Raw genomic sequence first — 57,671 nt, 5'->3', positions numbered from 1 at the left:
CATCCCGACATCCCCATGATCGTCAACCACGCTGGCCTGCCGACCGACCGCGACGCCATCGGTATTGAGCGGTGGCGCACGGGCCTGCGCCTGCTGGCCGCCCAGCCCCAGGTCTCGATCAAGATCTCCGGCCTTGGCATCACCGACCGCGCCTGGACGCCCGACAGCATCCGGCCTGTCGTGCTGGACTGCATCGACGCCTTCGGGACCCAGCGCGCCATGTTCGCCTCCGACTTCCCCGTCGAGAGCGTTCACGGGACCTTTGACGCCTTCTATTCCGCCTTCGACGCGATCACGGCCGACTTTTCGGCCGACGAACGCGACCGCCTGTTCGCCGCCAACGCCGAGGCGATCTACCGCATCTGACACCCATTCCGCCGAAGCCGCATCAAGACGGCTAGGCCCCGAGGAAATCCAGGAGAGTATCCCATGGTCATCGAGACCGACGCCGCCCACACCCCCGGAGGGCTCGCCAAACCCGCCGGTTCGCTGAAGGGCCCGCTGGCCTTCGCCATCGCCTGCTTTCTGATCTGGGGCCTGGCCTACGGTCTGCTGGACGTGCTGAACAAGCATTTCCAGGAAACGCTGAGCATCAGCCAGGCCGACAGCGCCTGGCTGCAGATCGCCTATTTCGGGGCCTATCTGCTGCTGTCGATCCCGGCGGGAATGCTGCTGCACGCGCGGGGCTACAAGTTCGGCATCGTGTCGGGCCTGGCGGTCACCGCCATCGGCGCCCTGTTGTTCATCCCGGCGGCGGGCGCGGACGCCTTCCTGCCCTTCGTCGGCTCGATGTTCGTGCTCGCCGCGGGCCTGTGCATTCTGGAGACCAGCGCTGACACCTACGTCAACGTGCTGGGCGATCCGGCCAAGGCCTCGCAGCGGCTGAACCTGGCCCAGTCGTTCAATGCCCTGGGCGTCTTCTTCGGCCCGCTGATCGGCGGCGCCGTCTTCTTCAGCCCCACCACGACCGAAGCCCTGGGCGGCGCGACCCGCTCGATCCAGATCGTCTATGGCCTGATCGCCGTCGGCGTCGTCCTGTTCGCCCTCGCCGTCTGGCGCGCCCGCCTGCCGGAAACCGGCCTGTCGGACCACGGTAACGCAGTGGAGGGCGACGCCCCCGCCCTGCCCCTGTCGAAGCAGCCGCACTTCATCGCCGGCGTGATCACCCAGGCCCTCTATATCGGCGCCCAGGTTGGCATCGGCGCCTATTTCATCAATCTGGTGACCCACAACTGGCAGGGTCTGACGTCTCAGCAAGGCGCCTTCATGCTGTCGCTGGCGGCCATCGGCTATCTGGTCGGCCGCTTCTTCGCCACCGCGCTGCTGCTGAAGATCAGGCCGCGCGTCCTGCTGACCACCTATGGCGTGATCAATGTGGTCCTGACCCTGATCGTGGCGGCGGGCATCGACAAGGTTTCGCCCATCGCCCTGCTGGCCGTCTTCTTCTTCATGTCCACCATGTTCGCCACCATCTTCGCCTTGGGCACCACCGGCCTGGGCGCCGGCACCAAGAAGGCCTCGTCCCTGATGGTCATGGCCATCGGCGGCGGCGTGCTGCTGCCCTGGCCCATGGGCAAGATCGCGGACCTCTACGGCGCCAATGTCGCCTTCCTGCTGCCCGCCGTCTGCTTCGCCGTCGTCGCCTGGTACGGCTGGAAGGGCGCCGGCCTTGGCCTGAAGAAGGATGCCGCCTGATGCGTCTTCGCACCGCCCTCCTCGCCTTCACCCTGCTGGCCGGCCCCACAGCCGCCTGCGCCCAGACGGTGACGCCTACCGCCGCCGTCGCGCCCGCCGCGCCGATAGACCGTCACGCCCTGGTCACGCGTCACAACGTCAGCCTGACCGCGATCGACCGCCATGCCCCGATCATGCTGGGCAACGGCGACCTGGGCTTCACCGCCGACATCACGGGGCTTCAGACCTTCCCCGAGCAGTATTCGGAACTGGCCCCCCTGCTGACCATGGCCCAGTGGGCCTGGCACAGCTTCCCGAATCCGAACGGCTATACCGAACAGGACGGCCTGATCGACGTGCCCGTGCCGGGTCGGGGCGAACAGCCCTATGCCTGGATGAAGTCCTGGGCGGTGGCCGAGACCCAGCCCGCCTACACCTGGCTGCGGGCCAATCCGCATCGGTTCTCGCTCAGCCGCATCGGCCTGACCTTCGCCGACGGCAAGCCGCTGGACTTCGCCAAGGTCGCCGACACGCGCCAGACGCTGGACCTGTGGTCCGGCGCCCTGACCAGCCGCTTCACCTATGACGGCCAGCCGGTCGAGGTCGTGACCCGCGTCCACCCGACGCTGGACATGGTCATGGTCGAGATCGCCTCGCCTCTCGTTGCAGCCAATGGTCTGGGCGTCCAGGTCCGCTATCCCGGCGTGAACCCCGCCATCAATCCCGACCCGACGACGTTCGAGGCCTCTGACGCGCAAAGCCTGAGCATCGTCGCCTCCGACACGGGCGACGTCCACATTCGCCGCACTCTGGACGACACCACCTATTATTCCAGCATCACCGCCTCGGGTAAGATCGAACAGAGCGGCGCCGACACCTTCCGCGTCGTCTCCTCCGGTCGCGACCGGCTGACCGTCATGGTCCGTTTCGACCAACAGGCCCAGGCGCCCGCGACCCCCGCCTATAGCGCCGGTGTTCAGGCGACGACCGCCCACTGGAACGGCTTCTGGACCCAAGGCGGCGCCGTCGATTTCACGGGCTCTACCGACCCGCGCGCGGCCGAGCTGGAACGTCGCGTGGTCCTGTCCCAATACCTGTCGGCCGTGAACGGCGCCGGCGAACTGCCGCCCCAGGAAGAGGGCCTGTTCTCCAACAGCTGGTACGGCAAGTTCCACCTTGAAATGCACCCTTGGCACGCCGGCTGGCAGGCCATGTGGGGCCATCCCGACATGCTGGAGCGCAGCCTGCCCTGGTATGTCGGCAATCTGGACAACGCCCGCGCCGAGGCCGCCCGTCACCACGTCAAGGGCGCGTGGTGGCCCAAGATGGTCGGACCCGAGGGCCGCAACAGCCCCAGCCTGGTCTCGCCCTTCATCATGTGGCAGCAGCCGCACCCGATCCTCCTGGCCGAACTGGTCTGGCGCGCCGAGAAGGACCCGGCCGTGCTGGATCGGTATGGCGAGCTGGTCGAGGCGACCGCCGACCTGTTGGCCTCCTGGCCCATCGAACACGAAGGCCGGCTGAACCTGGGCACGCCGATGATCCCGGCGCAGGAGAACTACGATCCCCTGACCACCGTGAACCCGACCTTCGAGGTCGAGTATTTCCGCTGGGCGCTGGAAACCGCGCAAGCCTGGCGTGAACGCAAGGGACAGGCCCGCCGCGCCGACTGGGATCAGGCCCTGGCCAGGATCGCACCGCCGCCGATGAAGGACGGCCTGTATCTGCCGATCGAGAACCTGCCGGACTTCTGGGAAACAGCCATGTCCGACGCCTGTCGCAAGCACGCGGCGGCGGCCCAGTGCAAGAACCGCGACCATCCCTCCTTCCTGATGGCCTATGGCTTCATACCCGGCGCGCGGATCGACCCGGCAGCCATGCGCCGCACATTCGAGGCGGTCGAGCAGACCTGGGACGTGCGTCAGACCTGGGGCTGGGACTTCCCGATGATGGCCATGACGGCGGCCCGCATCGGCGAACCGGAAAAGGCCGTGAACTGGCTGTTCGCCGACCTGAAGAACAATCAGTGGGGCGTCACCGGCATGACCCCGCGCGTTCACCTAGACGAGCACGCCGACGAGCTGGTCCCTGTTTCGGCCGGCGCCGGCGGGGTCGAGATGGCGGTCAATCCCGACGGTCCCGGCTATCGCCGCGCCGCCGAGACCTATTTCCCGTCCAATGGCTCGCTGCTGATGGCCGTCGGCCTGATGGCGGCAGGCTGGGACGGATCGAGCGGCCACGCCCCAGGCTTTCCCAAGAACGGCTGGACCGTTCGGGTCGAAGGCCTGACCCCCGCGCCGTAATCCACAAGAACCGAGAGGAACGCCCCCAATGACGACCTCCAGACGCACCGCCCTGAAGGCCCTGTTCGCGGCCCCCGCCGTCGGCGCCTTCGCCACGACGACCGTTCAGGCGCAGCAGACCGCGCCCGCCGCCCCACCTGCGCCGGGCCAGACCCCCGTCTGGCCCGCGCCCAACACCGCCCCGCCGTCCACCCAAGAGACGCCGGTCGAGCGGCCGCGCTGGGACGGCCCGGTCCCGACCGAGTGGGTAGATCCCAAGACCGGCCACCGCATACGCCGCGTCTCGCCCGATGGCGGCGGCGGAAAGCCCTATTTCTACAAGAACATGTTCCTGCCGCCCAAGGCCGGCGCGCCCGACCTGATGGTCATTTCCACGCCCCAAGGCATCTCGACCGTTGATCTGGCGACCTGGGCCGTCAGCGTCCTGGTCCCCGATCACGACGCCGACCTGATGTTCACCGGCCGCAAGGGCCGCAACGTCTATTATTCCGTCACCGCGCCTGGCGAAGGCCAGTTGATGGACCGCGCCAAGACCCTGTTCGTCATCGACGCCGACACCAAACAACGTCGCGAAATCGGCCGGATACCGAACGGCCAGATCAACTCGGTCAACGCCGACGAGACCCTGCTGCTGGGCTTCGTCGCCTATGACAGCCAGCCGCTTCAGCCCACTGTGCCCGACCCCCGCAACCGTCGCTTCGACCAGGCCGAGTACGAAGCCAACGGCCCCGACGGGAAGCCGCTGAACTTCGCCCGCGCCAAGGGCGTGCGGATGCTCCAGCGCTGGGCCGCCCGCTATCCGATGGAGATTTTCGTCATCGACCTGGCGACGGGCGAACGGCGCGTGATCCACAAGACCAACGAATGGATCGGCCACACCCAGTTCTCGCCCACCGATCCGCAGCAGATCATCTTCTGCCACGAAGGGCCCTGGCACCGGGTGGACCGGATGTGGGCCATCCGCGCCGACGGCACGGGCCTGAGGAAAACCCACCAGCGGACGATGAACTTCGAGATTTTCGGCCACGAATGGTTCAGCCCGGACGGAAAGCAGGTCCTCTATGACCTGCAGACCCCACGCGGCCAGGTCTTCTGGGTCGCCTCGGTCGATCTGGAGACGGGCCGTCGCGTCTATCGCCGGGTCGAGCAGAACGACTGGTCCGTCCACTACAACGTCTCGCCGGACGGAACCCTGTTCGCCGGCGACGGCGGCGACGGCGACATGGTCGCCCATGCGCCCGACGGCAAATGGCTCGTCCTGCTGCGCCCCGAACCGATCGTCGACGCCGATCCGTCCAGCGACAAGGATGACCAGATCTTCGTCGAATATCTGCGCTCGGAACGGCTGGTGGACCTGTCGAACCACGACTACCGGCTGGAGCCGAATCTGACCTTCACGCCGGACGCCAAATGGATCGTCTTCGTGTCGAACATGCACGGCGCCAACCACGTCTATGCCGTCGAAGTCGAGCGCCGCGCCTAGAAACATCGACAATTTGTCGAGACCCGACGCCTGAATTGTCGAGGTTTTGTCGAGAATTTTCGACGGATTGTCTCTGTTCGAACATGACCTTGTTGCAAAATGCGGGAAGCTGTTGCAATAAACGGCACGTCGCCAATCCGACTATGCGCGACAGCATACCAAAAAATGACACCGGTGCCAGATGGCCACCGGGATGGGGAGAGAACGAATGCGACGGACCAACACCCGGACTCTGTGCGCCGTTGGCGTATCCCTGGCGGCCCTGATGGGCGCTTCGTCGGCGCTGGCCCAGACCGCCCCGGCCGCACCCGTGGCGGAAGAAGCCGCCCAGGACGCGACCGTCGTCGATGAAATCGTCGTCACCGGCTTCCGCTCCAGCTTGCAACAGGCGCTGAACATCAAGCGCCAAGAAGCTGGCGCCGTGGACGCGATCTTCGCCGAAGACATGGCAGACTTCCCTGATCAGAACCTTGCCGAGGCCATTCAACGCCTGCCCGGCGTGACCATCGAACGCGTCAACGGCCAGGGCACGACCATTTCGGTTCGCGGGCTGAACTCCGACTTTACCCGCACGCGCATCAACGGCCTGGAAGCCCAGGCCGCATCCGGCGGCAACCGCAGCCGCAGCTTCGACTTCTCGATGTTCGCGTCCGAGCTGTTCAACAGCATCAAGGTCCGCAAGACGCAGTCGGCCGAGATCGAGGAAGGCTCGCTGGGCGCGACCGTGGATTTGCAGACCGGCCGCCCGCTGGACTTCAGCGGCAGCGGCTTCAACTCCGCCCTGTCGGTGCAGGGCTCGTACAACGACCTGTCGGAGAAGACGATCCCGCGTCTGGCGGGCCTGCTTAGTTGGTCGAACGAAGACCGCACCTTCGGCGCCCTGCTGTCGGTCGCCTACTCCGAACGTTCTCCGATCCTGGGCAGCTTCAACACCACACGCTGGCAGAAGGGCAATCCGCTGGACGTCAATCCAGTGACCGGCTCGCCTTATGGACGTGGTCAGAACTTCGGCAACTGCATTCCCTGCACGACGACGGCACAGCGTGATGCGGTCCTGAACGCCTTCTATCCGCGCATTCCGCGTTACACCCTCGGCAATACTCAGGAAGATCGCCTGGGCATGACCGGCTCGCTGCAATGGCGGCCCAGCGATCGCACCGAGGCGGTGCTTGACGTGCTGTGGTCGCGGGCCAACTCAGAATTGGAAAGTCCCAACATCGAGGCCTGGTCGTTCAGCCGCGCCGCTGTGAACAGCGTCGTCGTGCGCGACTACGAGATCGACGCCGACAAGAACATCCTGTCGTACGGCGTCTTCGACAATATGCTGGTGCGAGCCGAGAACGGCTTCACGCGCAACGAAAGCAACTTCTACCAGGCGTCGCTGAACGTGCGCCACGACTTCACGGACCGCCTGCGCGGCAATCTGAAGATCGGGGCCAACCGTTCGGAAGCGCGAACGCCGATGAACGTCGCCTATGCCTTCGAGGCCGCTGGCGTGAACGGCTACAGCTTCGACTTCCGAGAGGATGATCGCAAGCCGACGATCAACTACGGCTTCGACGTCACTTCAGGCCAGCGTTTCACCCTGGTCAACGCCACGCGCAGCACCTCCGGCGGCAACTTCGACAATCAGGTCGGCGCCGGTTCGCTGGCCTACGACTGGTCCGACTCGCTGACCTTCAAGGTAGGCGGCGAATACCGAACCTATGGGTTCGAGACCTTCGGCCTGACGCGCACAAAGACCAACCCGACCGGCGCGGACCGGCTGACGGGCGTGGACAGCATCGGCCGCGTCGTCGACATCTCGGGCGGCGTGGACGCGGGCGCGGGCTCCGACCTGTCGTTCATCGTTCCCGACATCTCGAAGATCGCCGACTTCCTCAGCTTCTACGACGACCCCTTGGTCGCCAACCGCAGCGAGCGGGAAGTGGACGAGACGGACAAGGGCATCTTCCTGCAGGCGGACTTCAACACGACCGTCGCCGGCATGGTCCTGCGCGGCAACGCCGGCATCCGCTACGCCCAGACCGAGGTCACGGCCAAGGGTTGGCAAACGATCGCCACGGGCACGCCTCCGGTCACCACCTACGACTACGTCACGACCGAGAACGACTACGAAGACGTGCTTCCGTCCTTCAACCTGGCGCTGGAACCGCGTGAGGACCTGGTCATCCGCCTGGGCGCCGCCAAGGTGATGTCGCGTCCGACATTGGGCGACCTGACGCCCGGGGGCAGCGTGTCTCCGACGACGCGAACCGTCTCCTACGGCAACCCCCTGCTCGACCCGTTCCGCGCCACAAACTACGACTTCTCCGTCGAGTGGTATTTCCAGAACGAAGGCCTGCTGGCCGGCGCTCTTTTCTACAAGGACATCGACAGCTTCATCACGTCCGAGACGGTGGGCATTCCCTACAACCAGTTGGGCCTGCCGAACGAACTGCTGCAAGGCGCGGCCTCCCCGACCGACATCTTCCAGGTCACACGTCGCCTGAACGGCGCAGGCGGGGCGCTGAAGGGGATCGAGATCCAGTACCAGCAGCCCTTCACCTTCCTGCCCGGCCTGTGGTCCAACTTCGGCTTCACCGGCAACGTCACCTGGGTCGATTCCGAGGTCAGCTACGGCACGGCCGGCAAGAACCGTCTGACGGGCCAGTCGAAGAACACCGCCAACGCGACCCTGTATTACGAGGACGGCCCCTTCCAGGCCCGCGTCTCAGTCGCGCACCGCAGCCAGTATCTGCTGTCCTTCCCCGGCTCGAACGGCAACTCGGAAGAGGGCGTCAACGACACCACCAATATCGACGCCTCCATGTCGTACGAGTTCACGCCGAACCTGACCTTCTCGCTCGAAGGCATCAACCTGACTGACGCTTATACCGATCGCTACGTCGATGTGACGGACCGCGTGTCCGACTACCGTCACACCGGCCGTGAGATCGCCGTGGGATTGCGCTGGAAGTACTGATCTTCCCTCCCTGACGCTTCTAGCGCGATAGACTAAAGGCCCGGAGCGAACCGCTCCGGGCCTTCTTTTTGTTCGGTGCTGAAGGTTTGGGGGCAGGTGTCAGGCGCCCCGTGGGCGCAGGCCGGTGACGCCCGTCGAGTCGGTCACCTTGGGGCCCTTGCCGTCCAGGGTGTCGATCTTGCAGTCGCGGAAGCGCCAGTTCTCGGCGTTGGCGATGGCGCCCGCGTCCTGCACGTCCCAGTCCAGCCGTTCGAAGGTGAAATCCTTCAGCGGCGCCTCGGGATAGGCGGCGGCGGCAAAGCCGACCTTGCCGCCGACGGCCTTGATGTTCGACAGGCGGACATCGTGGATGCGGGGGATGCCCTGCTCGCGCGGGACCGGCGTGGCCAGGGCGCGCCAATAGTCGGGGATGTCGGTGATACCCGCCGGGATCTGGGCGTAGCTGTAGTTCGGATACCAGTTCAGATTGACCTGCATCAGCGTTCGCACGTCCTGCAGATGGATGTCGCGCAGATGGATGTTGGAAATGACGCCGCCACGCGTGTGACCCGACTTGAAGAAGATGCCCAGCGGCACCGGATATTCGATCCGCAGGCCCGACACCTCGATGTCGTCGAAGCCGCCCGAGGTTTCCGACCCGAACGTCATGCCCGCCAGGGCGTCGCGGACGATACAGTCGCGGATCTTCACCTGGCGGCACGGGCGGGCGACACGCAGCCCATCCCAGTCGCGGCCGGCCTTGATGCAGATGGCGTCGTCGTTGACCGACAGGTCGCACCGCTCGACCAGCACCCGTTCCGACGAGTCGATGTCGATCCCGTCAGTCGAGGGGCCTCGGCCGCCCAGGTTGTTGCGGATGATCAGATCGGCGACCTTAACGTCGTGCGAATAGCAAATGTGGACCGTCCAGAAACCCGACCGCGCCAGGTTCAGGCCTGAGACCTCGACCTGTTGGGAATCATAGACGTGGATCAATCGCGGGCGACGGCAGTCGTAATCGGCGGCCCAGCGCAGGTCGCGCGGGTCATAGTCGCGACGCATGGCCCAATAGCTGTCCCAGAAGACCTTGCCGTCGCCATCGACCAGGCCCTCGCCGGTGATCCTGGCGTTCTGCTGCTGATAGATGTTCAGCAGGCCGGCGGGCCAGTCCATCTCCACCCCGGCGACGCGGGTGCGGACAATCGGATAGGCGTCTAAGTTCTGAACCCCGCGCAGGGTCGCGCCTCGGCCGATCGACAGGGTCACGCCCGATTTCACGAACAGGGAGCCGGACAGATACAGGCCGGGCTTCAGCACCACCACGCCCCCGCCCTGCCCCGCTGCCGCGTCGATGGCGGCCTGGACCGGGCGGGTGTTGATCGTCACGCCATCGCCGACCGCGCCATAGTCGGCGGCGTCGAAGGTGCGACCGACCGATTGAGCGAAGGCAGGCGCGGCTGAAGCGAGCGCGCCGGTCAGGCCGAGTTGCAGCAGGGAGCGACGATGCATGGGCGTTTTCCTTCGCCGTCTGCGCGGCGTCTCACATTATGCTTATTCGTCCCACGATAATGGACAAGCCGTGAGACGCAAGCGCCCGCGTGTCGCAGCCGTCAGAGATAGGCCCCCACCTGCCAGGGCACGAACTCGTTGTCGCCGACGCCGAGGGCTTCGGACTTGGACGGCTCGCCCGAGGCGACGTCGAGCATCTTCTGGAAGATGACGACCCCAACCTCGGCCAGGCTGGTCCCGGTCAGGACGGGCGAGGCGTCAATGTCCATGTCCTCGTCCATCCAGTTGGCCAGTTTGGCGTTGGAGGCGACCTTGATCGACGGCGCAGGCTTGGCGCCGAAGACCGACCCCCGGCCCGTGGTGAAGACGATCAGATTGGCGCCCGAGGCGATCTGGCCCGTGGCCGAGCACGGATCGTAGCCGGGGCTGTCCATGAAGCTGAGCCCCTTGGCTTCCAGCGGTTCGGCGTAGCCGATCACGTCGTTCAACGGGGTGGAACCGGACTTGGCCACCGCGCCCAGCGACTTTTCCAGGATGGTGGTCAGGCCGCCCTTCAGATTTCCCGGCGACGGATTGTTGTTCAGCTCCATCTGATGGCGGTCGGCATAGTCGCGCCACCACTCCAGACGCGCGTTCAGCTTGTCCGCCACGTCCTGCGACGCCGCACGACGCAGCAGCAGGTGTTCGGCGCCCCAGATCTCGGGCGTTTCCGACAGCATGGCCGAACCACCGTGGGCGACCAGCAGATCCACCGCCGCACCCAGAGCGGGATTGGCGGTGACGCCGGACCAGCCGTCCGAACCGCCGCATTGCAGGCCGACCGTCAGGTGGGATGCAGAAACAGGCTGGCGTTCGACCTTGGCCGCCTCGGCCACAAGATCGCGGACGACCTCGATCCCGGCCTCGATTGCGCGAGCGGTGCCGCCGGCCTCCTGGATGGTCAGGGCGCGCAGATGCGGGCCGGATTGAAGGCCTTCGTTGGCGAGCCAGGCCGGGATTTGGTTGGCTTCACAGCCCAGGCCGACGATCAGGATGGAATGAAAGTTCGGATGCTTGGCGTAACCCGCCAATGTCCGCTGCAGCAGGGTCACGTCGCTGCTAAGCGACGAGCCGCCGCAGCCGCCCTGGTGTGTAAAGGCGACGACGCCGTCCACGCCCTTGGGCAGGCTGGAGTCCGGGAAGGCGTCGGCGATGCGGCGCGCCACGGTCGCCGAACAGTTCACGCTGGTCAGGACGCCGATGTAGTTCCGCGTGCCGATCCGACCGTCCGGGCGGACGATGCCGTTGAACGTCGCGCCCGACAGCGGCGCGGGCGGACGCAGATCGGCGCCAACCTCGGCCTCGCGCCCGTCCTCGGCCATGGCCAGGTTATGGACGTGGACGTGATCCCCGGCGGCGATGGCCGCCTTGGCGCGTCCAATGACCTGGCCGTAGCGGCGGACCAGACCGCCCTCCTCCACCGCATGGCGGGCGATCTTGTGCCCGGTGGCGATGTCGGCGCGCGATGGAGCGTCCAGTCCGCCGGGCGTATCGCCGACGGCGATGTCATCCAGGGCGATGGCGACGTCGTCGGCGGGGTTCAGAATCAGAACGCGAGACATGGTCTACTCCGCTGCCAGACGCGCGGCCTCGACCGCGCCGTTCCGGCTGAGCGACAGATAGGCGCTCGTGACCGCGACCGCGAACCGGTCGTCGGCGGCGAGCGCTGGCGGGAAGACGGCGGACAAACTCAGCAGGGCCGAAACTCGGGCCTGGTCGTTGTCGGCGTCGGCCAGCAGTTCGGCGGTCTTCGCCGCCAGCGGGTCATCGACGACGAAGGCCTCGCCGCTTTCGGTCAAGCCCGACTGCCATTTCATCCAGGCGGCAACGCCCAGGGCCATGGCGTCGATACCCTGCCCGGCCGCCAGACGTTCGGCGGCCCCGGCCAGCAGCCGCTGGGGCAGTTTCTGCGACCCGTCCATGGCGATCTGGCGGGTGCGGTGCATCAGGGCCGCGTTCGAGAACCGTGACATCAGCGCGTCACGATAGGGAGGGGTGTCCAAGCCCGGCGGCGGGTCCAGCGTGGGCTGCGCCTCGTCCCACAGGGCCTCGACATAGGCGCGGAAAGCAGGAACGGCGACGGCCTCATGAACATGCTCATGACCCGACAGGGCGCCGAGATAGGCGATGGCCGAGTGAGCGCCGTTCAGCAGGCGCAGCTTGGCGTCCTCCCACGGTTCGACCGCGTCGGTCAGTTGGACACCCAGCGATGCGAAGTCCGGCCGTTCGCCTGCGAACCGATCCTCGATCACCCACTGGGTGAAGGGTTCGGCCTTGACCATGCCCTGGTCCTCGACGCCTAGACGGGCGGTCAGGCGAGCGATGTCGTCGGGGATGGTCGCGGGGACGATCCGGTCGATCATCGTCTGGGGGAAGGCGCCCTCGGCCTCGATCCAGTCGGCCAGAGACGGGTCGATACGGCGGGCCATCGCCAGCACCCCGGCGCGGATGCGCTTGCCGTTGTGGGGAAGGTTGTCGCAACTGATGACGGTGAAGGGCTGAAGGCCTGCCGCCTTCCTCGCCCGCAGCGCCGCAACGATGAAGCCGGGCGCGGTTCGGGGCGCGGCGATGTCGGCCAGGTCGGCGGCGACATCCGCGTCGTCCAGCAGCAGGTCGCCCGTCGCCGGGTCGAGGCGATAGCCCTTCTCCGTTACCGTCAGAGTCACGATGTGGACATCCGCGTCGGCCATGGCCGCGACCAGGGCGGCGGGGTCTTCCGGCCCGACCATCACGCCGCGACCGGCGCCGATGATCCGCAGATGCTCGTCCGATCCGTCACGTACGACCAGGGTGTAGAGCCCGTCCTGCGGGTTCAGCTGGTCCCGCACGCCGGGCGATCGCAGCGAAGCCCCCAGCACGCCCCACCGCAGGTCGCCGCTCGCCAGCGCATCGTCGAACACGACCGCCTGGTGGGCGCGATGGAAGGCGCCGATCCCCAGATGGACCACGCCGATTTTCACCTGGGCGCGGTCGTAACCGGGAACGGCGACATCGGCGGGCAGGCTTGAAAGAGCCGCTGGGTTCAGGCGCGTCACAGCTTGTATGCCGCCTTGACCAGACCATAGGTCAGGGCGTGGGCCAGTTCGTGGGCCTCGTCCTCCTCCATCCGGTGTTCGACCACCAGCTTGGCCAGGAAGCCGCAATCCATGCGCCGCGCCACGTCGTGGCGGGCCGGGATCGACAGGAAGGCGCGGGTGTCGTCGTTGAAGCCGACGGTGTTGTAGAAGCCGGCCGTCTCGGTGACCTGCTCGCGGAAGCGACGCATGCCCTCGGGACTGTCGTGGAACCACCAGCTGGGGCCCAGCTTCAGCGCCGGATAGTGGCCGGCCAGGGGCGCCAGTTCGCGGCTGTAGCTGGTCTCATCCAGGGTGAAGAGGATCAGGGTCAGGCGGGTGTCCGACCCGAAGCGGTCCAGCAGCGGCTTCAGCGCCCGGACGTAGTCCGTCTGGGTCGGAATATCGCAGCCCTTGTCGCGGCCAAAGCGGTTGAACACCGTGGCCGAGTGGTTGCGGAAACTGCCGGGGTGAAGCTGCATCACCAGCCCGTCCTCGACCGACATGGCGGCCATCTCCGTCAGCATCTGCCCCCGGAACAGCTCGGCGTCGGCGGCGCTGGCCGGGGCCGTCGAGACCCGCTTGAACAGGGCCTCGGCCTCGCCCTTGGACAGGTCGGCGGTGAAGGCGGTCGGGTGGCCGTGGTCGGTCGAGGTGGCGCCCATCGCGATGAAGAAGGCACGGCGATCGCGCAGGGCCTGCAGATAGCCGTCCCACGACAGCGTATCGCGGCCGGTCTGTTCGGCCAGAACCTTCAGATTGTCGCGGAAGCCCTCATAGTCGGGATCCAGCACCGGGTCGGGGCGATAGGCGGTCAGCACCCGTCCCTTCCAGCCCGAGGCGGCGATGGCCTTGTGATGTTCCAGCGTATCGAGCGGACTCTCGGTCGTGGTCAGGACCTCGATATTGTAGCGGTCGAACAGGGCGCGGGGCCTGAAGGCGTCGGTCTTCAGCGCGGCGTCGATGATGTCGTAGTAGTGGTCCGCCGTCTCGACCGACAGCTGCACGTCGATGCCGAAGGCCTCGGCATAGACCCAGTCGTGCCACATCCGCGACGGCGTGCCGCGGAACAGGTGATAGTTTTCGGCGAACCGACGCCAGATCACACGCGGATCAGTCTCGACCGGGCCGCCGTCGGCGCGGGGAACCCCCAGATCCTCCATCGCCATCCCCTGCGAGTGCAGCATGCGGAAGACATAGTGGTCGGGCGTGATCAGCAGTTCGGCGGGATTGGCGAAGGGTTCGTTCAAGGCAAACCAACTGGGGTCCGTGTGGCCGTGCGGGCTGATGATCGGCAGGCTCTTGATCTGGGCATAGAGGCGACGCGCGACCGTGCGGGTATCGGCGTCGGCCGGAAACAGCCGGTCGGGATTGAGCTTGAGCGGATGAGCCATGACGTCCTTCACTGTTCCTCAATACGGAGGCGTTGGATCGCCTCGCGAGTCTGATCTCACCAGATACAATGTCGCATCAGAAAAGACACCGGTTACCTTGGCGAGAAGCGACGTCCATCTTATGGTACGAGAAAGCAAATAATGGAAGGCGTCGCCTGTCGGCGCTTCGGAGGATGTATGGCGTACCGTTCGTTTGTCGGCCTGACGGCCGTTTTGATGGCGACAACCCTGCTGGCCGGCCCGACGGCGGCGCAGACCGCCCTGCCCCCCGGCGTCGAAGCGGCCTGGCTGGAGCCCACGGCGAGGCCGGCGCTTGATTTCGATCCCAACGTCCTGCCGTCGCGCGCCGAAGCCCTGGCGGCCGCCGAATATGTAACGGCGTCCCAGATCGCCGCCATGGCGCGCGAGCCGTTGGCCCTGTCCACCGGCAGCAACCTGACGCAGATGTCGTCCAACTGGGTCGCCGCGACCTTCTATGTCGGGGCGGCGCGGCTGGCGCGAGTGTCGGAAGATCCCGAGACCCTGCGGTTCCTGACCGCCGTGGCCGAACACTATAATTATAGCGTGCGCGGCGCCCGGTCGGGGCCGACCATGCTGAACGCCGACGATATCGCCATCGGCGACCTGTACGAAGAACTCTACGCCCGGCGCCGCCAGGAAGGCGTGCTGATGCCGCTGCGCCAGCGGCTGGACTGGCAGGTCCCGCACCTGAACCGCTCGGTCGAGACCCCGGCCCTGGTCTGGTGGTGGGCGGACGCCCTGTTCATGGTGCCACCGGTGCTGGCGCGGATGTCGGCCCTGACCGGCGATCCCAAATATCTGACGGCAGCGGACCGGGAATGGCGACGCACGGCCGAGCATCTGTGGGTTCCCGAGCAGCGGCTGTTCCTGCGCGACGAACGATTCAAGGATCGCACCGAGGCGAACGGCGCGCCCATCTACTGGTCGCGGGCAAACGCCTGGACCATGGCGGGTCTGGCGCGCTGGCTGGAGAGCCTGCCGGCCGATCATCCGAACCGGGCCTATTACGTCGATCTGTTCCAGCAACTGTCGAGCCGCATCCTGGAACTGCAGCAGGACGACGGCCTGTGGCGCGCCAGCCTGTTGGCGCCCGAGGTCTATCCCGAGGCCGAGACGTCCGGGTCGGGCTTCTATGTCTATGGCCTGGCCTGGGGCATCAACCACGGCCTGCTGGATCGCGAGACCTATCTGCCGGCGGTGACCAAGGGCTGGGCGGCGCTGAACCGTCATGTCCTGCCCAGCGGCCTGATCGGCGCAGCGCAGAAGACCGGCGACATGCCGGTGCATACCCGGCCGGAAGAGACCGGCCTTTACGCCACCGGCGCCTATGTCCTGGCGGGGCTTGAGATCGCGGACCTGAACGGCCCGGTCCAGTCCCTGCCCCAGGCCGAGCCCGAGCGTGACACGCCCGAGGTCATCGCCGCAACGACGCCCATGCCCCCCGCCCCCGTCACCGTCGTCGGCGAGGAGGAACTGCGTCGCCGCGCCGAGGAAATGCGCGCAACCGCCGCCCTGTCCTACGATCCCGCCGGACTGGCCCGGCCCTCGACCATCGAGCGCCTGACGCCGCCGACGGCCGAGGAACAGCGCCCGCGCGCCGTCGCCCGCTTCGCGCCGGATCGGCTCGATGACCTGTTGTGGGAAAACGACCGCGTCGCCCACCGCATCTATGGTCCGGCCCTGGAAGGCCGCGAGCCGCCGTCGGGATCGGGCATCGACGTCTGGGCCAAGCGTGTCCGCTATCCCTTCATGGACCGCCAGCTGAAGTTCCCCAACTATCACACCGACCGCGGCGAGGGTCTGGACTACTACGACGTCGGGCGCGGTCGCGGCGCCGGGGGCCTGGGCGTCTGGCAGGACAACAAGCTGTGGACCAGCCGCAACTTCAAGACCTATCGCATTGAAGAGACCGGCGAAGACGAGGCGCGCTTCAGCGTCGACTATGCTCCCTGGCCGGTCGACGTGAACCGCCGGGTGTGGGAGACGCGCGACTTCTCCCTGCCGATGGGGTCGAACTTCACTCGCATGACCTCGACGCTGAACTCGGACAGCACCGAGCCCCTGATCGTCGGCGTCGGCATCACCCGGCGCACCAATGACAACGGCTCGGGCTTCGTCACCCGCGACGCCGCCAACGGCCGACTGACCTTCTGGGAACCGGAAAACCCCGAGCACGGCAGTATCGGCATCGCCATCCTGGTCGATCCGGCCATGGTCGAGGGCTTTACGCAGGACGCCGACAACTATCTGATCCTGCTGCGCGTCACGCCGGGCCAGCCCTTCACCTATTATATGGGGTCGGCATGGGACGGCGGGCTGGACTTCAAGACCCGCGAGGCCTGGGAAAGCTTCGTCGCCAGCTATACGCCGCCCGTTCCGTGGCGTTGACGGGCGATTTGTCCGTCCGGGGCGCAAGGCCGTCTTGCGTCCCGGCGCGAGGCTGGACATAAGGGCCGGACACCGCACACGCGGGCCGGCTTAGCTCAGTTGGTAGAGCGCCAGTTTTGTAAACTGGATGTCGCGGGTTCGATTCCTGCAGCCGGCACCATCTCTATGCGACCATCGGGGACATGGCCGACACAACCAACAAGCTGGGCCACAAGATCGGTGCGCGCGGCGGGAGAACCCGCCAGGCGATCCTCGACGCGACCCAACGCCTGTTGAACGAGCGGCATTACGGTGAAATCCGCGTCGCCGACCTGGCCTCGGCCGCCGGTGTATCTCCATCGAATTTCTACACCTATTTCAAGACCGTCGAAGAGCCTGTTCTGGCACTTTGCGAGGTTGCGGCGACTGATTTCCAGGGGCTGGCGACGCATTTCCAGGCCGACTGGCCGGGCGACCGAGCCTTCGTCATCGCCCGGGCCTTCATTCTGGACGTGATGGCGATCTGGCGAAGCCACGGCCAAGTCCTGCGGGTCGAGCACATGCTGGCCGACAATGGCGACGTGGCCTTCGTCGAGAGCCGGGTGCGCCGGCTGCGCCGGCTTCACCTGGCCATCGAACGCCGTGTGGCCCAGGCCCACGCCAGCGGCCTGCACCCCAAGGATTACAATCCCCGCCTGGCCTCATACCAGATCGCCTCGATCGCGGAATCAACGGCGGCCAGCTTCGACCTGCTGCGTCGCGCCGACACGCCGGAAGCCATTCTGGACACGGCGGCCATCATCATCGTCAAGCTGACGACCGGACGTTAAAGCCCCAGCGGCCCGTACAGCCAGGTCAGCCAGATACCTACGGCCAGGAAGACGCCGAAGGGCAGCTTCTCGGTTCCGCTGACCGTGCGACGCACCACCAGCATGCCGAACACTAGGCTGAGGCCGACGGCGCAGGCCCACAGCAGCACGCTGGGCAGACCCACCCAGCCGACCCAGGCCCCCGCCCCGGCGAACAGGAAGGGGTCGCCCCCGCCCAGGCCGTCGCGCTTGCGGATCGCCTTGTAGAGCCAGCCGACCAGCCACAGGCCGCCGAACCCGACCACGCCCCCGATCAGATGCGACAAGGCCAGATCCCAGCTCGCGCAAATGGCGACGACCAGACCCGTGGCGATCAATGGCAGGGTCAGAATGTCGGGAAGCCAGAAGTTCTCGCCGTCTACAATCGCGATCAGCAGCAGTTGCCAGCCCAGCACTGCTGTCGCCGCCATCAGAAAGACTGATGTCCCGCCGCCAGACGCCCAAAGCGCGGACCAAACGCCGACCGCCCCACCCGCCAGTTCGATCAGCGGATAGCGCCGGGAAATCCGGGTCTGGCACCGCGCGCAACGGCCCTGCAGCGCCAGCCAGCTGAACAGCGGAACCAATTCCCATGGGCGCAACGGTTGGTCGCAGCCCCGGCATCGCGAGCGGGCGACGACAATGTCCTCGTCACGCGGCAGACGCACGCTGACGGCGGCGATGAAACTGCCGAAAATCAGGCCCAGCCCGCCCATGACGGCGGCGGCGATCACAGGGTGCATCGAGACGTCCAGACGGCGGCGAACCGCCTTGGCTTAGCCGCCTCCGAGCACCACCGCCACATGATAGGTCACCAGCGACGCCAGATAGGCCAGACCGAACATGTAGCCGATCATGATCCACGTCCATTTCCACGAATTGGTCTCGCGCTTGACCACGCCCAGGGTCGCCACGCACTGGGGCGCGAAGATGTACCAGGCCAGGAAGGACAGGGCCGTCGCGAGCGACCAGTGCGAGGCCAGCGTCGAGGCCAGAAGTCCGGTCGCATTCTCCGCATCCGCGATGGCGTAGGTGGTGCCCAACGCCGCCACGGCGACCTCGCGCGCCGCCATCCCGGGGATCAGGGCGATGACCATCTGCCAGTTGAAGCCGATGGGAGCGAAGATCGGCTCAAGCGCCCGGCCCAGCATGCCGGCGAACGAATAGTCGATGGCCGGCAGTGTCGCGTTCTCGGGCGGATAGGGGAAGGTCGCCAGCACCCACAGGATGATCACCAGCGGCAGGATGATGCGACCCGCGCGGTTCAGGAAGATCTTGGCCCGGAGCCACAGATTGAACCCGACGCTGCGCAGATCAGGCGTCTTGTAGGCCGGAAGCTCCATCATGAAAGGCTCGACCGCGCCCCGCCAGAACACCTTGCGGATCAGAAGCGATACGATCAGGGCGCTGACGATGCCGGCGGCGTAGAGCCCGAACATCACCAATCCTTGCAGATTGGCGAAGCCCCAGACCGTCTCGTTGGGAATGAAGGCGGCGATGATCAGCGTATAGACCGGGATCCGCGCCGAACAGGTCATCAGCGGCGCCACCAGGATGGTGGTCAGACGGTCGCGTTTGGAATCGATCACCCGCGCCGCCATCACGCCGGGAATGGCGCAAGCGAAGCTGGACAACAGCGGAATGAAGGCCCGGCCATGCAGGCCCGCCCCGCCCATGATCTTGTCCATCAGGAAGGCCGCGCGGGCCATGTAGCCGAAGTCTTCCAGGGCGATGATGAAAAGGAACAGGATCAGGATCTGCGGCAGGAAGACCAGCACGCTGCCGACGCCGGAAATGATTCCGTCCACGATCAGACTTTGCAACAGGCCGTCGGGCAGGACCGTGGCGACCAGACCGCCCAGCCAGCCGATACCGGCCTCGATGCCGTCCATCAAAGGCGCGGCCCAGCTGAATACGGCCTGGAACATGACGAACAGAAGCGTGAACAGGATGACCAGGCCGGCGACCGGATGCAGCAGGATCGAATCGATCTTGCCGGTCAGGGTGTCGGGCCGCTCGGGCGGACGCACGCAGGCCTTCATGATCCGCTCGGCCTCGCGGGCGGCGGTGCGCAGCTCGGCGGCGTCGGGGCTATGCCACTGGCTTTCCGAAACGGCGGCGACGGCGGCCCGGTCTTCGATGGCGGCGATCAGATCGTCGATGCCGCGCTTGCGGGTGGCGACCGTGGTGATGATCGGCACGCCCAGTTCGGCGCCCAGTTTCTCCAGATCGATCCGCAGTCCCTGACGCTGGGCGATGTCGTACATGTTCAGCGCCAGAACCATGGGCCGCCCGACAGCCTTCAGCTCCAGGATCAGACGCAGGACCAGGCGCAGGTTGGTGGCGTCGGCGACGCAGACCACCACGTCGGGCGGCGTCTCTCCGGCCAGGCGCCCCAGGACGGCGTCGCGCGTGACCTCCTCGTCTGGACTGCGGGCGCGCAGGGAATAGGTGCCGGGCAGGTCCAGCACGGACATGGTCCGACCCGAGGCGGCGCGGATCAGGCCTTCCTTACGCTCCACCGTGACGCCGGCGTAGTTGGCGACCTTCTGGTGCGCGCCGGTCAGGGCGTTGAACAGGGCCGTCTTGCCGCTGTTGGGATTGCCGACCAGGGCGACGCGGGCGGTCTTCAGGGCGATGTCCATCAGACCGTATCCAGCTTGCCAGAGTCGAGCTTGATCGTCAGGCTCTCGGCTTCATGGCGGCGCAGGGCCACGCGCATATCGTCCACCTTCATGGCGATGGGGTCCTGACCGAACAGGCCTTCGTGCAGCAGTTCAATCTGCGCGCCCTCGACGAAGCCCAGTTCGAGCAGGCGGCGTTCCAGCTCGACCGCTTCCCCCTGATGGTGACAATGTGCGCCCACCTGGACGATGACGCCGCGATCGCCGCGTCGGGCCTGGCTCAGCTTGATGGTGTCAGTCAATTTTACGCTCGCACGGGCGAGGCCGCTCCCCAGCGGCTCCGCGTTTCCTTGACAGTGATTATCAGGTGCGAGCCCCCCGCGTCCAGCAGGACAGCCTGACCAATTGCCGCGCCGACGCATTGCGCTATCACAGGCTGAACAGGAGCCGCCATGACCCGTTTCGCCCTCGCCGCCCCGCTTCTTCTAAGCCCCATCCTCGCCCTGGCCGCCTGTGGTCAGGGCGAGCCGTCGCCGACGGCCCCGACCAAGCCCGTTCATGTCCTGACGGAGACGGAGAAGGCCACACTGCTGGCCTCCTTGCCCGCCCCTTACGATGCTGGCGATCTGGAGAACGGCCGCCGCGCCTTCGCGCGCTGCCGCGCCTGCCACACCATCGGCGAAGGCGGCCCAGACATGGCGGGTCCGAACCTGTACGGCGTTTTCGGGCGAAAGGCGGGCGATCGGCCGCGCTACAACTATTCCAACGCCATGCGCACCGCAGACTTCACTTGGGATGCGGAGAAGCTGGATCACTGGCTGGAGAACCCGCGCACGTTCCTGCCCGGCAACAAGATGACCTTCCCCGGCCTGCCCGACGCTGCGGATCGCCGCGATGTCATCGCCTTCCTGAAGGTGGAGACGGGCTACAAGCCGGAGCCGGCGCCCGCCTCCTGATCCATCAGCCTTCCGGCAGTTCCTTGGGTCCGCCTTCGCGCATTTCCTGGGCTTCCCATTCCTCGATCTTGCGCGAGGTCCATTCCGGCGACTTGGTGAAGCGGGCCAGGACGCCATAGATCACAGGCACCACGAACAAGGTCAGGACGGTGGCGAACATGGCGCCGGTGAAGATCACCACGCCGATGGTCTGACGGCTGCCCGCGCCCGCACCCTGCCACAGCACCAACGGCAAGGCGCCGAAGGCGGTGGCGATCGAGGTCATGATGATCGGCCGAAGACGCAAGGACGACGACTCGATGATCGCCTCGCGGATCGACCGGCCCTGGTCGCGCAGCTGGTTGGCGAACTCCACGATCAGAATGCCGTTCTTGGCCGCGACGCCGATCAGGATGATCAGTCCGATCTGGCTGTAGATGTTCAGGCTGGACCCGGCCATCAGCAGGCCGAACAGTCCGCCCGCCGCAGCCAGCGGCACCGTCAGCATGATGACCGCAGGCGTGATCCAGCTTTCGAACTGGGCCGCCAGCACCAGGAAGACCAGCAGCAAAGCGAGGCCGAAGGCCGCGAACACCGCTCCGCCCGCCTCCTGCTGGTCGCGCGCCGCGCCGCCCCATTGGGTGACGACACCGCCCTGGGGCTGTTTGGCCGCCTCGGCGCCGAGGAACTGAATGGCGTCGTCGATGGTCGTGCCGGGGTTCAGGTCGGCCTGCAGCGAAATGGACCGCTGACGATCCAGACGACGACGGTCCGGCGTGTCGCCGCTGGTCTTGGTCGTGACCACGGCCGACAGCGGCACCAGCTGCCCGCCGCCGGTCGCGACGTACAGGGCCTCAAGGTCAGCGACCTCGCGCCGGTTGTCGCGCTCGGTCTGCAGGATGACGTCGTATTCCTGTCCGCCCTTGATGTAGGTGGTGGCGGTACGCGACCCGAACATAGTCTCCAGCGTGCGGCCGATCGACTGGGAAGACACGCCCAGCGCCGCCGCCTTCTGCGGATCGACATCGACCAGCAGGCGCGGCGAGTTCGGCTCATAGTTCAGGCGCGGACGCGAGAAGCCTGGATTGGCCTGTGCCGCCGCCAGCATAGGCTGAAGCCAGTTGTAGATCTGCTGATAGTCGGTGCCTGTGGCGATCATCTCGATGGAGTTGGAGTTGCCGCCCCCGCGTTGGAAGGCGCCGGGAGTCGAGGCGTTGACCTGGGCGTCCGTCTGCCCGCGCAGCTTGCCGTTGAGTTCCTGGGCGATCTCGGCCGCCGTCCGGTCGCGCATGGACCAGTCGGCCAGGGTCAGGACGGCGTTGCCGGAGTTGAAGCTGCCGCCGCCGAAGCCCGGCGCGGAGACCAGATAGCTGTCGGCCTCGCCGTTCGCCTTGTATTCGGCCAGCAGGGGTTCCAGCCCCAGCATGATCTTGCGCGTATAGTCGAAGCCGGCGCCCTCGGGGCCGGCGACGCGCACCGTCACCCGGCCGCGATCCTCGTCCGGCACCAGTTCGTTGGGCAGGGTCAGGAAGATGCCCCCTGCGCCCGCCGCCACCAGCAGAATCAGGGCGCCGACGCCGATCACCGCGATCCGCCGGCCCAACATCATGTCCAGCGATCGCGCATAGGAGCGCTTCAACCGATCCATGCCCCAGTCCACCCGGCGCGCGACCCGGCCGCCGCCGTGCGCCGGTTTCAGAATCTTTGACGCCAGCATCGGCGATAGGCTGAGCGCCAGGAAGGCGGAGAAGGCCACGGCGGCCGCGATGGCCGCCGCCAGTTCGACGAACAGCCGCCCGACGTAGCCGGGCAGGAACAGCAGGGGCGCAAACACCGACAGCAGCACGATGGTCGTGGCCACGACGGCGAAGAAGACCTGACGCGCGCCCCGCTCTGCCGCGACCAGGGGGGGCTCGCCCAGGTCCAGACGACGCTGGATGTTCTCGACCACGACGATGGCGTCATCCACCACCAGGCCGATGGCCAGCACCAAGGCCAGCAGCGTCAGAAGGTTCAGCGAGAAGCCCAGCGGCGCCAGGACGATGAAGGTCGCCAACAGGCAGATGGGCGCCACGATGGACGGAATCAGCGCCGCCCGCAGACTGCCCAGGAAGATGAAGTTGACCAGGGCCACCAGGGCCATGGAGATGCCGATGGTGATCCAGACCTCGTCGATGGCGTGCGAGGTGAAGACGGAGTTGTCCGACCCGATCTCGATGGTCACGCCCGGCGGCAGGGTCGGCCGAATCTCGTCGATCATCGCATGGACGCCGTCTGAAATGGCCAGGTCGTTCGACTGGGCCTGACGGGTCACGGCCAGGCCGATCTGGTCCATGCCGTTGCCGCGGAACAGGCGACGATCCTCTTCCGGCGCCTCCTCGACGCGCGCGACGTCGCCCAGACGGGTGACGTAGGTAGGCTGGCCCTGGATGATGGCCGACGAGCCGCTGCCCGTCCCGGTGGCGACGGACGCCGAAGCAGAGGCCGAACCGCGGGTGCCGATGGGCAACTGCCGGAAGTCTTCCGGCAAGGCGTAGGTGCGCGCCACGCGGACGGTGTAGTCCTTGTCCGTCGATTCCAGCGAGCCAGCGGGCAGTTCGACGTTCTGGTTGGTCAGGGCCGTCTCGACGTCGTTGACCGTCAGGCCGCGCGCCGCCAGGGCGGCGGAATCCAGCCAGACCCGCATCGAATAGCGCTGCTCGCCATAGATGTTGACCTGGGCCACGCCGGGCACGGTCGCCATCCGGTCGACCAGATAGCGGTCGGCGTAGTCGGTCAGTTGAAGCCGGTTCATGCTGGTGGAGCGCAGGAAGACGATAATGATCGGCTGGCTGTCGGAATCGGCCTTGGCCACTTCCGGCGGATCGGCCTGGTCCGGCAGGCGGCCGACAACACGGCTGACGCGGTCGCGCACATCGTTGGCGGCGTCGTCGATGTTGCGGTCCAGCGAGAACTCGATGTTCACGTTTGAACGGCCGTCGCGGCTGGTCGAGTTGATGCGCTCGACGCCCTGGATGCCGGCGATCTGCTGTTCCACCGGCTCGGTGATCCGGCTCTCGATCACCTCGGCCGAGGCGCCGGCATAGGTGGTGTTGACCGAGACGATAGGCGGGTCGACGTCCGGCAGTTCGCGCACCGGCAGGAAGAAGAAGGCCGCCGCGCCGATCACGCACAGCACGATGGCGGCGACGGCCGCGAAGACGGGACGCCGGACCGAAACGTCGGACAGCATCATTGGGCGGCGCCCGACTTGCGGTCGGCAGACGACTTGCGATCTGCGCCCGCGACGCTGACCGGCGCCCCCGGCTGGATGCGGTTCAGGCCCGAGCCGACGATACGGTCGCCGGGTTCGATGCCCGACAGGATTTCGACGAAGCCGTTCTCGACGGCGCCGGCCTCGACCTCGACCCGCTGGGCGGTCGATCCGTTCTGGCCGGGTGCGATACGATAGACGAAGGCGCCGGCGCCCTCATATTGCACGGCTGATTCCGGGGCCGCCGCCGCCTGGCGCTGGCCCTGCTGGACCACGACGCGCAGCAGCATGCCGGGGCGGATCCGACCGCCGGGATTGGCGAACTCGGCGCGGGCTGTGGCGGCGCGGGTGGCCTCGTTGACGCGGGTGTCGATCAGGGCGATCCGGCCCTGGAAGGGTTCGTCGCCATAGGCGTCCGCCGTCGCCGTCAGCTGGGCGCCGGGCTGAAGCAGGTTCAGGTAGCGTTCCGGCAGGGGGAAATCGACGCGAATGGTCGAGGTGTCGTCCAAGGTCGCGATCACCGCGCCCGGATTGATCAGGGTGCCCGCCGTCACCGTCGTCAGACCCATGCGGCCCGCGAAGGGCGCGCGGATGACGCGGTCGCCGCGCCGCGCCTGCGCGGCCTCAAGCGAGGCGCGTGCGGTCTCCAGACCCGTCTCGGCCTGTTCCAGCATCACCTGGGGCGCGATGCCCCGGTCGGCCAGGGCCTTGTAGCGATCATATTCGCGCTGGGCCTGATTGACGTTGGCGCGGGCCTCGATGATTGCTGCGTCTTCCTCGCGCGCCTGAAGCTCGACCAGGGGCGCGCCGGCCGACACCAACTGGCCGTCGGCGAACAGGACGCGCGTGATCAGTTCGGTGGTCGAGGAGGTGATGTTGACCGACCGCTGCCCGCGCGCCACGCCCAGCACCCGGATCTGGTCCGAGAACTGACGCTGGCCCACGACGGCCTGCGACACCTCTTGGCCGCCACGTCGGCCGCCTGCGGCGCCCGGCCCTTGGGTGGACTTTTCGTCTCCGGTGGAGATCTTGACGATGGCGGCGATGACCATCAGCCCCAGCAGAACGGCTGCGGCGATGAGGAAGAAGTGACGTTTGATCACGCGGGGGTCTCTCGGTCAGGGGGACGCCGCATGCATTACCGGGTAATGAAGTGCGCGCAATGTTACGTATCAGTAACGTGGCGGATCACATTTTCCGTCGCAGAAATCTTCCCTAAAAGCTACGCCACACCGCCAGGACAGGCCCACGGGCGTTTGCGGCCTCTCGGCCTGCGACGGTTTGTCTCCATCCGGCCTGCACGCTCCAGCCCCCGAAATCGCGCACCACCGAGGTTTCCAACGACAGCCAGCGTGAGCCGCCGTCCGCCGCCCCGCCGAAGGCCTGACCCAGAACCATCCAGTCGCGACCGATCCGGGCGCCCGCCGTGGCGTCGATGCGCGTCTCGTCCGGCAGGCCGTCACGGAGGCGACGCGCGGCCTGAAGCTCGACGAACGAACCCTCCATGCCCCAGCGCGCGCCCATATCGCCCAAAGATCGGCCGACCGACACCCGCGCCTCCCAGTCGTGCTCGCCGACGCCGGGCTGGGCATAGCCGGCGTTGCGCCCCTCCCCGGCCCAGGTGTAGCCGCCATAAAGGCTGACGGCGTTGCGGTCGTCGCGCCAGACCTGCCAGGTCGCGCCGATCTCGATGGGACCGCGCCCGTTGTAATCGACGAAGGCGTCCTCGCCGTCCTGCCAGTCGGCCTTCAACTGCAGGGTCAGCCGGTCCGATGCGCCATATTCGGCGAACAGGCCCAGCGCCGCGTCGCGCCGGTCGCCGGGCAGGTCGCGCTCTTCGCCAGAGGCGTTAAAGCCGGTATCGGCGCTCAGCTGCTCATATTTGACGATCGCCTGCCCCTTGCCCTTGGGCTGGACCCAGGCGCCGGCGAAGGTCGGAGCGGGTGCCAGCGCACCCAGCGCCAGCACCGCCGCAGCCCCGGCGAGACCTAGGCGTCGTAGCCCGGCGACTTGCGATCCAGCTGACGCAGAGCGCCCGGCCAGGCCAGGGCCGAGATGAAGCCGATGCCCCGACCCTGCTCCTTGGTTTCCGCCTGCGCCTCGTCGGGGGCCAGCAGGATGTGCTGACGCCCGCCCGACAGGGCCGCGACCTGCTGCGCGCAGGCCCTCTCCAGAAAGAAGATGCCGATCCATGCCTGAGCCGCCGTTTCCCCGACCGCCAGCGTGCCGTGGTTTCGCAGCAGCATCAGCGGTTTGTCCCCCAAGTCGGCTACCAGACGTTCGCGTTCGTCATGGTTCAGAGCCAACCCCTCGTACCCATGATACGCAACCTGATACTGTAGTAAACACGCGTTCTGGCTGATCGGCAGCAAACCTTCGGCCTGGGCCGCGACGCCGACGCCGTTCACCGTGTGCAGGTGGATGACAAACTTGGCGTCGTCGCGCGCGGCGTGGACGGCGGAGTGGATGGTGAATCCCGCCGGATTGATGAAGTGGGTCGTGTCCTGGACGATGTTCCCCTCCAGATCGACCTTCACCAGCGACGAGGCCGTGATTTCGTCGAAATAGAAGCCATAGGGATTGATCAGGAAATGATGCTCCGGCCCCGGCACACGCGCCGAGATATGGGTGAAGATCATGTCGTCCCAACCATGCAGGGCGACTAGCCGATACAGGGCCGCCAGCTCCACGCGGACCTGCCATTCGGCCTCGGACACGCGCGACTTGATCGAGGGACTCGTTCCGTCCGCCATGGTTTTCTCCTGCCTCTGAACGGGCTTTGAGGAACCGTCCCCCTGCCCGCCAGCGCCGTCAACCCGCCTTGACGGATGTTGACGCTACGTCATCAGGCAGGCGTCAGCTTTGCTTAACGCCGTCTTCACGACCGCGCCTTATGGTTAAGCATCGTCGTCGGTTCGGGGAGCCGCTGTGCCTGTCGTTCAATTGGAGCCGCCCCGCGACGCCTGGGACGACCGGACCGTTTCCCAACTTCTGACCCTGGCGCAAAGCCGCTCGGCTGAGGACCGCCAGCGACTGCTGCTGAAGGTCACCTCCCTTTGCGAAGCGACGCGCCCGCCGGCCGAGGTCGGCCCGCTGCTCAGCGACATCTTCCTGACCCTCGCCGCCCAGGCCGAGCGGGACATTCGTTTGGCCCTGTCCGAGCGAATCGCCGGCGTCGACTGGGCGCCGCCCGCCCTGATCAACATGCTGGCGCTGGACGAGATCGAGATCGCTCGCCCGGTGATCACCTCCAGCCCGCTGCTGAAGGACGCCGACCTGATCCGCCTGTTGATCGAGGCGACGCTGGAGCATCAGATCGCCGTCGCGCGCCGGCCCCAGCTGTCCCGGCCCGTGGCGGACACGATCATCGACCGGGGCGAGGCCGTGACCATGACGGCCCTGGCATCGAACCGTTCGGCGGACATCAGCGAAGACGCCATGCGAAAGCTGGTTGACCATTCGCGCCGCATCGCCGGCCTGCGCGCGCCGCTGACGCGCCACCCCCGGCTGAACGAACAACTGGCCCAGCAGCTGTATCAATGGGTCGGCCAGGCCTTGCGCCAGTCGATCGGCGAACGGTTCCGCATCGACGACGCCCAGCTGAACGCCGCCGTCCAGCAGGCCGCCGCCAAGGCCGTGGGCAGCCCGGAATGGCGCACGGCGCCGACCAGTCGGCTGGTCGAAGACCGCGAACGCTCCGACATGGAACGTCGCCTGGTCGACAAGCTTCAGGCCGCCGGCCAGCTGCGTCCCGGCCTGCTCGTCCGCGCGTTGCGGGAACAGCGGTTCGAACTGTTCGAACAGGCGCTCGCGGCCCTGGGCGGTTTCAGCGACGCCCAGGTCCATCACGCCGTACGCGCCCCGACCGCCGAACCCCTCTATCTGGCCTGTATCGCCGTAGGCGTGGACAAGGCCGTCTTCGCCTCCCTGCTGGTCGAGGTGCGCAAGCTGTCGGGCGGAATGCCTGCCGGCGGCGGCTGGACGGCGACGCCGATGAACGCCCATTCCGCCTCGCGGGCCTTCCGCCAGATGATGGAAAAGCCCGCGATCGTTTGACTTCGCCTTCAAGCTCGGCTCACGTCCCGCCGTGACCCAGCCCAGTCCCTCCTCCCCCATTCCAGCCTCACCCTCGCTGGCCTTCGTCGCCAGCGATCGCCCTGAAGCCCAGGCGGCGCGCAAGTCCCTGATCGCGCGCTATGGCGCGGTATCCGAGCAGGAAGCCGACGTGATCGTGGCGCTGGGCGGCGACGGCCAGATGCTGGAGACGCTGCACGCCAACCTGCGCCAGCGCACGCCTGTCTATGGCATGAACCGCGGTTCGGTCGGCTTCCTGATGAACGACTACGAGGAAGACGGCCTGCTGGAGCGAATCGTCGCCGCCGAGCGCACCGTCATTCATCCGCTGCAGATGGACGCCTGGACCGAGAGCGGCGAGGTCCATACCGGCCTGGCCATCAACGAGGTCTCGCTGCTGCGTCAGACGCGCCAGAGCGCAAAGCTGCGGATCACGGTCGACGACCGCGTGCGGCTGGAAGAACTGTCCTGTGACGGCTGCCTGGTGGCGACGCCGGCGGGATCGACCGCCTATAATCTGTCGGCGCACGGCCCGATCATTCCGTTGGACGCCCGCATCCTGGCCCTGACGCCGATCAGCGCGTTTCGGCCCCGGCGCTGGCGCGGCGCCCTTTTGTCGCATGGCGCCAAGGTGCGGTTCGAGGTGCTGGAGGCCGACAAACGTCCGGTCTCGGCCACCGCCGACAACTTCGAGGTCAGGCGCGTCGCCCGCGTCGAGGTACGCGAACGGCGCGACCTCAGCCTGACCATGCTGTTCGACGCCGGACGCTCGTTCGACGAACGCGTGATGGCCGAACAGTTCGCCAACTGATCCGGTCACGGGTTCTTAAGCCCGAACCCGTACCTTGCCTTCAAAGTCCTATGGAGCCCGCCATGAGCAATCCGGCGCAAATCACCCCCCCGACGAACGCCCTGCGCATGAAGGTCGGCGGCGGTTTCGGCATCAACGCCGACGCCATCGCCAGGGCCGAAGAGGCGCTGAAGGCCATGTCGGCCCAGTTCGGCCAGTGGCTGAACGACGAAATCGTCAAGCTGGACAAGGCCCAGGCCGACATTCGCGAACAGGGCTACAATCCGACTACCGCCGAAGCCCTGTATTTCCGCGCCCATGACCTGAAGGGTCTGGGAACGACTTACGAATACCCGCTGGTGACGCGCATCGCCGGTTCGCTGTGCAAGATGCTGGACGACGCGGACCGCCGCATGACCGCGCCGGTCGTCGTTCTGGACGCCCACATCGACGCCATCCGCGCCGTGGTCCGCGACCAGATCAAGACCGACGAACACCCTACGGGCCGCGCCCTGGCCGAAACCCTGGAAGCGCGCGTCGCAGACCATCTCGCAGGCTGAAACGTCCCCCTCAGCCATGATGCGAAAGGCCCGCCGAACGGCGGGCCTCTTTTTATGCGGCGTTGGCGGCGGACAGCGCCGGAGACGGCGACTGATCCAGCCGTTCCATCAGATAGGCCAGGTCGTCTCGCTGGACATTGGGGCGCTGGGTCAGGAACCGCTCCAGCATCTGCTCGCGGAAATAGGCGCTGGACGTGTCGATCCCCTCGGACGCCAGCGTCCTCCAGGTATCGACCCCGGCGCGGAAGGCCTGGAACAGGCGCGGCGGCAGGCCCGCCCGATCATAGATGGCCTTCAGCCCCAAGGGCCCCGCGTCATGCACCATCAGCCAGGCCCGGTGATGGGGCGTGTTGGCGAGTTCGGCCAGGCCATGTTCGAACATCGCCATCTGACCGCGCGCCAGGCCGCGCAACAACAGCGAGGCGTTCAGGACGCGACGCGCGTTCAGATGGGTCATGAAAGCGGCCAGATCCGCACTGACGGCGGCCTGATCGGCCAGATCGACGGTGGTGCGCTCGCGCGCATATTGGGCCAGACGGATGGCGGTTTCCGGCGCGACGGCGTGGCGGCTGATCAGGTGCTCGCGCACCGCGTCGCTGGCCAGCTGGATCAGGCGCTCGGTCACGCTCATCGGCAAGACCTGGCGATAGGCCAGAGCCGTCAGCACCTCGGGCGCCTCGGCGAAACGATCAACCACAGCCGCCAGCGCGGCTTCCGATAGATCGGCGTTGTCGTTGGCCGCCACCGTGCGCACCGCCTGTTCGCAGCCTTCCTCGGCCAGCACGGTCGCGACATCGCGCGAGACCCGCGACCGCCCCGCCACCGCAATCTGACGCACCACCGACCCGGCGCGCACGATCTCGATCAGATCCTCGTCGCTGAAGGCGGGAGACGAGGCGATGATCGGCAGGGCGATACTGTCCAGATCGCCGGCCAACTTGCGCGCCACATCATTGGGGATCAGGTCCGACGCCTTAAGCGTGACGGCCATGGCGCGTCGCACAAGTTCGGCCGCGTCATTGGCCAGCAGACGCAGGATTTTCTGCGCCGCAGCCCGGTCGTCCTCGTCCAGTTCGGCGCGTTCCATGTTGCGGCACAGCTTGTGCGCCGCCTCGGCCCGTTCATCGTCGTCCGTCGCCTTTATGAGGCGTCGAATGTCCACTTCTGTGAGGCGTGCGCGGAAGGCGGTCATGGACGGCTCGTCATGGAATCGGGCGTGGATCCCAGAATGAGACTGCCATGCTTAACGGCTGGTTTACCATCGGTTGCAATGCAACGACTCAGGTCGATTGTTTGCCATTTGGCGAGAAAGCGCCGCCGAAGCCGCTGCTGGACGACCCGTCCTGACCCAGCAGCAGGGCCAGCAGACCCTGATCCTGCTTCAGCCGATCCATCCGCGCCGCCAGCATCTGGTCCTTGTCGCTCAGATTCGGAACCGCGTATTTGGTTTCGCCTGTCCCGGCCGCCGGCGCGCCCTCGCCCGCCGTGCGTTGCAGATTGGCGTGAACCTCGGCGACGGTGGCGGGGCGGCCGCTGCGGTAGAAGATGCTGCGATTGGCCCGCGCGGCTTCGGGGAACATGGCGACGGCGCTGGCGCCCGGATTGCGATCCATCGCCTGCATCAGGCCCGCCGCTCCAGCCGGACCCAGGAAGTGGGCGGCATAAAGATCGCCGGCCCCCGGCTCCTTGCCCGTGCGCCCCCGCAGATAGGCCGCGTTCGAAGCCGTCAGCTCGGCCGCCATGGTCGAGGCGGCATGGGGATCGAAACGCAGGTCCAGCACCACATTGCGCGCCGAACCCTCGACCCGCCAACGCCCGTCGCTACCCCGGTGGATCAGGTCGGCGTACTGGCCATAGCCGTGCTGGGCGCCGTGCTGTTTGACGGTGCCGAGCCAGGTCTGCTCGATGAACTGGAACAGGCCGGCCGCCGAAGAGGTCGGCGCCTTGGCGGACGGGTTCATCGCGCTTTCGCGACGCGCCGTCTTGATCAGGAAGTCGTAGTCCACGCCCACGGCGTTCGAGGCACGCCGAATGGCCGCCTCTACCCCGCCTGTCGATGGAATCGCTCCGATGCCCATGTGCGGATGGTCGGCGAACGTAGTTAACCAACCCTTAATTCTTAACGCGGCCGTTAACGGATCGACATTGGTCGAACCCCGAAACCTCCGCCGCAAAGCCGCCACAACCTGCGCGCTCAACTTGCAGTTACGGGCGCTGCGGGGGCGGTGAACGAGGGAGTGAAGCCATGATGATCCGTGCCGCCGGTGGACCCGGCTTGATCAGCCCCATCGACTTCGGGGAACGCAAGAAACCCATCCCACGCTGGATGCTGGGCGCCATCGGCGTCTCGGTCGTCCTCCACGTCGCGGCGGGGGTGGCGCTGTATAATCAGCGGTTCGAGTTGAGCGGGACGACGCAACCCGCCGAGCCCGACAAGCCCATCGACGTGTTCTTCCAGACCCCGCCCAAGCCCAAGCCGCTTCCGCCCACGGTCACGGCGGCCCCGCCGACGCCGATCCACAAGCCGGCGCTGACCGTGCCCGCCGATGTGCCGTCGCTCGCCCTGACGCCGCCGGATAGCCCGACCAATACGGCCCCGGCCGGGCAGGTGATCGTCAGCACGGCGCCCACCGGCGTCGAAGGCGGCACGGCCACGGTGGAAACGCCGCCGCGCCCGCCCTCGGTGATCAACAACCCGACCTGGGCCAGCCGCCCGTCGCCGGCGCAGATGGCGCGCGCCTATCCAACCCGCGCGGCGGAAAACGGCACGCCCGGTTCCGCCAGCCTCAGCTGCATGGTTCGCGTGGACGGCGGCCTGACCGGCTGCCGTGTCGTGGGCGAAACGCCGAGCGGCCAGGGCTTCGGCCGCGCGGCTCAGAGCCTGACCCGCGACTTCCGCATGAACCCGCGCACGGTCGACGGCCGCCCCGTCGACGGGGCGACGGTCAACTTCACCGTCCGCTTCGCGATGGCGAGCTAGAACCGACCAGGGTCGAGGGCGCGGGCTTCCGTCGAGGCCGCCCGCCCCTCGATCGCATCGGCGACGACCGCACCCACCAGCGGGCCCAGCAGCCAACCGTTGCGACGCGGCGCCAGGGCCATGAACAGCCCCTCGCCTCCCGGCGCAGCGCCCGCCATCGGCAGGCCGTCCGCGCTCGCGCCGCGCACGCCCGCCCGCCATTCGATGTCCAGCGGCTCGGGCATCCGATCCAGCACGCGCCAGGCCGCCTGTGTCAGGCGTTCGGACGTCTCGTCATCCGGCGCGGTGTCTCGCCGCCCGGGCTCCATCGTCGCCCCGATCACCGCCCCCGAAGCCATCGGCGCCACATAGGCTCCCGGCCCGCGCACGACATGAGCCACCAGATCTCGGGCCGCGACGCCGATCTGTCCCCGGATCGGCTGGATGGCGTCGATCAGAACCCGAGCAGGCTCAGGCAGACCCGCGACAGCCTCGCCCGCCCCCGTCGCCAGCACTACCGTCTCGGCGTCCAGCAGCTTGTCGCCGACAGGGACCCGCCAGCCGTGGTCGGTGCGGACGATCTCCGTCACTCGGCCCGTGATGACGGCCTGACCGAGCGCCTGTTTCAGCGCCGCCAGGGCCTGTGCGGGATCGACCTGATAATCCTCGTCAGTCGTGACATGGTCGCCCTCGCGCCGCGCGTCGAAGCCCATCGCGCGAAGCCTCGCCTCCATCCCGTCCACGTCGCCGCCCCGCCATTCAGCCGGTCGATGCGCCAGGGCGATCCCCGCCGCCACCGCGAACGCGGGCCACAGGTCGCGCCCCGCCCGGAACAGCCGGGCATGATCGGGCGACACATCGTCGATGGCTGATTCCATCGCCGGCGCGATCATCCCCGCCGCGACCAGTGAGGCGTTCACCTCGCCTGGATCGACCACCATTACCGCCCGGCCGCGCCGATGCAGTTCGAACGCGGTGCAAAGGCCTAGGACACCGGCGCCGACGATCACGATGGGAGGGGAAGACATCACGGGCCGTCTGATCGACCCGCGACGCTCCTATTGCAAGATGGCTTCAGCCTATTCCGCCGCCATCGAGGCCGCGCCCGCATCGTCCAGGCGCGCGACCAGGGCCGTATGCTGGTCCCACAGGGCGGTGGGCAGACGGTCGCCGAACTGGCGATAGAAGTCCGGGATCAGCGCCGCCTCCTCGGCCCAGACGCCCGCATCGACATCCAGCAGGATCGAGAGTTGAGCCGCTGTCAGGTCCAGGCCGGACAGGTCCAGCGCGGCCACGGACGGCACACGCCCCACCGCGGTCTCCACCGCCTCGGCCTCGCCGTCGATCCGTTCGCTGATCCACTTCAGCACGCGCGCATTGTCGCCGAATCCGGGCCAGACGAACCGCCCATCCTGATCCTTCCTGAACCAGTTGACGAAGAAGATACGCGGCAGTTTCGACGCGTCGCGCCCCTCCCCCATCTCCAGCCAGTGGGCGAAGTAATCACCCATGTTGTAGCCGCAGAAGGGCAGCATGGCGAAGGGATCGCGGCGTAGCTCCCCGACCTTGTTCTCGGCCGCCGCCGTGCCTTCGGACGCCACGGTCGAGCCCATGAAGACGCCGTGCTCCCAATCGAACGCCTCGGTCACCAGAGGTACGGCACTGGCCCGCCGGCCGCCGAACAGGATGGCGTCGATCGGCACGCCCCTGGGGTCTTCCCACTCCGGCGCGATGGCCGGGCACTGGCTGGCGGGCGCGGCGAAGCGGGCGTTTGGGTGCGCCGCCGGTTCGCCGGACGCCGGATCATGCGGTAACCCTTTCCAGTTCGTCAGGCCTTCCGGCGCCTGTTTCGTCAGCCCCTCCCACCACACGTCGCCGTCCGCCGTCAGGGCGGTGTTGGTGAAGATGGTGTTTGTCGCCAGGGTCTCCAGCGCATTGTGGTTGGTGTTGCGGCTGGTGCCCGGCGCGACGCCGAAGAAACCGGCCTCCGGGTTCACGGCATACAGCCGCCCGTCCTCGCCGAACCGCATCCAGGCGATGTCGTCGCCGATGGTCTCGGCCTTCCAGCCCGGCAGGCTGGGTTGCAGCATGGCCAGGTTGGTCTTGCCGCAGGCGCTCGGGAAGGCGGCGGCCACATATTTCGCGCGCCCCTTCGGATCGGTCAGCTTCAGGATCAGCATATGCTCGGCCAGCCACCCCTCGTCGCGGGCCATGATCGAGGCGATGCGCAGGGCGTAGCATTTCTTGCCCAGCAGGGCGTTGCCGCCATAGCCCGAGCCATAAGACCAGATTTCCCGCGTCTCGGGGAAATGCACGATCCACTTGTCGTCGTTGCAGGGCCAGGGCACGTCGGCCTGTCCCTCAGCCAACGGCGCGCCCAGCGTATGGACGGCCGGCACGAACACACCCGTGTCGCTCAACTGGTCCAGCGCCGGCTTGCCCATGCGGGTCATCACCCCCATCGACAGGGCGACATAGCCGCTGTCGGTGATCTCCACACCCAGGGCGCTGATGGCCGATCCCAGCGGCCCCATGCAGAAAGGCACGACATACATCGTCCGCCCCGCCATGCAGCCGTCGAACAGCCCGTCCAGACGCGCGCGCATCTCGATCGGATCGGCCCAGTTGTTCGTCGGACCGGCATCGGCTTCATCGTCCGAGCAGATGAACGTCCGGCTCTCGACCCGCGCCACGTCGCGGGGATCGGACGCGGCGTAATAGCAGCCCGGCCGCTTGTTCTGATCCAAAGCCTTCAGCGTGCCCTTGGCCAGCAGGTCGGCGGTAATGGCCGCCTTCTCCTCCTGCGACCCGTCGCACCAGTGGACGCGGGCGGGCTTAGTCAGGGCGGCGATCTGCTCGACCCAGGCGACGAGGCCGGAATGGGCGGTCGGCGCCGGATGGAGTCCGGGCGTGGCGGAAATGGGCAAGGGCGTCTCCTGAGCGAACAGGCCCGACGATCTGACGCCGTCGTGACCTTCAGCACGCGACGATCACGCACTGTTACAGGCGAGATGCGCCGGTCTTTCCGCCACGTCAAACCGTGCAAGAAAGCGCCGATGTCCACCGGTGTCGTCGGCAAAAGATCGCAGGTGTCAGCGGCGCGGTCGGGCGCTAGAAGAGCGTGTGCAAACGCTGGATACCCTCTCCGCCCTGCCTGACGGCGCCCTCAGCTCGCCCGCCGCGCGTCGCAATGCGGAGGCGATTCTGCAGGTCCTGCGCGCCCATCTGCCGGCGCGCGGACGCGTGCTTGAGATCGCCTCGGGATCGGGTGAACACGCCACCGCCTTCGCCGCCGCACTGCCCGGCGTGAACTGGACGCCCAGCGACCCCAGCCAACAGGCGCGCGACAGCATCGCCGCCTGGACGCGCCAGCTCGCGCTGGCGAACCTGAACCCGCCGCTGGCGCTCGACGCGGCCGATCCGGCGACGTGGCCCCAGGGGCCCGTCGATGCGATCTATTGTGCGAACATGACGCACATCAGCCCCTGGTCGGCGACCGAGGGGCTGATGGAACAAGCCGATCGCATCTAGCGACGCCCCGGCGGTCTATTGGCGCTTTACGGACCCTACCGCGAGACCGAAGTCGAGCTGGCGGCGTCGAACGCCGCCTTCGACGACAGTCTGAAGGCGCGAAACGCAGAATGGGGCCTGCGCGACCGCACCGAAGTCGAGCTGGCGGCGTCGAACGCCGCCTTCGACGACAGTCTGAAGGCGCGAAACGCAGAATGGGGCCTGCGCGACCGCGCGGCGGTCGAGGCCCTGGCCCGCTCGCATGGCCTTGCGGCCACGCTGCGGGTTCAGATGCCGGCGAACAACCTCATCCTGCTGTTCCGCGCCGTCTGATCAGGTGATCGCGCCGACGATCTTGGACAGTGCGCCGTTGTCGCTCAGCAAGGTCACAGCGCCGTCCTTGAACACCGCGCCGTCGGCCTCGGCCGACACGCCGAAGCTCTCGGCCGCCAAGGCCACGCCGTCGGCGAAAGCGATGACCGTCAGAGCGTTGGCGCGGGCCAGGTCCAGCAGCGACTTGACCGCCGCCAGCGACGCCTCGTCCGTCGAACCGCCCGGCACGACCAAACCCTTCAGCCGCCCTTCGACGATGTCCTTGGCCGTCGCGGTGGCCAGCACCGTCACGCCGCCGGTGATCAGGCTGGCGTCGCCCGTCGAGATCGGGGCCAGGCCCACGCCTTCGGCTCTCAACGCGCCCTCCACGTCGCCCAGCTCGCCGAACTCCATGTCACGCCGCATCACCAGCCCCATGCGCAGACGGGTGGGAACAGGACGGTTGTAACCGGTGCGACGGGGGCCTGCGGAAGATTTGTTTTGAGCGAACAAGACGTCTCCTTGAAATGTTTCAATATTGATCCAGATCCGACGAGCCACGCTGTCGAACCGCCCACGCCAATGATCAGAAAAAAGAAAATCGACGGGTCCGACGCCTGTCGTCCCGCACTCTGGATCATTTGTGGAATGCGGTCAGATATAGTGGCGATCGCGTCAGGATCAACCTGCCAATTGGAACAGGCTGGCCTTCCTGATCCTGAAAACCGTGTCCGGCTTGCTCGCGACCTCGCCCGGCTCTAGACAGCGACATCGACTGGACGACGGAATCGCATGGCCTTCACCCGCACCTATGACGGCGACGAACCCGTTCGCGTGAACAAATGGCTGGGCCAGACCGGCGTCTGTTCCCGGCGCGAGGCCGATACCCTGATCGCCAACGGCCTGGTGTCCATCGACGGCGAGACCATCAGCGATGCGGGCCGCAAAATTCAGCCCGGCGAGACCCTGACCCTGAACGACACCGCCCAGGCGGCCCTGGCGTCGGGCATGACCCTGGTGCTGCACAAACCGGTCGGTTACGTCTCGGGCCAGCCCGATCCCGGCAAGATTCCCGCCGTTCGCCTGCTTAACAAACCCAACCGCATCGGCGAGGGCGAGATTCCCGCCCGTGACGCCTCCCTGCCTCCCATCGGCCGACTGGACGAGGATTCACGCGGCCTGTTGCTGCTGTCGTCCGACGGCGTCGTCGCCAAGGCGGTGATCGGTCCGGCGTCAGAACTGGACAAGGAATATCTGGTCGTTGTCGACGGCCTGATCACCGAGGGCAAGCTCAGCCGCCTGCGCCACGGCCTGGTGTTGAACGACAAGCCGCTGAAGCCCGCCCGCGTCACTCAGATCGGGCCACAACGCCTGCGGTTCATTCTGGACGAAGGCAAATACCGTCAAATCCGTCGCATGTGCGACCTGGTCGGGCTGGAGGTCGTGGACCTGTATCGCACCCGCATCGGCCCGCTGGAGCTGGGCGATCTGCCCGAGGGCCGCTGGCGTCACCTGACGAACGAAGAGCGCGCGATGCTGATCGCCCACTCCGCATCCTGAGTTCAGCCCCTAATCGAGGGCTCTGAACCATTGATCCAGCAGTTGCGCCTCGGCGCGGCGCGCGTCGGTGCGTTCGGCGGCCTCGGCGTCCACGCCCCATTGTTCTTCCTGGAACAGCTCGTCGATCCGCGACAGATCGAACGCCGCGCCGCCGTCCAGCACGCCCTGCTCCACCGCCAGCGCAAGCACCGCCGACCCCAGCAACGGCACGGCGGTCGCCAGCCCCGTCAGGCGGAAGTCATCCAGCGACAGAGCGTGAGCCTTGACCCGAGCGATGGCGTCCGGCGACTGCGGCCGATGCACGATGCCTGCCACAGGCTCCAGCACCACGCCCATCTCGCGCGCGGCCCAGTCACGCCACGGCCCCCATTCCCGCACCTGGCGTTCGACCAGCGGCGTGGGATGTTCGGCCAGGTAGCAGACCACGTCCGACCCGGCATAGGCGGCGATCTCGTCCGCCACCGGCTCGCGCGCCTGACCGATCCGGTCGATGGCGGTCGAGGCCAGCCGCGTCGCCGGCATGGTCGAGGGATCCAGATACTTGCCCTGCGCCGCCCATTCGTCGGCGACCAGCTGGGCTGCCGCCTGCGTCGGCAGCACCAGCGCCGCCTTGTCCGGCGTCTTGGGCGTGCGCCCGTCCAGCAGCACGGCCCAGCCGCCGTCGGCATGCGGACCGACAACCGCCTCCTTCCAGAAGCGCGAGATCCGATCCGGCGACTGTTCGACGAAACGCGGGCGATGCGGGGCGGGCTTGTCGGTCATCAAAGGTCCGTTGAAATCAGGCCGGCACGACGTCGAACGCCAGCGTCAGACGTGACGCCTCGCCCCCGAACGGCTGGGTGCCGTGCCACATATAGGAAGGAAACAGCACCAGCGTCCCCGGCTGGGGCTGCACATGGTGTTCGGCTGCAAGGTTCGGCAAGCCGGGCGGCGCACCGAACCGCAACCAGCCCTCGCGCACCTCGCCCGCAACCTCTGGCGGCAGTTCGATATGGCAGGCCGACGACAGCCAGCCGTTCGAATGAATATGGTCGGCGTGAAACCCGTTCGGCCGCAACCGCACCGACCAGCTGCCCTGGATGCGATACTCGCCGGTGTTGCGCGCCCTCAACGGATCGTCGCCCTGACCGACCGCCGCCATGTAGTCGCGGATCGGCCGGTCGATGACCTGGAAGAAGGCTTGGATGGCCGGATCGTCGCTTTCGGACAGCGCAGCGGCGGTCTGCGATCCCCCGCGCAGCGACTGACCCACCGGATGGGTCTTCAGCGTGTGCAGCTGATGCAGCGCCTTGGCCAGATCGACCAGATAGGCGTCCAGCGACGCCCACCCCTGCGGCGTCTCCAGCCGATAGGGACGCACGAAGGCGTCGTAGTCGTACATCCGGCCATAGCGATCATCGCCCAGCATCCGCCAGGCGGTCGCCTGGAAGGCCAGCACATGCTGGTTCAACGGCTCTCGCGCCCGCAGCGCCTCGATCGGAACCAGCGCCGCCTCGGCCTCGCCCAAAGCCAGTAAACACTCCGCCTGGGTCACCATGATCGCCGCGACCTCGCCGCCGGCCAGAGCCGCGGCGCGGTTCGCATGATCCAGGGCGCGTCGCGCATCCAGCATCAGGCACGCCTGCGCCGCCGCCAGCTCTCCCGGCCCATCCAATGGCCCGGCGACCAGCGTGCGATACGCCCGCTCAGCCTCCCCGGCGTATTCCAGCAGCCGCGCCTTGATCTGACGCGGCATGGGCGCGGCGGGCGATGCGACGATGGCGGCGTCCAGCGGCGCGCAGGCTGCCTCAAGATCGGCGTCGCGCATCCAGATCAACTGGCTCAGATCCCTCAGCGCGTCGCCATAGCCGGGTCGTCGCGACAGCGCCTGACGATAGGCGTCCTCGGCCTCATCGAACCGGCTCTGCGCCTGCAACGCGCGCGCCAGAACCAGCCAGGTCTCCGGCGCGTCCCCGCCGACAGTCATCGCCCCGCGACAGGCGACCTCCGCCTCGGCCGCCCGGCCCAGATCGCCAAGGGTCGAGGCCAGATTGTGCCGCGCAGGCACGCTGTGCGGCCGAACCGCGACCAGTCGCTGGGAGGCAGCCGCGCTTTCCGCCAGACGCCCCGCACGTTTCAGCAAGTCGGCCTGAACCGACAGCGCCTGCCACGGCGCGTTCGCATTTGCGACCACCGGCGTCAGCACGTCCAACGCCTCATTCAGCCGCCCAGCGGCGACCAAGGCCTTTGCATGCTCGACCTGTGCCTGCCCGACCGCCGTCACCGGATTCGCTTCACGCCCAGGAAGGGATCGTCCTCCGCCTCGTCCTCCGAGAAGCCGAAGTGGGCAAAGCCGGCCTTCATTTCGGGGCTCAGCGGCGCCGTGACCTTCAGCACGCCGCCGCGCGGGTGATCCAGTTCAATACTGCGCGCATGCAGTTGCAGCTTCAGCGGCCCGGATAGTTCCTTGGATTTCTCGTCCCCGTATTTGGGGTCGCCCAGGATCGGGTGACCGATCCCGGCCATATGGGCGCGCAGCTGGTGCGTCCGCCCGGTGAAGGGCCGCAACGCCATCCAGGACGCCCGGTGCGAGGCGCGGCTGACGGTGCTGAACGCCGTCTCGGCCGGTTCGGCCTTGGGGTCCTTGCGCTCGGCCGGGCGCATCATCTCGAAGTCGTTGATGCCGGTCTTCTTCAGCGGCATGTCGATCTGGCCCGAATAGGGTTTCGGATTGCCGATCACGATAGCCCAGTAGGTCTTCTTGGCCTGACGTCGGGCAAAGGCCCCGGCCAACCGCTTGGCCGACTCCGGCCCCTTGCCCAGCAGCAGGACGCCTGAGGTATCGCGGTCCAGACGGTGAACCAGGCGCGGACGATTGACCCCCTCGCCCCAGGCCGACAGCAGACGGTCGACGTGACGGCTGGTTTTCGTTCCGCCCTGGACCGCTAGGCCGTGCGGCTTGTTAATCGCAATGACCATGTCGTCTTCGTACAGGACCAGCGACTTGACGAACCGGATGTCCTGCTCGGACAAAGTGTGCATGTCCCCGGCTTGGCGCGAGGTGTCGTCCGGAATCGGCGGCACGCGCACGGCGGCCCCGGCGGTCAGGCGGCCTTCGGGCTTGATGCGGGCGCCGTCCACGCGGATCTGGCCGCTGCGGGCCATCTTCTGCACCTGGATATTGGACAGGTGCGGCCAGCGGCGGCGGAACCAGCGGTCCAGGCGGATGCCGTCCTCGTCCTCCGCGACGTAGATCGTCAGAACTTCGCGTTTCGGGGCGTCCTTGGGGGCGTCTTTTTCAGCGTCATGCGGCTCGTCCGCTGGAGAATAGTCGGTCAAAGCGGAGCTCCAAGGGCGCGGCGGGCGATCATCAGGCCGACGAACAGGGCGACGATCGCCAGGACGACCGAGCCGACCACATAGGCGGCGGCCAGGCCGATTTCGCGGCGCTCGATCATCTGCGCCGCCTCCAGCGAATAGGACGAAAAGGTCGTGAACCCGCCCAGCACGCCGACGGCGGCGAACAGCCTGACGGCCTCCTGCTGCGCCCCGCTCCGGAACGCCAGCCAACCGACCAGCAGACCCATCAACAGGCCGCCCAGAACATTGGCCGCGAACGTGCCCAGCGGCCAGCCGATGTTGGGCGCCAACCGGCCCACGGCGAGCCCCAGCCCATAGCGAGCCATGGAGCCGATGGCTCCGCCCGCCGCAACGAGAAGAAAACGTGTCATCGTGCGGCCTTCTATACGCCGCACGCGCCGAAAGCGATGGTCAGCGCGGGATGGAACCCTGGACCGAGCGCCCATCATAGGCGTTGGGGCGATCCGGCTTCTGGCCCCGACCCAGAACGACCTCCAGCGTGGTCGAGGTCGGCTGCGGACCGCTGAAGTTCAGACCCACGCCCACCCCGACGCCGGACGCGGAATAGCCGCCGTAGCGGCTGCTGCCGCCGCCGATGGACACGCTGGGGCGAACGCCGCCCGCACCACCCGGTCGCCCATCGGTCCAGCTCTGGGTCACCTCGAACCAGTCGTAGCCCTGCTCAGTGGTCAGATCGGCGGCGCGCAGCAAGGCCCAGTCGGCGACACGCCCGGCCGCTCCGACGCCGTTATAGCTGACGCGATAGCGGTTGGATTCGATCCGCTGCTCGGAATACCCCTGCCCGTTCGGTCCCTGCTGGGCGCCGTAGGGGGCCAGGCTGGCGCAGGCGGTCAGCGCGAGGGCGGAAAGGCCGGTCAAGGCGATGGCGAGACGCTTCATCATAGGTATCCTTTCAACCACATAGCGCCAAAACCGACACGACGTTCCCTAAGGAGACGGGCGACCTACAGGCCCAGAGCCGCACGCAGTCTGGCGAAGTCCTCGGGCGGCGGCGTCTCCACCGTCGTCGTGCCGCCTTCGGGATGGGGAAAGCTCAGCCTAGCGGCGTGCAGCATCAGGCGCGGAGCCGGCCCGACCGGCGTGGTCAGGGCGCCGCCGTAACGCACGTCCCCGATCAACGGCCGACCGATGTGCGCCATATGCACCCGCAGCTGGTGCATCCGCCCGGTCAGCGGCTCCAGCTCGACCACCGCTCCCTCCGGTCCCGAGGCCAGGGTCCGGTATTTGCTCTGCGAGCCCTGCGCGCCCGGCGCATCGAAGGCGACGACGCGCATATAGCTTTCGCGCCCGATCTCCTCGCGGCGCAGCGGCGCGTCGATGGTCGCAGACGCCGGTTCGGGCGCGGCCGACAGCAGGGCCAGATACTGTTTTCTGAACCGCCGCATCTGCAGCGCCTTGCCCAGGAAACTCGCCGCCGGCTTGGTCTTGGCCGCCAGGATCACGCCCGAGGTGTCGCGATCCAGCCGATGCACCAACTCCGGCCGCTTGCCGTTCGACCGCGCAAAAGCCCACAGCAGGTCGTCCAGCGTATGGGCCTGGATCCGCCCGCCCTGGCTGGATAGGCCCGGCGGCTTGGAAAAGGCGATCACATGGGCATCCTCGTGGATCACCCACGAACGGACGGCGGCGATCTCATCCTCGGACAGGACGACGGGTTGGCGGGTTGTCATCGGGGGCTTCTAGAGGTCAGTCGCCCGCCGCGTCCACAGCGCCGTCCACCGCCATCCGCGCCCGCATCTCGGCCCAGCGGTCCAACCGCGCCTTGACCTTCTCCTCATGCCCCTCGCCCTTGGGCTTGTAGAAGGTGCGGCGCTCCATCTCGTCGGGGAAGAAGTTCGCGCCGGAAAAGCCTTCGGGCGTATCCGGATCATACTGGTAGCCCTTGCCGTAGCCGAGCGACTTCATCAGCTTGGTCGGGGCGTTGCGGATATGGGCGGGCGGCATCAGCGAGCCAGTCTCATAGGCCGCCTTCTTGGCCGCCTTGAACGCTTCGTACACCCCTACAGACTTGGGCGCGGTCGCCAGGTGGACCACCGCCTGCGCCAGGGCCAGTTCGCCCTCGGGGCTGCCCAGGAAGTCGTACGTATCCTTGGCCGCATTGGCGACCAGGATCGACAGCGGGTCCGCCTCGCCGATGTCCTCGACCGCCATTCGCACGATCCGCCGCGCCAGATACAGCGGATCCTCGCCCCCGTTCAGCATCCGCGCCAGCCAATACAGCGCCGCATCCGGATCCGACCCGCGCACCGATTTATGCAGGGCGGATATGAGGTTGTAGTGTTCTTCTCTCGACTTGTCGTAAGCCGGCGCGCGCCGCTGCAGCACCCCGGCCAGACCCTGCACGTCCAGCATTTCGCCTTCGGGCAGGTCGAACAGCACCTCCGACATCGTCAGCAGATAACGCCCGTCGCCATCCGCCAGAGCCAGCATCGCCTGCCGCGCCTCGGGCGACAGCGGCAGGGCCTTGTCCATATGCGCCTCGGCCCGGCTCAACAGTTGATCCAGCGCCGCGTCGTCCAGCCGCTTCAGCACATAGACCTGCGACCGCGACAGCAGCGCCCCGTTCAGCTCGAAACTGGGGTTCTCGGTCGTGGCCCCGACCAGGGTGACCACCCCCGACTCGACGAAGGGCAGAAAGCCGTCCTGCTGGGCGCGGTTGAAGCGGTGGATCTCGTCGACGAACAGCAGGGTGCTCTGCCCCGCCGCCCGCCGCATCCGCGCCGCCTCGAACGCCTTCTTCAGATCGGCCACGCCCGAGAAGACGGCGCTGATCGCCTGATATTCATAGCCCGCCGCCTGGGCCAGCAGCCGGGCGATGGTGGTCTTGCCGGTGCCGGGCGGCCCCCACAGGATCATCGAGCCCAGCCGTCCAGCCTCGATCATGCGCCGGATCGGCCCACCCGGCCCCAGTAGATGATCCTGCCCCACCACCTCGTCCAGCGTGCGCGGGCGCAGGCGGTCAGCCAGGGGCGCATCGGGGGGCAGAATGCCGGAGGCTTCGAACAAATCGGTCATGCTTGCGACCTATGTAGTCATTCGCCGAGCGCTTTTCACGCGCTAGTATGGCGGCCCGCCAAGGAGACCGCCTTCATGACCGCCGCCGATCCGAAGCAGGGTCCGACTGCGGGCCTGACGCCCCATCTGACGATCCCGTCGCGCGGCGCCTCGGCGGCGGTGGACTTCTACATCATCGCCTTCGGGGCCGAGGTGCTGGACCGCAAGCTGGCCGACGACGGCGAACGCCTGATGCACGCCCATCTGAAGATCAACGGCGCCAGCGTCATGCTGAACGACGAGTTCCCGGAATACGCAGGCGGCCAGGACGTGCGTCCCGCCGGCGTCACCCTTCACCTTCAGGTCCTCGATCCTGACGCCTGGTGGACCCGCGCCATGACCGTCGGCGGCGCAGAGCCGGTCATGGACATGGCCGACCAGTTCTGGGGCGATCGCTACGGCGTCCTGCGCGACCCCTTCGGCCACACCTGGTCCATCGGCGGTCCGACGAAGGGCTGAGGATGGTCAGTCCCTGTCGAACGTCTCCGCCGCGCGCTTCTTCTCCGCCGCCACATTTTCAATCTTCGTCATCTGGTGATCCATCCAGGTGGCGGGACGGACGACGTGGCCCTTCCGAGCAAGCCATGACGCAATCTTCCAGGCGGCGATCACGAAGACAGCAAAGCCAACAGTTCCACTAAAAAGTCCGAAGATCGTGGGCTCACTCATGGCCTAACATCGCCACAACCGAAGACTGTGTCCAGCCTGACTTATCGCAGCACGCCCCTTATCTGACGGCCGCCGCGGTTGACCACGACCTCCCACGGGCCGCGCCCGGAACTGGCGGTCTCGACGTCGCGGGCGCTGGCGATGGCGCGGCCGTTGATGCTGACGATCAGGTCGTTTTGGCGGAAGCCCGCACGTGCGGCGTAGCCTCGGCCGGAGACGCCGGTGACGATGACGCCCGTGGCGAACGGATCGCCGCCCAGCCGGTCGGCCAGGGCCGGGTTCAGGGCCACGACCTCGGCCCCGGCGAAGGGACCGGCGGCTATGGTGACGCCCTGTTTCGGATCGGCGTCGCCCGGCAGGGGCTGAACGCGCGCCGTCAGGGTCTGCGCCCGCCCGTCGCGCAGTATGGCGACCTGGACCTGGTCGTTCGGATTGCGTGAGCCGACGCGATAGTTCAGCCCGCCCTGGTCGTTGATTTCCTGACCGTCGACGGCGGTGATCACGTCGCCCTGACGCACGCCCGCGCGAGCCGCCGGGCCATTGGCGTAGACGTCTGTGACGACCAAGCCCTGCGGCCGGGTCAGGCCCAGGCTGCCGGCGATGTCGCCGGTGACCGTGTCGCCCTTGACCCCCAGCCAGGGCCGAACGACCGTCGTCGCGCCGCCCAGCGCCGAATCCACCACACGCTTGACCATGGCGGCGGGCACGGCGAACCCGACCCCGGCCGACGAGCCTGAGCGGGAGAAGATGGCGGTGTTGATGCCGATCAGGTCGCCGTCCATGTCCACCAGGGCCCCGCCTGAATTGCCGGGGTTGATGGCCGCGTCGGTCTGGATGAAGGAGCCGCTGTCGGAAATGCCGGTCTCGGTCCGGTTCAGGGCCGAGATGATGCCGTTGGTCACCGTCTGGCCCACGCCGAACGGATTGCCGATGGCTAGGACCAAGTCGCCGACCTGCTGCTCCTCCTGATCGTCGATGGCGAGGACCGGCAGGCGGTCGCTGACGTTCTCCAGCCGCAGCACCGCGATGTCGCTGCGCTCGTCGGCCAGGATGACTGTGGCGGGAAACTCGCGCCGATCGTTCAGCACGACCTTGATCTGTTGGGCGCCGTCGATGACGTGATTGTTGGTCACCACGATCCCGTCCGAGCGGACGATGACGCCCGACCCGACCGATTCCGCCACCCGCGCCTGGGGGATGCCGCCACCGAAGAACTGGAAGAAGGGATCGGCCTGGACCCGCTGCACGCTGCGGGCCGAGATATTGACTACGGCGGGCGCGGCGGATCGCACCACGGGGGCGAAGCTGGACTTCATGCCTGCCGCGTCGGACGGCGCCGTGCGCGTCGGCTGGGCGAACTCGCCCTCCTGCGCCCTCGAATTGTTGGGATTGCCGCACGCCGACAGGGCGAAGGCGGCGACGAGCACGATCGATCGGGTCTTCATGGGCATCCAGAAAGTCAGGCTTCAAGCCACGCCATACCGCACCCGGTTTCGGGCCGGATCAAGGCGTGGGAGCCTGATCAACGGACAAGCTTTCGGCATGTTCCCGCACCCTTGTCTCCTCCACACAGCGTGGGGAGGGGGACCGCGCGAAGCGTGGTGGAGGGGCTCTTGAAGTCCCACAGGCGTCCGCGAAGGCCCGGCGCTCCGCCCAGCCCTCCAAACTTCGCAGCGAAAGCACGAGGACGCACTCGCCTGTCCGTCGCCTTATTTGCTCTCGGGCGTCAGGATCGCTACATCCGGCCCAACTCCCAAATCAGACGAATCCGAAGGGCGAAACCGCACCTCATGGCGCAGCAATATATTTTCCAGATGCAGGGTCTTACCAAGACCTTCCCCGGCGGCCGAAAGATCTTCGAAAACATCTGGCTCAGCTTCTACAACGACGCCAAGATCGGCGTCGTGGGCGTCAACGGCTCGGGTAAGTCCACCCTGCTGAAGATCATGGCCGGCCTGGACACCGAGTTCACGGGCGAAGCCCGCGCCGCCGACGGCATCAAGCGCGGCTACCTCGAACAAGAGCCCAAGCTCGACGACAGCCTGAACGTTCGCGAGAACGTCGAGGCTTGGTGCGAAGAGAAACAGTGGGTCAACCGCTTCAACGCCATCGCCACCGAAATGGCCGAGAACTACACTGACGAACTGATGGAGGAGATGACCGCCCTCCAGGAGAAGATCGACGCCGGCGATGTCTGGGACATCGACAGCCGCATCGAAATGGCCATGGGCGCCCTGCGTTGCCCGCCCGACGATTGGGAAACGGCCAACCTGTCCGGCGGTGAGAAGCGTCGCGTGGCCTTAGCCCGCCTGCTGCTGTCCAAGCCCGACATGCTGCTGCTCGACGAACCGACCAACCACCTGGACGCCGAATCCGTCGCCTGGCTGCAGCACCACCTGGAAAACTTCCCCGGCTGCGTCATCCTGGTGACCCACGACCGCTACTTCCTGGATCTCGTCACCAAGTGGACGCTGGAGCTGGACCGCGGCAAGGGACACCCGCACGAGGGCAACTACTCCTCGTGGCTGGAAGCCAAGACCAAGCGCGTCATTCAGGAAAACTCGGAATCCGAAGCCCGCCAGCGCGCCCTTAGCCGCGAACTGGATTGGGTCCGCTCCGGCGCCAAGGCCCGTCAGGCCAAGTCCAAGGCCCGTCTGGCCGCCTACGAGCGGATGGTGGATGAGCAGGAATCGATGCGCGGCGCCCAGACCCACGCCCACATCCAGATCCCGCCTGGACCGCGCCTGGGCAATGTCGTGCTGGAAGTCGAAGGCCTGAAGAAGTCCTATGGCGACAAGACCCTGTTCGACAACCTGACCTTCAAGCTGCCGCCCAACGGCATCGTCGGCGTCATCGGCCCTAACGGCGCCGGCAAGTCGACCATGTTCAAGCTGATCACCGGCCAGGAAACCCCTGACGGCGGCACCGTCAAGGTCGGCGAAACCGTCAAGCTGGCCTATGTCGACCAGTCGCGCGACGACCTGAAGCCGGACGAGACCATCTGGCAGGCCATCTCGGGCGGCACCGAAGTGATGATGGTCGGCAAGCGCGAGATCAACACCCGCGCCTATGTCGGCAGCTTCAACTTCAAGGGCGGCGACCAGCAGAAGAAGGTCGGCCAACTGTCCGGCGGTGAGCGCAACCGCGTCCACCTGGCCAAGACCCTGGCCTCGGGCGGCAATCTGATCCTGCTCGACGAACCGACCAACGACCTGGACATCGAAACCTTGCAGAACCTCGAAGAGGCTCTGGAGGGTTTCGCGGGCTGCGCCGTGGTCATCTCCCACGATCGCTGGTTCCTGGACCGTCTGGCCACCCACATCCTCGCCTTCGAAGGCGACGGTCACGTGGAATGGTTCGAAGGCAACTTCGAAGCCTACGAACAGGACAAGATGCGCCGCCTGGGCGCCGACAGCATCATCCCCAAACGCATCCAGCACCAGAAGTTCGGGCGCTGATCGCCTGACCTGAAAAGAGGAGCCGCTGCATGACCCAACGCCCCGCCGTTCTCATCATGCAGCGGCATCTCGCCCCGCTCTCGGGGTTTCTGGAGAGCGCCTACGACGTCTATCGTTTCTGGGAAGGTCCGCCGATTGAGGCGGCTCACGACATCCGCATCATGGTCGTCGCCGGCGAGGCTGCGCTGGACAAGGCGCTGATCGAACGCCTGCCCAATCTCGACCTGATCGCCTGTTTCACCTCGGGCTATGACGGAATCGACATCGGCTGGTGCCGTGAGCGCGACCTGCCCGTCACCCATGCCCCCGGCGTCAATCACGAGGATGTCGCCGATCACGCCCTGGGCCTGATCCTCGCCGCACGCCGCCAGATCGCGTCGGGTGATCGTCAGGTCCGTTCCGGCGGCTGGACCGCCGAGACCCGCACGATCACCGCCTCCCTCGGCGGCCAGAAACTGGGCATCATCGGCCTGGGCCATATCGGCAAGGCCGTCGCCGACCGCGCCGAAGCCTTCCGCATGGCGGTCAGCTGGTGGGGCCCGCGCCCGCACGACGCCGAATGGCCGCGCGCCGACAGCCTGCTGGCCCTGGCCAAGGCCAGCGACATCCTCGTCGTCGCCTGCAAGGCAGACGAGACCAATCGTGGCCTGATCTCGCGCGAAATTCTCGAAGCCCTCGGCCCCGACGGCCTGCTGGTCAACGTCTCGCGCGGTCAGGTCGTGGACGAAGATGCCCTGATCGCCGCCCTGAAATCAGGAAGTCTGGGTCAGGCCGCGATTGATGTCTTCATCGAGGAGCCGACCGACCCGAACCGCTGGGCCGACGTGCCCAACGTCGTCCTGACGCCCCACACCGCCGGGGCCACGACCGCCGGGGTGCAGGGCATGCTTATGCTGCTGATGCAGAACCTTCAGGCGCATTTCGCGGGCGAACCGCTGAAGACGCCCGTCGTCTGAGTTCAGCGGGGACGCTGCGGCCGCTCGTCCGCCGTCACGACGCCGTCGCCGTTCTTGTCCAGCGTCTTGAACTGGGCGTCGACGCCGATGTTGAACTCGTCGCGCGTCACTCGACCGTCCGCGTCCGTATCCATCCGCGTCAGCATCCGACCGCCGCGCGCATTGGCAAGTTCGTTTGCATCGACCAGATCGTCGTCATTGGCGTCCAGCCGATCGAACATCTGGGTCATCCGGGCCTGCATCTGCGCCAGGCTCTCGCGCTCCGGCGGCCGCATCCCGCCCATCTGCCCGTCCATCGGTGGACCCGACATCTGCGGCATCGGCGGCTCAGGAAAGTCGCTCTGGGCCAACGCCGGACCGGCGGCGGCGAGAGCGAAGGCGGTGATCAACAGGTGACGCATGGGACTGCTCCAAAAGGGCTCTGAACCCTTGAACGCACGCACGAACTATTCCCGTCGCGGCCCCGTCATGAAAGCGATTTCGCTTGCCAAATCATATAAGGATATCTTTATATGAACATATGAGCCTGTCCGCCGATCAGACTGTCGAAGCCCTGCGCGCAGCCGGAGAACCCACCCGCCTGCGCATCCTGTCGCTGCTGGCCGGCGAAGAGCTTTCGGTCATGGAGATGTCGCGCATCCTGGACCAGAGCCAGCCGCGCGTGTCGCGCCATCTGAAGCTGATGACCGACGCCGGCCTGATCGAACGCTTCCCGGACGGCGCCCGCGTCTATTACCGCCTGTCGCACGACGCCCAGGCGCGCCGCCTGATCGACACGGTGCTGGACATCCTGGCCGAGGATGCCGGTGAGGCCGATCACCGCCGCCTGGACGAGGTTCGCAGGGATCGCGAGGAAGCCGCCGTCACCTATTTCGAACAGGTCGCGCCCCAGTGGGACCGCCTGCGCTCGCTCTACGTCAGCGAGACCGCCGTCGAAGCCGCCCTGGAAAAGGCCGTCGGTCCCGGTCCCTTCGAACGAGTCGTCGATCTGGGCACCGGCTCGGGCCGGATGCTGACCCTGTTCGGCAAGAAGGCCAAGATGTCGGTCGGGCTGGACCTCAGCCAGAACATGCTCAACATCGCCCGCACCAACGTCACCAAGGCCGGGCTGGACAAGGTCGAGCTGCGCCACGGCGACATCTTCGCCACCCGCCTGCCCGCCGCCAGCGCCGATCTGGTGATCGTTCACCAGGTTCTGCACTACCTGTCCGACCCATCCGCCGCCGTCGCCGAGGCCGCCCGCCTGGTCAGCCCGAACGGCCGCCTGGTCATCATCGACTTCGCGCCCCACGACTTCGAACATATGCGCGAGGCGCACAAGCATCGCCGCCTCGGTTTCGCCGACAGCGAGATCAATGGCTGGCTGCTGGACGGCGGCCTGACGCCCTCCGCCCCCATCGCCCTGCCGCATGACGCCGAGGGCCTGACCGTGACCATCTGGACGGCGGAACGCCGCGTCCAGGACAGAAAGACCGCCTGATGGCCTCCTTAGCTGACGCCCGCGCCCTGCTGCTGTCGCCCCTGGGCCCTGTCGCTCGCGCCGGGTCCAACCGCGACGACGTGCGCGTCTCGTTCGAGTTCTTCCCCCCCAAGACCGACGAGGCCGAGGCCAATCTGTGGAAGGCGATCCGCCGTCTGGAACCGCTGAACCCCGCCTTCGTCTCGGTCACCTATGGCGCCGGCGGCTCGACCCGTGAGCGGACCCACCGCACGGTCCAGCGGATCATCGCCGAGACCAGCTTGCGTCCCGCCGCCCACCTGACCTGCGTCGAGGCCAGCCGCGAAGAAGTTGATGAGGTCATCGCGGGCTACAAGACCATCGGCGTCGATCACATCGTCGCCCTGCGCGGCGATCCACCGGGCGGTTCCGGCATCGGCGGCGTCTATCAACCTCGCTCAGACGGCTATGCCAACGCCACCGAACTGACCCAGGCCATCAGCCGCGCCGGCGGGTTCGACGTCACCGTCGGCGCCTACCCCGAACGCCACCCCGAAAGCCCCTCCATCGACCACGACATCGACGTGCTGAAGGCCAAGGTGGATGCCGGCGCGACGCGCGCGGTCAGCCAGTTCTTCTTCGACATCGACGCCTTCCTGCGTTTCCGCGACCGGGTGCGTGCGGCGGGCGTCACCATTCCGCTGATCCCCGGCGTCATGCCCGTGTCCAACTTCGCCGGTCTGACCCGAATGTGCGGCGCCTGCGGGGCCAGCATCCCCGACTGGCTGAAGGCCCATTTCGACGGACTGGACGACGACCCGGAGACCCGCAAACTGCTTGCCGCGTCCGTCGCCGCCGAGACCTGCGCGCGTCTGCAGGAAGAGGGCTTCTCCGACTTCCACTTCTACACCCTGAACCGCGCCGATCTGGTCTATGCGATCTGCCGCGTGCTGGGCGTGCGTGAGGCCTCGCAATGACGCCGACGACCAAATCCTCCCCCGCCCCTTCGCGGGGGAGGGGGACCACGAAGTGGTGGAGGGGGCGACCCCAGACACAGGCGTGTGAAGTCGCCCCCTCCACCACCCTTCGGGCGGTCCCCCTCCCCCGCTTCGCTTCGCTCGCTGTGGAGGATCAAGTATGACCCGCGCTGAACGCATCGCGGCCCTGCATCAGGCGGCCAAGGAACGGATCCTGGTTCTCGACGGATCCTGGGGCGTGATGATCCAGCGGCGCGGCCTAGACGAAGCCGACTTCCGCGCCGACCGTTTCGTCGCCGCCAACGGCTATGACGAAAAGCACCAGATGAAGGGGAACAACGACATCCTCTGCATCACCCGCCCGGACATCATCTCGGACCTGCACGACCAGTATTACGGCGCGGGCGCCGACATCTCCGAGACCAACACCTTCTCCGGCACCACCATCGCCCAGGAAGACTACGCCCTGGACGCCCAGGCGGTGTGGGACATCAATCTGGAAGGCGCCAAACTGGCCCGCGCCGCCGCCGACCGCTGGACGGAGAAGGAGCCGCACAAGCCGCGCTTCGCCGCCGGTTCGATCGGTCCGCTGAACAAGATGCTGTCGATGTCGTCCGACGTGAACGACCCCGGCGCGCGACTGGTCACCTTCGACCAGGTCTATGAGGCCTATCGCCATCAGGTGAAGGCGCTGAACGAAGGCGGCGTCGACCTCTATCTGATCGAAACCATCACCGACACGCTGAACTGCAAGGCCGCGATCAAGGCGATCAAGGACCTGGAGGACGAGGGCATGGACGCCCTGCCCATCTGGATCAGCGGCACCATCACCGACCGGTCGGGCCGCACCCTGTCGGGCCAGACGGCTGAGGCCTTCTGGAACAGCGTGCGCCACGCCAAACCCTTCGCCGTTGGTTTCAATTGCGCCCTCGGCGCCGACCTGATGCGGCCCTTCATCGCCGAGCTTAGCCGCGTCGCCGACACCCTGGTCGCCGCCTATCCCAACGCCGGCCTGCCCAACGCCATGGGCCAATACGACGAGGAGCCGCACGAAACCGCCCACTTCATCGAGGAATGGGCCGCCTCCGGCCTGGTCAATATCGTCGGCGGCTGTTGCGGCACGACGCCGGACCATATCAAACACGTCGCCGAAGAGGTCGCGCCGCTGAAGCCGCGTGCGATCCCGGAACGGCCGGTGGCCTTGCGCCTGTCGGGGCTGGAACCATTCGAGATGGTGGCGTGATGACGCCGTGTATCGGCTATTTTTCCGATGAGTTAAGAGCATTAGCTCATGCCTCGGAAGGTGCCCTCACAATGGACGGAGATGCTGCGGGTGATTTCGAGGCGATCTTCTATCCCCCGACTGGCGCCTTAGAAGTCATTGTCAAAGCCCCGACCGTGAGCATCGCTTGGGAATATCTCTTTATAGAAGACGTCCCCGTGAGCGACCGTGAAGTAGCAGATCGTCTGCTCGCCATTTGTGATGGAATTCTAGCCGGCACCGCCAGTTCGCACAGAAGCGGCCTACCGATTTGCCGGCGCATCGAGACAGCCGTTTCACTGAAGACAAGAGGCCTGGATACGGTGTGGAGAGATCGCTCAACCGTATTCTTCGACTTCGGTCACGCGAACCAAGCAAGCAGAAAAGCCTGATGCGTCCCACCTTCATCAACGTCGGCGAACGGACCAACGTCACCGGCTCAGCCAAATTCCGCAAGCTGGTGGTCGAGGGCGACTATTCAGCGGCTCTGGACGTCGCCCGGCAACAGGTCGAGGCCGGCGCCCAGATCATCGACATCAACATGGACGAGGGCCTGCTGGACGGCGTCGTCGCCATGCGGACCTTCCTCAACCTGATCGCAGCCGAGCCCGACATCGCCCGCGTGCCGGTGATGATCGACAGCTCCAAATGGGAGGTGATCGAGGCAGGCCTGAAGTGCGTCCAGGGCAAGCCCATCGTCAACTCGATCAGCATGAAGGAGGGCGAGCAGGCCTTCCGCGACCATGCGATCAAATGCCTGCGCTACGGCGCCGCCGTCGTGGTTATGGCCTTCGACGAGGTGGGCCAGGCCGACACCGCCGCGCGCAAGATCGAGATCTGCACCCGCGCCTATAATATCCTGGTCAACGAGGTCGGCTTCCCGCCCGAGGACATCATCTTCGATCCCAATATCTTCGCCGTGGCGACGGGGATCGAGGAACACGACAACTACGCCGTCGATTTCATCGAGGCTGTGAAGGTCATCAAGGCCACCCTGCCCTACGCCCGAATCTCGGGCGGGGTGTCGAACGTCTCGTTCAGCTTCCGCGGCAACGAACCGGTGCGCCGGGCGATCCACAGCGTCTTCCTGTATCACGCCATCCAGGCGGGCATGGACATGGGCATCGTCAACGCCGGCGACCTGCCGGTCTATGACGACATCGACCCGACCCTGCGCGAGGCGGTCGAGGACGTGATCCTGAACCGCCCGCAGCGCACCAATGTCTTCAATACGGAGCGCCTCGTCGACATCGCGCCCAACTACAAGGGCGACAAGGGCGTCGCCCGCGTCGTCGATCTGAAATGGCGCGACCAGCCTGTCGCCGCCCGTATCTCACACGCCCTGGTCAACGGCATCACCGAATATATTGACGCCGACACGGAAGAAGCCCGCCTGTCGTTCGACCGCCCGCTGCACGTCATCGAAGGTCCGCTGATGGACGGGATGAACGTGGTCGGCGACCTGTTCGGCTCGGGCAAGATGTTCCTGCCGCAGGTGGTGAAGTCCGCCCGCGTGATGAAACAGGCCGTGGCCTGGCTGGAGCCCTTCATGGAGGCCGAAAAGGCCGGCAAGCCGCGCGAGCAGGCCGGCCGGATCTTGATGGCCACGGTCAAGGGCGACGTCCACGATATCGGCAAGAACATCGTCGGCGTCGTGCTTCAGTGCAATAACTACGAGGTCATCGACCTGGGCGTCATGGTCCCGGCCGACCGAATCCTGGACGCCGCCGTCGAGCACAAGGTGGACATCATCGGCTTGTCCGGCCTGATCACCCCGTCGCTGGACGAAATGGTCTTCGTCGGCGCCGAGATGGAACGGCGCGGCTTCGACATCCCCCTGCTGATCGGCGGCGCCACCACCAGCCGCACCCATACAGCGGTCAAGATCGAGCCCGCCTATCGCCGGGGTTCGACCACCTATGTCGTCGACGCCAGCCGCGCCGTCGGCGTGGTCTCGGGCCTGCTGTCCAAGACCGACCGGGTCAAGAACGAGGCCGCCACCCGCGACGAATATATCCGCATCCGCGAGCAGTACGCCCGTGGTCAGGAGGTCAAGGCTCGTGCGACGCTGCAACAGGCTCGCGAGAACCGTTTCCGCATCGATCCGTCCCAACCCATGCCCGGCAAGCCTTCCTTCATCGGCGTGAAATCGTTCGACGCCTGGGACCTGAAGGACCTGGCCGACCACATCGACTGGACCCCCTTCTTCGCCAGTTGGGAGCTGATCGGTCGCTATCCGCTGATCCTGGACGACGAGATCGTCGGCGAGGCCGCGCGCGACCTGTTCGAGGACGCCAAGGTCATGCTGAAGCGGATCATCGACGAGAAGTGGTTCTTGGCCAAGGGCGTCGTCGGCTTCTGGCCCGCCCGCGCTGACGGGGACGATGTCGCCGTCTTCGCCGACGAAAGTCGCTCCGAAGAGATCGCCCGTTTCCACACCCTGCGCCAGCAGATCAAGAAGTCGAACGGCAAGCCGAACCTGGCCCTGTCCGACTTCATCGCAGAGGACGGCGAGGACTATATCGGCGCCTTCGCCGTCACCGCCGGTCATGGGGAGCTGGAAGTCGCCAAACGGTTCAAGGACGCCGGCGACGACTATTCTTCCATCCTGGCCACGTCGCTCGCCGACCGCCTGGCCGAGGCCTTCGCCGAACGCCTGCATAAGGAAGTCCGCACCCAGCTATGGGGCTACGCCGCCGACGAAACGGCCGACATCGACGCCCTGATTTCCGAACAGTATCAAGGCATCCGCCCCGCCCCCGGCTATCCGGCCCAGCCCGACCACACGGAAAAGGCGACCCTGTTCCGCCTGTTACAGGCCGAAGACAACGCCGGCATGGCCCTGACCGAGAGCTATGCGATGACGCCGCCCGCCTCGGTCTCCGGCCTCTATTTCGGCCATCCGGGCAGCCACTATTTCGGCGTCGGCAAGATCGATCTGGATCAGGTCGAGGACTACGCCCGCCGAAAGGGCTGGGATGTGGCGACCGCCGAACGCTGGCTGGCCCCCATCCTCAACTACGATCCCTATGCCGCCAAACGCGAAACGGCGGCCTGAGCCGAAGCTCAAGCCGCCGTGTTTGTCAGTCAGGTCGCGCGAATACCGCCTAGTTGATGCCGACGATTTCCAGCGTGGCGGGCGGCGTCGTAACATTGTTGCGGATACGCCGTGCAGCATGTTCGCAACGACCGGGCAGCCCGAAGAACAGGCCGAAGGATTGGCTGCGGGCTTCCGCGTCGGGATTGCTCATCAGCGTCGCCCACTGGGCCTTGACGCCGGCGACGGCCTGTTCGGCCTCGGCCTTGGAGGCCGCCGACTGACGCGGCGCAGCAGCCGCTAGAGCGCCACGGAAATCCTGAGCTTCGAGCCGACCCAGACGAACCAGTTCCACGTCCTCGGGCGCCTTGGTCGGCAGGGTGTCGCCCAAATCGGCATGCCCCGTCACCAGCGCATCGCACCACGCCACCAGCGGATAGTCGGCGCTGGGCGCGCCCCGCGGCAGCGGCCGCGCATAAGCGATCGCTTCTCGGGTTTTCAGCGCATCGGCGGTCTCGCCCGAACGATTGCCCGTGACGATGGGGCCATCTTGGGTTTGGGCGACTACGGAGCCTGCGGCCAGCAGCGACAGTGCCGAGATACCGGGAACGAGGAGTTTGAGCATGGTCTTCCTTCAGGAGCGCCGCGAACGGGCGACGATCATCAACGCTCGCCCGCCCCGATGGTTTTTCTACGGCGGCGCTTAAACGAAAAAGGCGGCGGAGCGTTGCTCCGCCGCCTCAGTTTCGTGTCGTTGACCGGCCTTAGAACTTGGCGGTCATGCCGACGTAGTAGCGGCGACCCAGGACGTCATAGGTCGACGGGTCGGTGTTGGCTTGAACGCCCGGCGAGAAGACGTTGGGCTCTTCGTCCGTCAGGTTGTTCACACCGGCGCGCACGACGACCGTGTCGTTGACCGACCACGACCCGTTGAGGTCGAAGTAGTCGATGGCGGGCAGAGTGTCGCCGCCGCCGAAGACGGTCATTTCGCCCACGCGGCGCCAGCGTGCGCCGACCGAGACCGGTCCGCTGGACCAGTTGATCGAGCTCAGCGTCTTCCATTCCGGGAAGGTGTTGCCGAACGAGCTGGCGATCGTGCCGGTCCGGTCGGTGAACACGCCGCCTTCGACGACGTTGTCTTCACGGTTCTCCAACCAGCTGACGACCGTGTTCAGGTCGATCGTGCCCCAATCGGGAGCGCCGATGTCAGCAAGGGTGAAGCGCCAGTCAACCTGAAGGTCGACACCCG

48 protein-coding genes, 1 tRNA gene and 2 pseudogenes (1 of these 51 running past the window's edge) are annotated in these 57,671 nt (G+C 66.8%); 23 read left to right on the top strand and 28 right to left on the bottom strand.

What is annotated here, in order from left to right:
* From EGY25_RS14270 to EGY25_RS14250, 5 genes are all read left to right on the top strand, one after another.
* Positions 1 to 366 carry the 3' end of an amidohydrolase family protein gene (locus EGY25_RS14270; RefSeq protein ID WP_135195699.1) on the top strand. It extends 537 nt beyond the left edge of the window, so 366 of the gene's 903 nt are visible here — the last part of the coding sequence; its start codon lies off the left edge, out of view; its stop codon occupies positions 364 to 366.
* Positions 367 to 429: 63 nt separating this feature from the next.
* Positions 430 to 1,695, top strand: a complete 1,266-nt coding sequence (locus EGY25_RS14265) for a sugar MFS transporter (RefSeq protein WP_135195698.1) — start codon at positions 430 to 432, stop codon at positions 1,693 to 1,695.
* Positions 1,695 to 3,977, top strand: a complete 2,283-nt coding sequence (locus EGY25_RS14260; RefSeq protein ID WP_245159485.1) for a hypothetical protein — start codon at positions 1,695 to 1,697, stop codon at positions 3,975 to 3,977. The genes EGY25_RS14265 and EGY25_RS14260 overlap by 1 nt, the downstream gene beginning before the upstream one ends.
* Before the next feature lie 28 nt (positions 3,978 to 4,005).
* The gene (locus tag EGY25_RS14255) at positions 4,006 to 5,460 is read left to right on the top strand and encodes an oligogalacturonate lyase family protein (RefSeq protein WP_209308096.1); all 1,455 of its coding nucleotides are present in this window, start codon (positions 4,006 to 4,008) and stop codon (positions 5,458 to 5,460) included.
* A gap of 208 nt (positions 5,461 to 5,668) precedes the next feature.
* A complete protein-coding gene (locus EGY25_RS14250; protein WP_167762576.1) occupies positions 5,669 to 8,425 on the top strand; it encodes a TonB-dependent receptor in 2,757 nt (918 codons plus the stop codon).
* A gap of 99 nt (positions 8,426 to 8,524) precedes the next feature.
* Here the strand turns inward: EGY25_RS14250 and EGY25_RS14245 are convergent, their stop codons facing one another.
* From EGY25_RS14245 to uxaC, 4 genes are all read right to left on the bottom strand, one after another.
* On the bottom strand, positions 8,525 to 9,913 hold the full coding sequence (locus EGY25_RS14245; protein ID WP_135195696.1) for a glycoside hydrolase family 28 protein: 1,389 nt from the start codon (positions 9,911 to 9,913) through the stop codon (positions 8,525 to 8,527).
* A gap of 101 nt (positions 9,914 to 10,014) precedes the next feature.
* Entirely contained in the window at positions 10,015 to 11,514 is a 1,500-nt protein-coding gene (locus EGY25_RS14240) for a UxaA family hydrolase (protein WP_135195695.1), read from the bottom strand.
* A gap of 3 nt (positions 11,515 to 11,517) precedes the next feature.
* Complete coding sequence (locus EGY25_RS14235; RefSeq protein WP_135195694.1) at positions 11,518 to 12,987, bottom strand: mannitol dehydrogenase family protein; 1,470 nt, start codon at positions 12,985 to 12,987, stop codon at positions 11,518 to 11,520.
* On the bottom strand, positions 12,984 to 14,399 hold the full coding sequence (uxaC, locus tag EGY25_RS14230) for a glucuronate isomerase (RefSeq protein ID WP_135195693.1): 1,416 nt from the start codon (positions 14,397 to 14,399) through the stop codon (positions 12,984 to 12,986). The genes EGY25_RS14235 and uxaC overlap by 4 nt, the downstream gene beginning before the upstream one ends.
* Positions 14,400 to 14,576: 177 nt before the next feature.
* Between uxaC and EGY25_RS14225 the strand changes: the two genes are divergently transcribed.
* From EGY25_RS14225 to EGY25_RS14215, 3 genes are all read left to right on the top strand, one after another.
* The gene (locus tag EGY25_RS14225; RefSeq protein WP_135195692.1) at positions 14,577 to 16,808 is read left to right on the top strand and encodes a glycoside hydrolase family 88 protein; all 2,232 of its coding nucleotides are present in this window, start codon (positions 14,577 to 14,579) and stop codon (positions 16,806 to 16,808) included.
* Between the two features lie 84 nt (positions 16,809 to 16,892).
* Positions 16,893 to 16,968, top strand: a tRNA-Thr gene (locus tag EGY25_RS14220).
* Positions 16,969 to 16,990: 22 nt separating this feature from the next.
* Complete coding sequence (locus tag EGY25_RS14215; protein WP_135195691.1) at positions 16,991 to 17,617, top strand: TetR/AcrR family transcriptional regulator; 627 nt, start codon at positions 16,991 to 16,993, stop codon at positions 17,615 to 17,617.
* On the opposite strand, the gene EGY25_RS14210 is transcribed toward EGY25_RS14215, so the two are convergent.
* Genes EGY25_RS14210 through EGY25_RS14200 form a run of 3 tightly spaced genes read right to left on the bottom strand, consistent with a single transcriptional unit; the run spans position 17,614 to position 20,561 of the window.
* Positions 17,614 to 18,378 (bottom strand): prepilin peptidase, encoded by a 765-nt coding sequence (locus tag EGY25_RS14210; RefSeq protein WP_135195690.1) that lies wholly within the window; start codon positions 18,376 to 18,378, stop codon positions 17,614 to 17,616. The genes EGY25_RS14215 and EGY25_RS14210 overlap by 4 nt on opposite strands.
* Positions 18,379 to 18,411: 33 nt before the next feature.
* Positions 18,412 to 20,280 (bottom strand): ferrous iron transporter B, encoded by a 1,869-nt coding sequence (gene feoB, locus EGY25_RS14205; protein ID WP_135195689.1) that lies wholly within the window; start codon positions 20,278 to 20,280, stop codon positions 18,412 to 18,414.
* On the bottom strand, positions 20,280 to 20,561 hold the full coding sequence (locus tag EGY25_RS14200; protein ID WP_135195688.1) for a FeoA family protein: 282 nt from the start codon (positions 20,559 to 20,561) through the stop codon (positions 20,280 to 20,282). Before EGY25_RS14200 ends, feoB begins: the two co-directional genes overlap by 1 nt.
* A gap of 150 nt (positions 20,562 to 20,711) precedes the next feature.
* Here EGY25_RS14200 and EGY25_RS14195 point away from each other — a divergent pair, with 150 nt between their 5' ends.
* Positions 20,712 to 21,215 (top strand): c-type cytochrome, encoded by a 504-nt coding sequence (locus EGY25_RS14195; protein WP_135195687.1) that lies wholly within the window; start codon positions 20,712 to 20,714, stop codon positions 21,213 to 21,215.
* Between the two features lie 4 nt (positions 21,216 to 21,219).
* Here the strand turns inward: EGY25_RS14195 and EGY25_RS14190 are convergent, their stop codons facing one another.
* From EGY25_RS14190 to EGY25_RS14175, 4 genes are all read right to left on the bottom strand, one after another.
* The gene (locus EGY25_RS14190) at positions 21,220 to 24,426 is read right to left on the bottom strand and encodes an efflux RND transporter permease subunit (RefSeq protein WP_209308120.1); all 3,207 of its coding nucleotides are present in this window, start codon (positions 24,424 to 24,426) and stop codon (positions 21,220 to 21,222) included.
* Positions 24,426 to 25,550 (bottom strand): efflux RND transporter periplasmic adaptor subunit, encoded by a 1,125-nt coding sequence (locus EGY25_RS14185; RefSeq protein WP_135195685.1) that lies wholly within the window; start codon positions 25,548 to 25,550, stop codon positions 24,426 to 24,428. Before EGY25_RS14185 ends, EGY25_RS14190 begins: the two co-directional genes overlap by 1 nt.
* A 112-nt stretch (positions 25,551 to 25,662) precedes the next feature.
* On the bottom strand, positions 25,663 to 26,415 hold the full coding sequence (locus tag EGY25_RS14180; protein ID WP_348521870.1) for a hypothetical protein: 753 nt from the start codon (positions 26,413 to 26,415) through the stop codon (positions 25,663 to 25,665).
* Positions 26,416 to 26,435: 20 nt separating this feature from the next.
* Positions 26,436 to 27,200 (bottom strand): class II aldolase/adducin family protein, encoded by a 765-nt coding sequence (locus EGY25_RS14175; RefSeq protein WP_135195684.1) that lies wholly within the window; start codon positions 27,198 to 27,200, stop codon positions 26,436 to 26,438.
* Positions 27,201 to 27,375: 175 nt separating this feature from the next.
* Here EGY25_RS14175 and EGY25_RS14170 point away from each other — a divergent pair, with 175 nt between their 5' ends.
* The 3 genes from EGY25_RS14170 (at position 27,376) to EGY25_RS14160 (ending at position 29,871) form a co-directional block, all read left to right on the top strand.
* On the top strand, positions 27,376 to 28,503 hold the full coding sequence (locus EGY25_RS14170; RefSeq protein ID WP_135195683.1) for a DUF2336 domain-containing protein: 1,128 nt from the start codon (positions 27,376 to 27,378) through the stop codon (positions 28,501 to 28,503).
* Between the two features lie 31 nt (positions 28,504 to 28,534).
* Positions 28,535 to 29,332 (top strand): NAD kinase, encoded by a 798-nt coding sequence (locus tag EGY25_RS14165; protein WP_245159484.1) that lies wholly within the window; start codon positions 28,535 to 28,537, stop codon positions 29,330 to 29,332.
* 62 nt (positions 29,333 to 29,394) lie between these two features.
* Positions 29,395 to 29,871, top strand: a complete 477-nt coding sequence (locus EGY25_RS14160; RefSeq protein ID WP_167762575.1) for an Hpt domain-containing protein — start codon at positions 29,395 to 29,397, stop codon at positions 29,869 to 29,871.
* Positions 29,872 to 29,923: 52 nt separating this feature from the next.
* Here the strand turns inward: EGY25_RS14160 and EGY25_RS14155 are convergent, their stop codons facing one another.
* Together EGY25_RS14155 and EGY25_RS14150 are read right to left on the bottom strand one after the other, a co-directional pair.
* Positions 29,924 to 31,063 (bottom strand): DUF2336 domain-containing protein, encoded by a 1,140-nt coding sequence (locus EGY25_RS14155; protein WP_135195681.1) that lies wholly within the window; start codon positions 31,061 to 31,063, stop codon positions 29,924 to 29,926.
* A gap of 88 nt (positions 31,064 to 31,151) precedes the next feature.
* Positions 31,152 to 31,949 carry a transglycosylase SLT domain-containing protein gene (locus tag EGY25_RS14150; protein ID WP_135195680.1) on the bottom strand — a complete coding sequence of 266 codons (798 nt, stop codon included), beginning with the start codon at positions 31,947 to 31,949 and terminating at the stop codon, positions 31,152 to 31,154.
* A 167-nt stretch (positions 31,950 to 32,116) separates the two neighbouring features.
* Between EGY25_RS14150 and EGY25_RS14145 the strand changes: the two genes are divergently transcribed.
* Positions 32,117 to 32,851 (top strand): TonB family protein, encoded by a 735-nt coding sequence (locus EGY25_RS14145; RefSeq protein ID WP_135195679.1) that lies wholly within the window; start codon positions 32,117 to 32,119, stop codon positions 32,849 to 32,851.
* Here EGY25_RS14145 and EGY25_RS14140 read toward each other — a convergent pair.
* Entirely contained in the window at positions 32,848 to 33,858 is a 1,011-nt protein-coding gene (locus tag EGY25_RS14140) for an NAD(P)/FAD-dependent oxidoreductase (RefSeq protein WP_209308095.1), read from the bottom strand. The two genes, EGY25_RS14145 and EGY25_RS14140, sit on opposite strands and share 4 nt — an antisense overlap.
* A gap of 51 nt (positions 33,859 to 33,909) precedes the next feature.
* Positions 33,910 to 35,757: a phosphoenolpyruvate carboxykinase (GTP) gene (locus tag EGY25_RS14135; protein ID WP_245159483.1), complete on the bottom strand. Its 1,848-nt coding sequence runs from the start codon at positions 35,755 to 35,757 to the stop codon at positions 33,910 to 33,912.
* Positions 35,758 to 35,896: 139 nt separating this feature from the next.
* Here EGY25_RS14135 and EGY25_RS14130 point away from each other — a divergent pair.
* Positions 35,897 to 36,673, top strand: a pseudogene (locus EGY25_RS14130) (DUF938 domain-containing protein).
* Here EGY25_RS14130 and EGY25_RS14125 read toward each other — a convergent pair.
* Positions 36,674 to 37,165 (bottom strand): hypothetical protein, encoded by a 492-nt coding sequence (locus EGY25_RS14125; RefSeq protein WP_245159482.1) that lies wholly within the window; start codon positions 37,163 to 37,165, stop codon positions 36,674 to 36,676.
* 279 nt (positions 37,166 to 37,444) lie between these two features.
* Here EGY25_RS14125 and EGY25_RS14120 point away from each other — a divergent pair, with 279 nt between their 5' ends.
* Positions 37,445 to 38,212 carry a pseudouridine synthase gene (locus EGY25_RS14120; RefSeq protein ID WP_135195678.1) on the top strand — a complete coding sequence of 256 codons (768 nt, stop codon included), beginning with the start codon at positions 37,445 to 37,447 and terminating at the stop codon, positions 38,210 to 38,212.
* Between the two features lie 9 nt (positions 38,213 to 38,221).
* Here the strand turns inward: EGY25_RS14120 and EGY25_RS14115 are convergent, their stop codons facing one another.
* The 7 genes from EGY25_RS14115 to EGY25_RS14085 all read right to left on the bottom strand — a co-directional run bounded on the left by EGY25_RS14115 (position 38,222) and on the right by EGY25_RS14085 (position 44,587).
* Complete coding sequence (locus EGY25_RS14115; RefSeq protein WP_135195677.1) at positions 38,222 to 38,974, bottom strand: ATP12 family chaperone protein; 753 nt, start codon at positions 38,972 to 38,974, stop codon at positions 38,222 to 38,224.
* A 16-nt stretch (positions 38,975 to 38,990) separates the two neighbouring features.
* Positions 38,991 to 40,475, bottom strand: coding sequence for a putative 2OG-Fe(II) oxygenase (locus tag EGY25_RS14110; RefSeq protein ID WP_135195676.1), 1,485 nt, complete (start codon positions 40,473 to 40,475; stop codon positions 38,991 to 38,993).
* A complete protein-coding gene (locus EGY25_RS14105) occupies positions 40,472 to 41,452 on the bottom strand; it encodes an RluA family pseudouridine synthase (RefSeq protein WP_135196052.1) in 981 nt (326 codons plus the stop codon). The genes EGY25_RS14110 and EGY25_RS14105 overlap by 4 nt, the downstream gene beginning before the upstream one ends.
* 74 nt (positions 41,453 to 41,526) lie before the next feature.
* Positions 41,527 to 41,922, bottom strand: coding sequence for a fluoride efflux transporter CrcB (crcB, locus tag EGY25_RS14100; RefSeq protein WP_135195675.1), 396 nt, complete (start codon positions 41,920 to 41,922; stop codon positions 41,527 to 41,529).
* Between the two features lie 40 nt (positions 41,923 to 41,962).
* On the bottom strand, positions 41,963 to 42,451 hold the full coding sequence (locus tag EGY25_RS14095) for a CC0125/CC1285 family lipoprotein (RefSeq protein ID WP_135195674.1): 489 nt from the start codon (positions 42,449 to 42,451) through the stop codon (positions 41,963 to 41,965).
* Positions 42,452 to 42,516: 65 nt separating this feature from the next.
* Positions 42,517 to 43,242 (bottom strand): RluA family pseudouridine synthase, encoded by a 726-nt coding sequence (locus EGY25_RS14090; RefSeq protein WP_135195673.1) that lies wholly within the window; start codon positions 43,240 to 43,242, stop codon positions 42,517 to 42,519.
* A gap of 16 nt (positions 43,243 to 43,258) precedes the next feature.
* Entirely contained in the window at positions 43,259 to 44,587 is a 1,329-nt protein-coding gene (locus EGY25_RS14085; protein ID WP_135195672.1) for a replication-associated recombination protein A, read from the bottom strand.
* A gap of 75 nt (positions 44,588 to 44,662) precedes the next feature.
* Here EGY25_RS14085 and EGY25_RS14080 point away from each other — a divergent pair, with 75 nt between their 5' ends.
* Entirely contained in the window at positions 44,663 to 45,085 is a 423-nt protein-coding gene (locus EGY25_RS14080; protein ID WP_135195671.1) for a VOC family protein, read from the top strand.
* 6 nt (positions 45,086 to 45,091) lie between these two features.
* Here EGY25_RS14080 and EGY25_RS14075 read toward each other — a convergent pair whose 3' ends face one another.
* Positions 45,092 to 45,295, bottom strand: coding sequence for a hypothetical protein (locus EGY25_RS14075; protein ID WP_135195670.1), 204 nt, complete (start codon positions 45,293 to 45,295; stop codon positions 45,092 to 45,094).
* A gap of 41 nt (positions 45,296 to 45,336) precedes the next feature.
* Positions 45,337 to 46,740 carry a Do family serine endopeptidase gene (locus tag EGY25_RS14070; RefSeq protein WP_135195669.1) on the bottom strand — a complete coding sequence of 468 codons (1,404 nt, stop codon included), beginning with the start codon at positions 46,738 to 46,740 and terminating at the stop codon, positions 45,337 to 45,339.
* Between the two features lie 345 nt (positions 46,741 to 47,085).
* On the opposite strand from EGY25_RS14070, the gene ettA reads away from it, so the two are divergent.
* Positions 47,086 to 48,753: an energy-dependent translational throttle protein EttA gene (gene ettA / locus EGY25_RS14065; RefSeq protein ID WP_135195668.1), complete on the top strand. Its 1,668-nt coding sequence runs from the start codon at positions 47,086 to 47,088 to the stop codon at positions 48,751 to 48,753.
* 29 nt (positions 48,754 to 48,782) lie between these two features.
* Positions 48,783 to 49,709 carry a 2-hydroxyacid dehydrogenase gene (locus EGY25_RS14060; RefSeq protein WP_135195667.1) on the top strand — a complete coding sequence of 309 codons (927 nt, stop codon included), beginning with the start codon at positions 48,783 to 48,785 and terminating at the stop codon, positions 49,707 to 49,709.
* Positions 49,710 to 49,711: 2 nt separating this feature from the next.
* Here the strand turns inward: EGY25_RS14060 and EGY25_RS14055 are convergent, their stop codons facing one another.
* Positions 49,712 to 50,110 (bottom strand): EF-hand domain-containing protein, encoded by a 399-nt coding sequence (locus tag EGY25_RS14055; RefSeq protein WP_135195666.1) that lies wholly within the window; start codon positions 50,108 to 50,110, stop codon positions 49,712 to 49,714.
* 119 nt (positions 50,111 to 50,229) lie between these two features.
* Between EGY25_RS14055 and EGY25_RS14050 the strand changes: the two genes are divergently transcribed.
* The 5 genes from EGY25_RS14050 (at position 50,230) to metH (ending at position 56,443) form a co-directional block, all read left to right on the top strand.
* On the top strand, positions 50,230 to 51,189 hold the full coding sequence (locus tag EGY25_RS14050) for an ArsR/SmtB family transcription factor (RefSeq protein ID WP_135195665.1): 960 nt from the start codon (positions 50,230 to 50,232) through the stop codon (positions 51,187 to 51,189).
* Positions 51,189 to 52,124 carry a methylenetetrahydrofolate reductase [NAD(P)H] gene (metF, locus tag EGY25_RS14045; RefSeq protein WP_135195664.1) on the top strand — a complete coding sequence of 312 codons (936 nt, stop codon included), beginning with the start codon at positions 51,189 to 51,191 and terminating at the stop codon, positions 52,122 to 52,124. The genes EGY25_RS14050 and metF overlap by 1 nt, the downstream gene beginning before the upstream one ends.
* Before the next feature lie 160 nt (positions 52,125 to 52,284).
* A complete protein-coding gene (locus EGY25_RS14040; protein WP_135195663.1) occupies positions 52,285 to 53,367 on the top strand; it encodes a homocysteine S-methyltransferase family protein in 1,083 nt (360 codons plus the stop codon).
* Positions 53,367 to 53,777 (top strand): hypothetical protein, encoded by a 411-nt coding sequence (locus tag EGY25_RS14035; protein ID WP_135195662.1) that lies wholly within the window; start codon positions 53,367 to 53,369, stop codon positions 53,775 to 53,777. The genes EGY25_RS14040 and EGY25_RS14035 overlap by 1 nt, the downstream gene beginning before the upstream one ends.
* On the top strand, positions 53,777 to 56,443 hold the full coding sequence (gene metH, locus EGY25_RS14030) for a methionine synthase (RefSeq protein ID WP_135195661.1): 2,667 nt from the start codon (positions 53,777 to 53,779) through the stop codon (positions 56,441 to 56,443). The genes EGY25_RS14035 and metH overlap by 1 nt, the downstream gene beginning before the upstream one ends.
* A gap of 49 nt (positions 56,444 to 56,492) precedes the next feature.
* On the opposite strand, the gene EGY25_RS14025 is transcribed toward metH, so the two are convergent.
* Together EGY25_RS14025 and EGY25_RS16595 are read right to left on the bottom strand one after the other, a co-directional pair.
* Positions 56,493 to 57,047 carry a hypothetical protein gene (locus tag EGY25_RS14025; protein ID WP_135195660.1) on the bottom strand — a complete coding sequence of 185 codons (555 nt, stop codon included), beginning with the start codon at positions 57,045 to 57,047 and terminating at the stop codon, positions 56,493 to 56,495.
* Between the two features lie 139 nt (positions 57,048 to 57,186).
* Positions 57,187 to 57,671: pseudogene (locus tag EGY25_RS16595) on the bottom strand (TonB-dependent receptor); the annotation flags it as partial.

The organism is Brevundimonas intermedia, from assembly GCF_004614235.1.
Classification (GTDB): domain Bacteria; phylum Pseudomonadota; class Alphaproteobacteria; order Caulobacterales; family Caulobacteraceae; genus Brevundimonas; species Brevundimonas intermedia_A.
The sequence above is the reverse complement of the archived record's forward strand: the minus strand, read 5'-3'. Positions and strand labels throughout refer to the sequence as shown.

Coding starts and splice junctions, on each gene's coding strand:
- EGY25_RS14265 (WP_135195698.1), top strand. CDS start 430: ATGGTCATCGAGACCGACGCCGCCCACACCCCCGGAGGGCTCGCCAAA.
- EGY25_RS14260 (WP_245159485.1), top strand. CDS start 1,695: ATGCGTCTTCGCACCGCCCTCCTCGCCTTCACCCTGCTGGCCGGCCCC.
- EGY25_RS14255 (WP_209308096.1), top strand. CDS start 4,006: ATGACGACCTCCAGACGCACCGCCCTGAAGGCCCTGTTCGCGGCCCCC.
- EGY25_RS14250 (WP_167762576.1), top strand. CDS start 5,669: ATGCGACGGACCAACACCCGGACTCTGTGCGCCGTTGGCGTATCCCTG.
- EGY25_RS14245 (WP_135195696.1), bottom strand. CDS start 9,913: ATGCATCGTCGCTCCCTGCTGCAACTCGGCCTGACCGGCGCGCTCGCT.
- EGY25_RS14240 (WP_135195695.1), bottom strand. CDS start 11,514: ATGTCTCGCGTTCTGATTCTGAACCCCGCCGACGACGTCGCCATCGCC.
- uxaC (WP_135195693.1), bottom strand. CDS start 14,399: ATGGCTCATCCGCTCAAGCTCAATCCCGACCGGCTGTTTCCGGCCGAC.
- EGY25_RS14225 (WP_135195692.1), top strand. CDS start 14,577: ATGGCGTACCGTTCGTTTGTCGGCCTGACGGCCGTTTTGATGGCGACA.
- EGY25_RS14215 (WP_135195691.1), top strand. CDS start 16,991: ATGGCCGACACAACCAACAAGCTGGGCCACAAGATCGGTGCGCGCGGC.
- EGY25_RS14210 (WP_135195690.1), bottom strand. CDS start 18,378: ATGCACCCTGTGATCGCCGCCGCCGTCATGGGCGGGCTGGGCCTGATT.
- feoB (WP_135195689.1), bottom strand. CDS start 20,280: ATGGACATCGCCCTGAAGACCGCCCGCGTCGCCCTGGTCGGCAATCCC.
- EGY25_RS14195 (WP_135195687.1), top strand. CDS start 20,712: ATGACCCGTTTCGCCCTCGCCGCCCCGCTTCTTCTAAGCCCCATCCTC.
- EGY25_RS14190 (WP_209308120.1), bottom strand. CDS start 24,426: ATGCTGTCCGACGTTTCGGTCCGGCGTCCCGTCTTCGCGGCCGTCGCC.
- EGY25_RS14175 (WP_135195684.1), bottom strand. CDS start 27,200: ATGGCGGACGGAACGAGTCCCTCGATCAAGTCGCGCGTGTCCGAGGCC.
- EGY25_RS14160 (WP_167762575.1), top strand. CDS start 29,395: ATGAGCAATCCGGCGCAAATCACCCCCCCGACGAACGCCCTGCGCATG.
- EGY25_RS14155 (WP_135195681.1), bottom strand. CDS start 31,063: ATGACCGCCTTCCGCGCACGCCTCACAGAAGTGGACATTCGACGCCTC.
- EGY25_RS14150 (WP_135195680.1), bottom strand. CDS start 31,949: ATGGGCATCGGAGCGATTCCATCGACAGGCGGGGTAGAGGCGGCCATT.
- EGY25_RS14145 (WP_135195679.1), top strand. CDS start 32,117: ATGATGATCCGTGCCGCCGGTGGACCCGGCTTGATCAGCCCCATCGAC.
- EGY25_RS14140 (WP_209308095.1), bottom strand. CDS start 33,858: ATGTCTTCCCCTCCCATCGTGATCGTCGGCGCCGGTGTCCTAGGCCTT.
- EGY25_RS14120 (WP_135195678.1), top strand. CDS start 37,445: ATGGCCTTCACCCGCACCTATGACGGCGACGAACCCGTTCGCGTGAAC.
- EGY25_RS14115 (WP_135195677.1), bottom strand. CDS start 38,974: ATGACCGACAAGCCCGCCCCGCATCGCCCGCGTTTCGTCGAACAGTCG.
- crcB (WP_135195675.1), bottom strand. CDS start 41,922: ATGACACGTTTTCTTCTCGTTGCGGCGGGCGGAGCCATCGGCTCCATG.
- EGY25_RS14095 (WP_135195674.1), bottom strand. CDS start 42,451: ATGAAGCGTCTCGCCATCGCCTTGACCGGCCTTTCCGCCCTCGCGCTG.
- EGY25_RS14090 (WP_135195673.1), bottom strand. CDS start 43,242: ATGACAACCCGCCAACCCGTCGTCCTGTCCGAGGATGAGATCGCCGCC.
- EGY25_RS14085 (WP_135195672.1), bottom strand. CDS start 44,587: ATGACCGATTTGTTCGAAGCCTCCGGCATTCTGCCCCCCGATGCGCCC.
- EGY25_RS14080 (WP_135195671.1), top strand. CDS start 44,663: ATGACCGCCGCCGATCCGAAGCAGGGTCCGACTGCGGGCCTGACGCCC.
- EGY25_RS14075 (WP_135195670.1), bottom strand. CDS start 45,295: ATGAGTGAGCCCACGATCTTCGGACTTTTTAGTGGAACTGTTGGCTTT.
- EGY25_RS14070 (WP_135195669.1), bottom strand. CDS start 46,740: ATGAAGACCCGATCGATCGTGCTCGTCGCCGCCTTCGCCCTGTCGGCG.
- ettA (WP_135195668.1), top strand. CDS start 47,086: ATGGCGCAGCAATATATTTTCCAGATGCAGGGTCTTACCAAGACCTTC.
- EGY25_RS14060 (WP_135195667.1), top strand. CDS start 48,783: ATGACCCAACGCCCCGCCGTTCTCATCATGCAGCGGCATCTCGCCCCG.
- EGY25_RS14055 (WP_135195666.1), bottom strand. CDS start 50,110: ATGCGTCACCTGTTGATCACCGCCTTCGCTCTCGCCGCCGCCGGTCCG.
- EGY25_RS14050 (WP_135195665.1), top strand. CDS start 50,230: ATGAGCCTGTCCGCCGATCAGACTGTCGAAGCCCTGCGCGCAGCCGGA.
- metF (WP_135195664.1), top strand. CDS start 51,189: ATGGCCTCCTTAGCTGACGCCCGCGCCCTGCTGCTGTCGCCCCTGGGC.
- EGY25_RS14040 (WP_135195663.1), top strand. CDS start 52,285: ATGACCCGCGCTGAACGCATCGCGGCCCTGCATCAGGCGGCCAAGGAA.
- EGY25_RS14035 (WP_135195662.1), top strand. CDS start 53,367: ATGACGCCGTGTATCGGCTATTTTTCCGATGAGTTAAGAGCATTAGCT.
- metH (WP_135195661.1), top strand. CDS start 53,777: ATGCGTCCCACCTTCATCAACGTCGGCGAACGGACCAACGTCACCGGC.
- EGY25_RS14025 (WP_135195660.1), bottom strand. CDS start 57,047: ATGCTCAAACTCCTCGTTCCCGGTATCTCGGCACTGTCGCTGCTGGCC.